This is a genomic window from Streptomyces sp. NPDC085900, assembly GCF_044540925.1.
Lineage (GTDB): Bacteria > Actinomycetota > Actinomycetes > Streptomycetales > Streptomycetaceae > Streptomyces > Streptomyces gilvifuscus.
This window is the reverse complement of record NZ_JBITSP010000021.1, coordinates 1-54,948: the sequence shown is the minus strand read 5'-3', so window position 1 is coordinate 54,948 and position 54,948 is coordinate 1. Positions and strand designations below refer to the sequence as shown.

Below are 54,948 nucleotides of genomic sequence, written 5' to 3'. Positions count from 1 at the left end.
GCTGGTGGCGAACCCGCCGAGCGCCTTGTACAGGGCGCTGGGAATGTTGCGGACGCTGAAGAACAGACTCGTCATCGTCGGCTCCCCGGTGTGCGGGGCCAGGGCGGCCTCCCGGGAGAGGACGACGAACCGTGTGGTGTTGTCGGGGTCGTCCTCGACCTCGGCGCGCAGCACCTCGAGACCGTAGAGCTCGGCCGCGGCGGGCGGGGCGAGCGCCGCGTGCCGCGGGTCGCCGAGTTCGGCCACCTCGCGCGCCGCTCCGGCCGTGTCGTCGCTGACGAGGGTGCGCCAGCCGCCCTCCCGCAGCACCTTGCGGCACTGCCCCAGCGCGTGCACATGACTGCGTACGCACTCCACCTGGTCGAGGGTGGCGCCGGGGGCGCCCATCAGGTCGAAGCGGATGGCGAGGAAGTACTCGGCGACGATGAACAGGCCGGACTCCGGGAGCAGGTGGTGTACGTCGGCGACACGTCCGGCCGCGGAGTTGTCGACCGGGATGACGGCGACGTCGGCGGCGCCGAGGGTCACGGCGTCCAGGGCCTGTTCGAAGCTCGTGCAGGGCATGTGCCCGGCGTCGGGGTAGAGGGCCCGCGCGGCGGTCGCCGAGTTGGATCCGGGTTCACCCTGATATGCGGCGGTCGTCACCGTGGTTCAGCCTTCCTGGGGCAGGTTCTGTCGTGGGGCAGCAGAAGCTCCGTCGCATACCGCACCGATGAAGTATCGGTGAAGATGCCTCGATCGCGTTCATCAGGGGTGCCCGGAGGTGTCGCGATCATCAGGGGTGCCCGAAGGCTCGTGTTCGAAGCGAGCGCGTGCCGGCGGGCGGGCGGGAACGGTTACGATGCCCGGGACATCGACCGTGTATCGAGGAGTCGCAGACGTGGCGGGTGACGACGACATCTCCGGGTGAGACCCGGACCTGACGGCCACCGGCCGGTGCTCAGGAGCGCCGCCGACGTGGTCCGTTTCGTCGTACCCCCTTCTCCCACGTCTGCCCAGGGCAGTGGTCTGCTCTCTGCCCGCCACCCGCTCGAGGTCATCTCCATGTCCGACGCCTCCGTCGTCTGCTCGAACCTGTCCTTCGCCTGGCCCGACGACAACCCGGTCTTCCACGACCTGTCCTTCACCGTGTCCGCAGGCCGTACGGGCCTGGTCGCCCCCAACGGCTCCGGCAAGAGCACCCTGCTCAGGCTGATCGCCGGCGAACTCCGGCCCGCCACCGGCTCGGTGACCGTCGACGGCACACTCGGCCATCTCCCGCAGACCCTTCCGTTGACCGGCGACCTGACGGTCGCCGAGGTGCTGGGCGTCGCCTCGGTGATCCGGGCCCTCGACGCCGTGGAGGCCGGGGACGTCAGCGAGGAGCACTTCACCACCATCGGCGACGACTGGGACATCGAGGAGCGCAGCCGCGCCCAACTCGACCGCCTGGGCCTGTCCGACCTCACCCTGGACCGTCCCCTGGGCACCCTCAGCGGCGGCCAGGTCGTCTCCCTCGGCCTCGCCGCCCAGCTGGTCGGGCGCCCCGACGTCCTCCTGCTCGACGAGCCGACCAACAACCTCGACCTCGAGGCCCGGCACAGGCTCTACGACGTGCTGTCCGACTTCACCGGCACCCTGCTGCTGGTCAGCCACGACCGCGCGCTGCTCGACCGCATGGACCGCATCGCCGAGCTCGGCAGCGACCAACTGCGCCTGTACGGCGGGAACTTCACCGCGTACGAGGAGGCCGTGAGCGTCGAGCAGGAGGCCGCCGAGAAGAACGTCCGCAACGCCGAGCAGGAACTCCGGCGGGAGAAGCGGGAGATGCAGCAGGCCCGGGAGCGCGCCGAGCGTCGTGCGAGCAACGCCTCCCGCAACCTCAAGAACGCGGGCCTGCCGCGCATCTTCGCCGGCAACATGAAGCGCGGCGCGCAGGAGGCCGCGGGCAGGTCCGGCACGATGCACGCCTCCCGGGTCGGCGAGGCCAGGGCGCGTCTGGACGAGGCCGCACGCGCCCTGCGCGACGAACAGCGCCTCACCCTGGAACTGCCCGACACCCAGGTGCCCGCCGGGCGCAATCTCTTCCTCGGCGAGGGGATGCGGGTCCGCCTCGGGGGCCGGGACGTGTTCGCGCCGGGCGGGATCGATCTGACCGTCCGCGGCCCCGAACGCATCGCGCTGACCGGGCCCAACGGCGCTGGCAAGTCGACCCTGTTGCGGCTGATCACCGGCGAACTCGTCCCGGACGGCGGGGAGATCAAGCGCAACGACGGCCGGATCGGCTACCTCTCCCAGCGTCTGGACCTGCTGGACCCGGACCGCACGGTCGCGGAGAACTTCGCCGCGTTCGCCCCGGAGCGGACCGAGGCGGAGCGGATGAACCTGCTCGCCCGGTTCCTCTTCCGGGGCCCGCGTGCCCACCTGCCGGTCCGCGTGCTCTCCGGCGGAGAACGCCTGCGCGCCACCCTGGCCTGCGTCCTGTGCGCCGAACCGGCCCCGCACCTGCTGCTGCTCGACGAGCCGACCAACAATCTCGACCTCGCCGGCGTCGGCCAGTTGGAGAGCGCGCTCAACTCCTACCAGGGGGCCTTCGTCGTCGTCAGTCACGACGAGCGGTTCCTCGCCGAGATCGGTGTGAACCGCCGGCTGCGTCTGGCCGACGGCACGCTCGGGGAGGTGGGAGGGCCCGAGGTGTGAACCGCCGGCGTGTGACAGCCGCCGAGGCCGTACGCCGGCGGGCCGCCGGTCGACCACCTTGGACGGCTCCCGGCGGCGCCGTACGATCGCGGGCGCGCCGCCCTCAGGGAGCGCCGGACGAAATCGTCACGCTCCTTGCACCTCCCTGCGGTCACCTGTCAAGATGGTGACGTGAATCTCGACCATGTCTTCGTGTGCGGGCACCCGGTTCTGGACTTCGCGGCCACGCTGCGGGCCCGGCGCTCCACGCGCTTCGAGATGTTCGTGACTCCGGACCGGCTGAACGCCTGGTACCTGGAGTCCGGGCTCGTGGACACGATCACGCCCGGCGGGGAGGACGACGTCCACGCGGCGACCACGGTGCGCGAGGCCATCTACCAGCTGGTGACCGACCGCCGGCTCGGCGAGGACTTCGACCGGCAGGCACTCGCCGTGCTCAACGCCGCCGCACGCAAGACCCCGGTCACGCCTCAGCTCACCCCGACCGGCAGGCACACCGAAGCCACCCCCGAGCACGCGCTGGCCACCGTCGCCCGGCAGGCCGTGGAGCTGCTCAGCGGCCCCGACGTGCCTCTGATGAAGGAGTGCGGCAACCCCGAGTGCACCCGGGTCTACATCGACCGTTCCCGGGGCATGCGGCGCCAGTGGTGCGGCATGGAATCGTGCGGCAACAGGATCAAGGCCGCCGCCTACCGCGCACGGAAGAAGACCGCACCCGACATGGCCACCCGCTGACGGACGTCCGCGTCCGGCCCACCCTGAGTCCTCGAAGGCCTGCCGCTCACCGGGCGGCGGGAGAGGCCGCCGGGATGTCGGCGGTGGTGATCGTCATCGGCGTTCCGGTGACGGCGATCAGGTAGGTCCGGGAACGCCCACCCGGCACGGGGCGGAAGCCGCCCGGCGGCTCGACGACGTACTCGGCCCAGGCGTGCGGCGCCAGCGTGGCGGGGCCGGACGCGACGGTCCACCAGCCGGAGGCGCCCTGGCCCCTGCGGCTGGCGAAGTGCGGGGCTAGCGTCGTCCCCGTCGTGTTCACGGCCCGCAGCCGGATGGCGGTGACGCCGACGCGTGAGCCGTGCGTGGCATAGCGGGGCGTGAGGCTCATGTGCAGAGGCGGCGGACTCGCGGCGGCGATCAGCACGCACACGAAGGCCGGGGCGAGCAGCCCGGCCGCCAGGGCGGCCTTCACCCGTCGGCCGGTGACGCGCGGCAGGCGCGGCTGCCAGGCGGTGGCGAAGGCGGCCGCCGGGACCGTGGCCGCGGCCGCCAGCCACAGCGGGGTCATCATCAGGAAGTAGCCGTCCTGGGAGCGCGTGGCCAAGTAGAACGCGAGCCAGGGCAGGACGGTGATGGCCGGGCCCAGTCGCCGGACGAACAGCAGCGTGACCGCGAGCAGGCCGAACAGGAGCAGCTTGCTGCCGTAGGAGTAGTAGTCGAGGCGGCTGCTGCCGTCGGTGAAGTAGTAGGAGACGCCCATCACGCCCTGCCCGTGCAGGATCGCCTTCTGCCGCAGCGGCAGGAGGATACCGTCCAGCCAGGCCGAGAAGCCCTGGACGGCGAAGTAGGCGTTCAGGGCGCACCAGGTGAGGGCGGCGGTGGCGGCGTAGCGGGCGGTGACCGCCAGGGCGCGCCGCGGGCCGAGTTCGCCCCGCCGGACGGCGTACAGGCCGATCAGCAGGAACGGAGCCAGGAACCAGGCGAGTTGCTGGGCGGCGCCGGCCGCGCCCAGACAGGCCGCGCGCAGCACGCCCCCCGGTCCCAGGTGCCCGTACCGGCCCGTGTCGGGCCAGCGGACCACCACCGGCACGAGCAGCGCGAGGGCCGTGATGGCCGGGTAGCCGAGGTAGGCGTAGTGCGGCAGGAAGCCGAAGCCGAGGCAGACGGCCGTGGCGGCGGAGCGCCACGGCGCCGGCAGCCGGAGCCACAGCAGGACGGAGGACAGGAGGAGGACGGAGGTCGTGACCAGGGTGGCGGCCGCCGTCGAGTGGACGACGGCGTGCACCGGTGCCGCGAGCAGCGCCGTAAGCGGCGGATAGCCGTACGTGAAGTCCGCGCCGCCCGACATGGTCTTGGTGATCCCGACGCGCGGGGTCCCGAACAGCCAGGGCCACGGTCGGCCGTACACCGGGCGGCCGTGCAGGATCTCGTTCGCCGCCTGAGCGGTCAGCACGCCCTCGTCGCTGCCCATGTGGTCCAGCAGGTAACCGCACATCACCAGCGCCACGGCCGTGATCAGGACGACCGCGTCGACCCGGATCAGCGCGCGGCGGGTGCGCACGACCAGACCGAGAACCGCGCAGACGAGGATCGAGGCGTAGCAGACCGAGATGACCCCGGCGGCATGCGGGCGCGAGAGCATCGCGTCGGTCCAGGCCGCTCGTGTGCCGATGAACAGGCTGATCGTGGCGACAAGGGTCATGCCCCGGTGCAGTTGCCGGGGCGCGTCCGGAACACCACGCGCCCGTGTCGGAGGCGAGGGCGGCGCCACCGGAGCCGTGGCGGTACGGCGCCGCATCCCGACGCTCGTTCCGGCGCGGTAGGTGCCAACCATGAACCGCCTCCTCTGTCTCGCCCCCATTGGGCGGCAGTCGCGTACGTCCGGCCACCCGAGATCCGTCGAGCGCGTCGTGCGCGGGACGAGCCGCGGCGCGAGGTTCCGCAGGACCGGGGTCCGTCGGCCACGGGACCTGACAGGGATTCAGCTGTCCGCCGTTCGGGTCATGGACGGGAACGGACGCCCCTCTTCGATCGTCTACAGTTCAGACGGCGTCTACAAGGTTGTAGTCGGTAAGCGATTTGCGTGAATCGTCTTCATTTACGGGGCGGAGGAGCATGCGCCACAAGATCCTGGTCGTCGAGGACGATCACGCCCTGCGTGACGTGCTGCGCCGGGGCCTGTCCGACGAGGGCTTCGCGCCCGTGCCCGCCGCCGACGGAGCCACCGCCCTGCGGCTGGCGGACGAGGACATCGCCGCGGTCGTCCTGGACGTCGGGCTGCCCGACGCGGACGGCCGGGACGTGTGCCAGGCGCTGCGCGCCAACGGGTTCGCCGCCCCGATCATCTTCCTCACGGCCCGCCATCACCTCACCGACCGGTTGTCCGGGTTCTCCGCAGGTGCCGACGACTACCTGTCCAAGCCGTTCCATCTCGCCGAACTCGTCGCCCGGCTGCGGGTGGCGCTCAGACGTGCCGCGCCACCGGCCGTGGCCAGGGCGGGCGATCTGGTCCTGGACGCGACCCGGCACAGCGCCGCGGTCGGCGAGGCGCACGTCGACCTCTCCCCCACCGAGTTCCGTCTGCTGGCCACCCTGGTCGCCGCGGCCGGGGGCATCGTGAGCCGGCGCGATCTGGTGGGGGCGGCCTGGCCCGACGGCGCGCAGGTCAGTGACAACACGCTGGACCAGTACCTGAGCCGGCTGCGCCGCAAGCTGCGCGGGACGGGCAGCGACCTGAACCTCACGACCGTGCGCGGGGTCGGACACCGGCTGTCATGAACCCCCTCCCGCACCGCCTGGCCCCCCGAACCCTGCGTGGCCGTCTCTCGCTGGTGGCGCTGACCACCGCCGCACTGCTGATGGCCGTCCTGACCGTGGCGTTCAACGCCGTGCTCGACCGGCATCTGCAGCACCAGGCGGACGACGAGCTGCGCACCCGCGCGGCCGCCGTCGCCACCACCATCGACACCAGCGGCCCGCACGTGCGCGTGGTGGAGACCGCCAACGACCGCCTTCTCGACGCGAACGTATGGATCTACGACGGCACACGACTGCTGGAGAAGCCGCCGACGGCGCCAGCCGGCAACGCCCTGACCCGCGCCGCCGACCGGCTGGCCGTGGGCGGCGGACGGGGCTGCGTGACGGGACGGGCCGAGAACCCGCGCTTCGTCCGCCTCTGCTCACGCCCGGTGACCGGCGGCCGCAGCAGCGCGACCGTCGTCACGGCCCTCGACCTCGCCCCGTACCGCAACTCGGCGCGGATGGTGCTGCTCGGGTCCCTGATCCTCGACGCCGTGATGCTGGCCTGCACCTATGTGCTGACGCGTCTTGCGGTGGGACGGGCGCTGCGCCCCGTCCGCACGATGACGGACCAGGCCACGCAGTGGAGTGCCGTAGGCTCCGACGACCGCTTCGGCGCCGAGCACCATCCGGCCGAACTGGCCCGGTTGGGCGCCTCGTTGGACGCGCTGCTGGACCGCATCCGCACCGTTCTGCGGCACGAGCGGCAGCTGACCGGCGAGTTGTCGCACGAACTGCGCACCCCCCTCACCCGGATCATCGTCGAACTCGACTGGTGGCGGGCGCGGCCCCGCTCGGCCGCCGAGACCCACGCCACCCACGAGGTCATCGCGGAGGCCGCCCAGTCCATGCGCACCATCTGCGACACCCTGCTCGACGACGCGCGGGAGAGCGCCGGCAACTCCCACACGGCCCCGGGTACCACCGCCGTCGGACCCGTCCTGCACCGGCTGACCGCGAACCTCGACACGCGGGGGCGAGGGGAACGGATCAAGACGGTCGTCGACATACCGGACGGGGACCTGGAGGCGGGCGTGGCCCCCGCCCTCCTCGAACGCATCGTCAGCCCGCTGCTGACCAACGCGGTCCGGTACGCCCGCTCCACCGTGACCGTCACCGCGCGATCGCGGCCCGGCGGTCTGCGGATCACCGTCACCGACGACGGTACGGGCGTACCGGAGCCGTTCCTCGACCTGCTCTTCCAGCCCGGCCGACGCGCCGACCCGGACGACGGGCACGACGGAGCGGGCCTCGGCCTGCCGCTCGCGCGCCGCCTGGCCCGTGCCATCGGCGGTGAGGTGTCGCACGACGCCGGACACCAGGGCGGCGCGCGCTTCTCGGTCGACCTGCCGACCGGATGACCGGCCGGCAGGGTGAGATGACCGCGGACCGGCTGAACTGCCGACTCGGTCGGCCGGCTGAGGCCGACCGACCGACAGGCTGGCGGACTGAGCCGACCGGCCGGGCGACGGCCTGACGGCTCAGTCGGCCGGCTGGGTCACGGCCTCCGGCTCCGCCGGTGCCGTCGTCCGGCGCTCCCGGACCTGGGCGTGGGCCATCAGGCCGAACAGGACGGCCAGCAGTACGGCCGAGGAACCGGCCGTGCCGAGGTCGAGGCCGCCCTTGGCGACCGGCTTGGTCAGGAAGTCACCGGCCGTCGCACCGAGCGGCCGGGTGAGGACGAACGCGATCCAGAACAGCAGCACGTTCGGCACCGCCGGGACCTTCATCAGGGCGAGGAGGACGGCGAGCGCCCCCGCCACGAGCAGCGCGCCGCCGGCGTAGCCGAGTCCGGAGCTGTCGGAGAGGAAGTCGCCCATGGAGGTGCCGAGGGTGTTGGAGACGAGGATCGCCGACCAGAACAGCGCCTCTCCGCGGAAGCTGACGATGTCCCGGATGACGAAGGTCATCCCGGCCGCCTTCCACACGGCGAAGATGACGAGCAGGATCGAGACGAGGATCGCGGCGCCCGTGGGATAGCCCAGGCCGAGGCCCTGCGGACCCCAGCCCAGCGAAGTGGCGCCGTTCGACAGGTACTTGGCGCTGGCGTCGCGGTTCATGAAGTCGGACATCGTGGTGCCGGCCATGCTGGTCGACAGGATCACGGTCCAGTAGAAGAACGGGTTGTAGTGGTCGGACCTGAGCTGGACGACCAGCGTCACCACGAAGACGAGGAACAGGGCGACCGTGGTGAGGAAGTAACCGAGCTTCAGGGTCTGCGAGAAGAGGTCGCCGGCCGTCTCGCCGAGGGTGGTCGCGGCGATCTTCATGATCCAGAACGCCAGCGTCACCTCCGGGAGTTTCTTCATGACCGACTTGGTCGTGCTCGCGACGTCGAGGTCGGTGAGCATGTCGGGTTTCTGCAAGGTGGGGGGCTCCTGGGTCGAACGGCAGGGCGCCCGCCCCGCAAGGGGACGAGCGCCCTGTGGCAAGCGGCGACCGCGCGACGGCGGTCGTCGTGTCGACCTTGGCAGCGTCCACCTGAACGCATCCTGAACGCCTGACGCACGATCAGGTGCGTGACGTCAGCGCACCCTGCCCCGCGGCTTCAGCGGCAGGGGCGGCAGCTCCGGAGCGGGCAGAGGGGCGCCGTCGTAGCCCTTCACCTCACCGAAGCGAGTGACCTCCATCCAGCCCCGGCGTGCCTGCTCGATCTCTTCCTGGGACCGCCCGATCCAGTTCCGGAACATAGCGGGTCCTGTGCGCATTAGCGCAGGTCAGCGGCGTTCCGGACCGCCGACGGTGAGCAAACCGTCAGCATCGGTCTCGGAGGAGTCGGCAACCGTGAGTTCCACTGCCCTGGTTCGTGGGATGGGTTCGTTTTTCAAGGAGTGTGAGCATCCGCGGTCGCGGTGGTCGAAGTGTCCCCACCATTACAAGATCCGCTACCGGTCGCTGGGCGGGGAAGCAGGTGAAGGAGTCCGGTTCGCGACCCAGGACCAGGCGATTGCACGTTTGACGGAAATCTACAACGCGAAGAAGGCGGCGCCGCCGGGTCAGGCGAAGGCGGAGCGGATCGCCAGGTACGGGGCGATGCGGTTCGAGGGGTACGCCGACGAGTGGAAGGCCGGGCAGCGGGACCTGGGGCCGGGCGTCGGTGGTGCACCTGGAATCGCTGCCGAACATCCATGTGCTGCCGCTGCTGGGCAGCCAGGCGGATGGACACCTTCGACCACAAGGTCGTCGAGGGCTTCATCCAGACCATGGAACGCAACGGCATCGGCCTGGCCGTCCAGGCGAACGCCTTCGACAAGCGGAAGGCGATCCTGCTGGACGCCAACCGGCTGGGGCTGTTCGACGACAACCCAGTGACCGGAGTGAAGCCGCCGCAGTACGACCCCAAGCGGGTGGTGATCCCCTCGCCCGAGCAGCTGCGCCAGATACGCACCGCCGGCGACGACAGTTTCCGGCTGGTCGCCGATTTGACCGCTGCGCGCACACCACAACGAGGAGGGGTTCGTCCGGATGGTCGTACAGGAGGGAGCGGTCGCCGTCGGAGGTGTCGAGGGCGTGACCGGCGATATGGGTGACCGCGGCTCGTGCCACGACGACGCCACAGGATCGAAGCCGTTGCCTGACGCGGCCTGCGGCGGGGACCCTGGCGCGGGAGGACCACTCGTCGTCAAATTCCATCAGCGCGACGATGAGGGTCTCCAGCCAAGGCCCGGCCAGGGCGTACAGCAGCACCCGGGGGACGTCGCCGATCGGCAACTTGTCGACCCGGATGTTGAGTTCCATTTCGCTCGTGGGCCGGGTCACGAAACGGCCCTGCGCCTCCAGGTGCTCGTGGACGCGCTGGCCCGGAGCCCGGTCGTCGACGGGGAGGAGGGGCAGGGATGCTTGGTCGAGCAGCCTGCGCTGCTGGGTGCCTCGGATGTCGGCCACGTAGACCGGCTCGGGCTCGGCGGTGAGGACATCCAGTGTCCAGGCCCGGCTCACGAGGAGTTCGAGGAGGATCCCGGATCGCCACCCGTCACCGGCTCCATCAGTGACTACCGGCCCGATGACCATGCCCTCACCGATCAGAACCCCGCCCCGGGAGTCTGGACCGACGACATCGAACTGCCCGACACCGACGCCCCGCTCCTGGGCGAGAACGCGAGGATCCGGCTGACCGTGACCCCCTGGGCCTGACGAGAGGAGGCGAACCGGTCATCGTCGCCCTGTCCAACGTCCAGTTCGGCAAGCGGAACGAGGACGTACGCACCGTACAGAAGGCCCTGATCACCCGGGGCCGCAAGATCCCCGACGGCCCCACCGGCTTCTTCGGCGAACAGACCAGAGCCGCCTACCGCGCCGAACAACTCGCCCAGGGCTTCAAAGGAACCGACGCCGACGGCAACCCCGGCTGCACCTCCCCCACCGCCCTCGGCCACGATGTCCATTTCCAGGTCGACTGCAGGACCGCAGCACCCTCCCCTCCCCGTGCGGGCACTCCCGGCAGGAAACAGGTGCCGTCGCCCGTGCCCGGGCACAAGGTCACCTTCGGCTTCTACGCACATGGTCCGTACGCCTGGAAACCGGAACCGGACGGGAAAGCCTACGGGCAATGGATCGGGCTGCACGCGGACAACGGCCACATCACCACCTACTGCCATCTCTCGGAACGGCAGGTGAAGGCCGGTCAGAAGGTGAGTGCCGGAAGGCAGCTCGGCAAGGTCGGCGCCACCGGCAACGCGACCGGGCCGCATCTGCACTTCGAGATGTCGAAGGGCCGCACCTGTTCCTACGGCGGTGTCGCCAGGCCCAGTTGGTGAGGGTGTGAGGGGGCCGGCGCCTCCTCAGAACGCGGAGTTGGCGAACCAGTGGGTCAGCAAGTGCTCGTCGCCCTCGTGGGCGAAGGCATCTGCCTGGTAGGGCAGTCGGCCGTAGACGAGGAGGAGCAGGTCGGCCGCGGTTCCCTGGACGGTCGCGTCAGTGGGGGCCGCGGTCGGGTGAGCCGGGTCGAGCCCGAAGCCGTCGGGCCGCAGGCGGACGACCCAGGCGTCGTCCCCGTCGGTCGTGCGGAAGCGGATGGTCGTGTCGGAGCCACGGAGGTCGGCCACCTTGGGCGCGAAGAAGGTGGCGAAGGGCAGATTGACGAGGAACTCGTCGATCCCGTCCACCGCGACCGGGCGGTCGATCGCGGGCCGGAGTCCGAGTGCGACCTCGGCGTCGGCCCGGTGCAGCAGGGTCTCGAAGAGCATCCGGCGTGCCCAGAATCGGGCGTGCTGGTCGGCGCCCCAGGCCCACATCGGCAGGTCCGGGTCGGTGGCCGCGAAGGCGTCCGCGGCCACGGTCGCGCTCTCGGCCAGCCAGTCGACGTATCCGTCCTCCTGGCCGGGGAGCTGAAGGTCCACGTCACGCGTGCGCGGGGGTTCCTGGATGCGCGCCCGCAGCAGGACCGAGAACCAGCGGTGGACGCTGCCCGTGTGCCTGACCAGGTCGGCCAGCGTCCAGCCGGGACAGCTGGGCACCGCCGTGGCCAGGTCGGCGTCCTTGACCGCTGCGACGAACCGGGCGGTCTCCGCCGCGACCGCGGTGCGGTGATCGACCGAGGTGGCAGCGGGTACGTGCTGGGGGTGGTCGGACGTCGTCATCGTGACATGCCTTTCGGAGACTGCGGGTTCAAGGAGACTGCGGGTTCAAGGAGACTGCGGGGTCAAGCAGACGGCTGGGTGAGGACTGCTTTGTGGTGGCTGAACCTTTCGATGATTCCGGACGGCGGCAACGCTGGGGACAGCGGCAGAGCCTGAAGCACGGTCACACGAGCTCGGCACCGGCCTCCGCCTCCGCAAGCCCCGCCGTCGAGGAGTCCGCGACCTTCCTCGGCACGGACGTACGAGGGGCGTGCGACGACTTGATGCCGACAAGGGCCACGGCGACGACCAGACCGAAGGCCGCTCCGGCGATCACGAAGGTCGTCGTGAACTGGCTCTCCTGCGGCAGCGCGGGCCCTCCGCCCGGCAGCGGGATGGTCTTCGACGCCAGCAGCGAGGTGATCACCGCGCTTGCGACGGCGCTGCCGACCGAGCGGGAGATGGAGTTGATGCCGTTGGCGATGCCGGACTGGTGGGCGGGCACGCCGGCGACGATGAGCGCGGGCATGGCGGCGTAGCCGAAGCTGATCGCCAGGCCGATGACCATGCCGGCGCCGATCACCGAGGCCGTCACATCGTGCGCGACGCTCAGCCACGTGAAGCCGAGCACTCCGAAGCAGGCCCCGGCGGCCAGGGTGAAGCGCGCGCCGAGCCGGCGCACCAGGACCCCGCCGAACTGGGCGCCCACGAGCGAGACGAGTGTGGTCGGCAGCAGATACACGACGGACGCTTCGAGCACGGAAGCGCCGAAGCCGTAGCCGACGACGCCTTCCGGCATCTGGACGAGGTACGAGACACCGATGAACTGGGCGAACATCGCGAAGCCCAGCAGCAGCCCGGCCAGGTTGGTGAAGAGAACGGGCCGGTGGACGAACATCTTCATGTCCACCATGGGTTCCTTGACCCGGCGCTCGGCGACGACCCACACCACCGCCATGACGACGGCCCCGGCGAAGGAACCGAGCGTACGGCCGGACGTCCATCCCCACTCGTGTCCCTGCGAGACCGGCAGAAGCAGCAGCACCAGCTGCATCGCCAGGGTGCCCGCGCCCAGCCAGTCCGTGCGCCCGCCCGTGGTCGTCCGGGAAGTGGGCACGGTGAACAGCACACCCGCCAGCGCCATCACCGCGAGGACCACCGCGAGCCAGAAGACCCGGTGGTAGTCGGGGTCGGAGCCGCGGGTGAGAAGCCCGGCGCCGACCAGCGCGAGTCCGCTGCCGAACGCGAGCGTGCCGCTGACCAGGGCCATGGCGCCGTGCAGCTTCTCCGGCCTGATCTCCTCACGCAGGATGGAGAGGGCGAGCGGGAAGATCGCGGTGGCCGCACCCTGCATCACTCGGGCGACGATCAGCCACGTCAGCGAGGTGGTGGTGGCGGCGAGCACCGAGCCCGCGATCATCACGAGCAGCACGCCCACGAGGGTGGGCTTCTTGCCGTGCTGGTCGCCGAAGCGGCCGAGCAGCGGTGTGAAGACCGCGGCCGACAGAAGCGTGGCGGTGGTCACCCAGCTGACGTTGGCCGTGGTCGCCCGCAGGTCGCTCTGGATGATTCCCAGGATCGGGACGACGAGCGTCTGCATCATCGAGACGACCATCGCGGCGAGGCCTAGCACCAGGACGACCGCGGTGTCGGCTGGCTGTCTCCGGGGCGCCGTCTGCTGCGCGTGAGGCACGGATCTCTTCCCTACGTGAGAGCTCGACGAACTACTTGAGATCATCGAAGCTTGAGAACTTCAAGTAATGGGTGAGACCGTAGCCATCGATATTTGAGATAGTCAAGTTTTCAGGCGTAAGGTGACGCTCATGACCGCACCCTCTCGCGTCGACACCTCCCGGCTCATGGAGCTGCTCTCGGTGTCCCTGGCTGCCTACTACGGCGACTTCACGGTCGCCGCCGCGAGCGAGAACCTCACGGCCAGCCAGGGCAAGACGCTCAACGTGCTGCGCCGGGGCCCCGCCTCCATGAGCACGCTGGCCACCACGCTGACCTGCGACGCCTCCAACATGACCGGAATCGTCGACCGGCTGGAGAAGCGCGGCCTGGTGCGCCGCGAGCCGAGCCCCTCCGACAGGCGCGTCAAGAACGTCCTGCTCACCGAGGAGGGCGAGCAGGTCATCGACGTGATCCGCGGGAAGATGAACAAGACGTTGGCCGGGCTGAGCAGACTCAGCGAGCAGGAGCAGGACACTCTGTACGCACTGCTCGAGCGCGCGTTCGCCTCTCAGCCCACCACCGCCTGACGGTCTTCTCAGAGCCCGACAGGCTCGCCGGGACCAGGGACCGTACGGAACCGGAACGGCTCCGGATCGCGGCCGGGCTGGATGAACCAGCACTCCCCCGTGCCGTCTCCGGTGAGGATCCGCAGCACGGTGTCCGCCACGACCTCGGCCGGAATGACCGACAGCCCCTGCTTGGAGAGCATGTCGCGCAGCGGATCGATGATCCGCGACTCCGCGAAGCCGGGGCAGACAGCGTTGAAGCGCACGTTGTCCGCCGCGAGAGCCGGCCCCAGGGAGCGGGCAAGCCCTACGACCGCGTGCTTGTTGGCCGCGTACAGAGGATCGAGCGGTACGGCGGCCAGGCCCGCCAGGGACGCGGTCGCCACGATGGCCCCTCCCCCGCGGGCCCGCAGCGCCGGCAGCACCGCATGGGTGCCGAAGACCACGCCGTCGAGGTTGGCTCCCATCGCGCGACGGTAGCGTGCCAGGTCGAAGTCCTCACCGACGCCGCATCCGGTCGCCACCCCGGCGTTGAGCAAGGCGATGTCGACGCCGCCGTACTGCTCCTGGGCGAAGTCCACCAGCGCGCGGTTGGCGTCGGGATCGGAGACGTCGCAGGCGCGGAAACGGCCGCCGACCATGTCGGCCACCTCGCGGCCGCCCCGCGCGTCGAGGTCCGCGACGACCACGCGTGCCCCCGCCTCCGCCAGCGCCAGTGCCGTGGCCCGGCCCAGTCCACTGGCACCGCCGGTGACGATCGCCACCTTGCCCTGGAGCGCGACGCCCTCCGCCTGTCCCGGCCGGGCGGCGACGGCGCTCTCGACGGCCGTCATGCCAGCTCCAGGACGAGCTTGCCGACGTTCTCCCCGCGGAAGAGCATCCCCAGCGTCTCGGGGAAGTCGTCCACGCTCCCCTTCACCACATGCTCCTTGACCTTGATGCGGCCGGCCCCGATCCAGGCGGCGATCTCCTGCGCCGCCTGCGCGTAGCGCTTGGCGTAGTCGAAGACGACGAAGCCCTCCATGCGGGCGCGGCGCACCAGCAGCGAGAGGTAGTTGGACGGGCCCTTGACCGGCGTGGCGTTGTTGTACTGGCTGATCGCACCGCAGACCACGACCCGCGCATGCATCGCCAGCCTCGTCAGGGCCGCGTCGAGGATGTCCCCTCCGACGTTGTCGAAGTAGACGTCGATGCCGTCGGGGGTCTCCCGGCGCAGCGCCTTCCTGACGTCCTCGGCGCGGTAGTCGATGGCCGTGTCGAATCCCAGCTCGTCGATGAGCATGGCGCACTTCTCCGGGCCTCCGGCGATGCCCACGACCCGGCAGCCCTTGGCCTTGGCGATCTGGCCGGCGATCGTGCCGACCGCCCCGGCCGCCCCTGACACCACGACGGTCTCACCGTCCTTCAGCGCCCCGACGTCCAGCAGACCGAAATAGGCGGTCATACCGGGCATGCCCAGCGCGCCGAGATACGTCGACAGCGGGGCGAGGGAGGTGTCGACCTTCAGGGCGCCCTTGCCGTCGGAGACCACGTACTCCTGAACGCCGAACGTGCCGACCACGTGATCGCCCGGCTGGAAGTCGGGGTGATTCGAGGCGGTGACCTCGATGACCGACCCGGCGCGCATCACCTCGCCGATGCCCACGGGCGGCAGGTAGGAGGGGCGGTCGTCCAGCCAGCCCCGCATCGCCGGGTCCAGGGAGATGACGCGCGTCCGGCCCGCGAATCGGCCCGGGCCCGGCTCGTCGAAGGGCCCTGAGAAGTGCTCCCAGTCCTCGGGCTTGACCTCGCCCACGGGGCGGGCTGCCAGACGGATCTGGCGGTTGGTCGCAGACATCGCGCCTCCTGTCGTTCACGGCTCCCGCCGCAGGGTACCGACCAGTAGGTATGTCTGGTGCATGATGTTCGCCACACGCCGGCACGCCGCCCGCCGACCTGCACCCAGAGAGCTGTACCGACCCCGAAACGTGACCCGCGATGACCTTATAGGCATTCCAACCAGTCGGTATCGTGCGCCGCTCACAGCCATCGCCGTAGCGGAAGGCCCTGCGATGACATTCGCCGACGAGAACCGGTATCCACCCTCGGACACGGGGTGGCCGCCGCCCCACACCGAGCACCAGCGGTACGGACACAACGCCCCGCGGTACGAGCCGTACGGGCAAGCCCCCTGGACCGAGTCGTACGAGCAGGCTTCGTGGACCGAGCCGTACGGACAGGCTTCCTGGGACGAGCCGTACGCGCACGAGACCCAGCGGCCCAACGCCGACCTCGCCGCCCTGCGCTCGGCCTACCGCGCGCTCCGCCGGATCTCCACCCTCACCGCGCTCGGCTCCTTCGTGGTGTATGTCGTGCTGTCCTGCTACGCGCCGGGCCTGATGGGGGCCAGTGTCGCCGGGCAGCTGAGCCTGGGAATGACCCTGGGGGTCTTCCAGCTCGTCGTCACCTTCGCGGCGGTCTCCTGGTACGGACGCAGCGCACAGCGCTCGGTGGATCCGTTGGCCCTGGCCGTCAGGGAGCGGGCGGTCCCCGCCGGCCGGAACGCGGGGACGGCGAGATGAACGACTTCAGCTCCGGGACGCAGGCTGTCGTCCTGGTCCTGTTCACCACGCTGGTCACCGTCACGCTGATGATGTGCGTGATGGCGGGACCGGAACGCGACGACCTGACGAACTTCTACACCGGCTACCGCTCGCTCACCCCGCTCAAGAACGGCCTGGCCATCGCGGGCGACTACATCTCCGCGGCCACGGTCCTGAGCACCACGGGCATCATCGCGCTCGCCGGCTACGACGGCTATGTCCTCGCGGTCAGCACGGCCCTGTCCCTGGTCCTGCTGATGTTCCTGCTGGCCGAACCCCTGCGCAACGCCGGCCAATTCACCATGGGTGACGTCCTGGCCCGCAACATGCCCGGGCGGGCGGTGCGGGTCGCCGCCTGCGTCGTGACGCTCTCGGCAACCGTGCCCTTCCTCGTCGTCCAGCTCTCCGGGGCCGGGTCACTGCTCACCTTCATCCTGGGCATCCCGCACATGGCGGGCGCCAGGACGGCCTGCATCGTCATCGTCGGCAGTCTGATGATCATTTACGCGGCGCTCGGCGGTATGCGGGGCACCGCGCTCATCCAGATGATCAAGATCGTGATACTGATCGGCACCAGTTTCGTCGTCGCCGCTCTGGTGCTGAACCGATTCGACTGGAATCCCGGCGACCTCCTCAGGGCGGCCCAGCAGGGCAGCGGCGCGGGCCCGGCCTTCCTCCAGCAGGGCCTTCAGCTGGGCACCTCGGCCGTCGACCGGCTGGACTTCGTCGGTCTCCAGATCACCGTGGTCCTCGGCGTGGCCTGTCTCCCCCACATCACGATGCGTCTGTACTCCGCGCAGGACGTGCCGGCCGTGCGCCGCTCCATGTCGTGGGCGGTCGGCACGGTCACCATCTTCTGTCTGCTCGTGATCGTCATGGGTACGGGCGCGGCGGCGCTGGTGGGATCGCGGTACATCACCGCGGCCGACCCGCAGGGCCGGACGTCGGTGCTCATGCTGTCGCAGGTGCTGGGCGGAACCTCCTCCTCCGCGGGCGCGACGATTCTCTACTCGGCCGTGGCGGGCATGGTGTTCATCACCCTGCTGTCGTCGGTCGCGGGGATGACCCTGGCCGCGGCCTCTTCGCTCGCCCACGACCTGTTCGCCCACGCGGCCCGGCGGGGACAGGCCGAGCCGCGTACGGAGATGACGGTGGCGGCGTGGACGAGCGTGGGCGTGGGAACCGTGGCCATCGGGCTCGCCACGCTCGTCCAGAACTGGAACGTCGGTGTGCTGACCACTCTGGCCATCTGCGTGGGCGCGTCGGCGGTGGCACCCGCGCTCACCTACTCCCTGTTCTGGCGCGGATTCACACGCACCGGCCTGCTCGCCACCCTCTACGGCGGTGCGGCCTGCGCGTTGCTGCTCATGATCTTCTCCAAGGCCGTCTCGGGCACACCGTCCGCCGTCTTCCCGAACGCCGACTTCGACCTGTTCCCGATGCAGTCCACCGGGCTGATCTCCATCCCGTTCGGCTACCTGGCCGGGTGGCTGGGCAGCCGCCTGGACCACCGGCGCCGCGCCGCCGACAGCCGGTTGAACCGGCGACTGTACGACGAGAGCGAGGCACGGCTGCTCGCCGCAGCGGAATGACCGCGGCCTGAGGGTCAGGTGAGCATGCCGGTCAGTGACTGCTCGGTCCACACGGTCTTGCCCTCGCGGGTGTAGCGGGTGCCCCACCGTTCGGCCATCTGCGCCACCAGGAACAGGCCGCGCCCGCCCTCGTCGGTCGTACGGGCGCGGCGCAGGTGGGGGGAGGTGTGGCCGGTGTCGCTGACCTCGCACACCAGGGTCCGTTCACGGATCAGCCGGAGAGTCGCGGGGCCGCTGGCGTACCGGTACACGTTGGTGACCAGTTCGCTGGCGATCAACTCGGTGGTGAACGCCAGATGCTCCAGACCCCATTCGGTCAGCTTGGCCGAGGTCAGCGCCCGTGCGCGGGCGGCACTGGCCGGCTCCGGCGGCAGCTGCCACGAGGCGACGTCGTCCTGCGGCAGCACGCGCGTACGGGCGATCAGCAGGGCGACGTCATCGCTGGGGCGCGACGGTACGAGCGAGTCGACCACAGCCTGGCATGTTCGCTCCAGGGCGTCCGCCGGGCGGGTGAGCGCCGCGCACAGTTTGGACAGGCCCGCGTCGAGGTCGAGGTGGCGTTCGCCGATGACGCCGTTGGTGTACAGGCACAGCAGGCTTCCCTCGGCCAGTTCGACCTCCCGGGCCTCGAAGGGCAGGCCGCCCAGGCCGAGCGGCGGGCCGGCGGGCAGGTCGAGCGGTGCGACGTGTCCGTCCGGAGTGGTCACCACGGGCGGCGGGTGGCCGGCGCGGGCCACGGAACACCGCCGCGAGACCGGGTCGTACACGGCGTACAGGCAGGTGGCGCCGACGACCTGCTCACCGACGGGCCGTTCGCCCGCCGCCTCCTGTTCGACGGCCAGCAGGTTGACCATGTCGTCCAGCCGGGAGAGGACCTCGTCCGGTTCCAGGTCGAGGCTCGCGAGGGTGTGTACGGCAGTGCGCAGTCGGCCCATGGTGGCGGCTGCGTGGATGCCACGTCCCACCACGTCGCCGACGACGAGGGCGACCCGGGCCCCGGACAGGGGGATCACGTCGAACCAGTCGCCGCCCAGGCCCGGAGCCGCGCTGGCCGGCAGATACCGCAGCGCCACCTCGACGGCCGGCTGGTCCGGGACCGCCCGGGGCAGCAGGCTGCTCTGCAGGGTGAACGCGGTCTGCTGTTGCTGGGTGAAGCGCCGGGCGTTGTCGATGGCGACGGCGGCACGCGAGGCGAGTTCCTGGGCGAGGGTGAGATCGTCCGCCTCGAAGGGGTCGGGGCGGCGCGAACGCCACAGGGTCATCACGCCCAGCACCATGCCGCGCGCGGCGAGGGGTACGACGATCAGCGAGTGGACGCCCAGGTCCGGAGCGTGAGCTCCCTGGTGGCCTTCCGTCGAGAGCCAGTCGGGCGGCAGCACCGGTTCCAGGACGGGCCGCCCTTCGGACGGGCACCTGGCCTGGGGTGAGTCGGGCGCGAAGTCCACCGGCTCGCCGTGGGGGTGCGGTGGGCCGGGTTGCTGGGCCCCCACGCTGCTGGCGCCGAGCCGTACGACGGGCCCCGCCAGGACCGGTGCCAGTTCCTCGCCGCGCGTCACCGGCTGGAGCAGGTCCACCGACGCGTGGTCGGCGAGGTGGGGCACCATCACCTCGGCGAGTTCCCGGGCGGTCTCCGCCACGTCGAGGGTGGTTCCGATACGGCTGCCGGCCTGGTCGAGGAGCGCGAGCCGGCGCTGGGCCCGATGACGGTCGGTAATGTCCTCGATCATCTCGGCCACGCCCAGGATGCGGCCCGCGGGATCCTCCATGCGGAAGGACGAGACCAGGGCGACCCGTTCCCGTCCCGGATCCTGCTCCAGGCGGACGAACTGCTCGGAGTAGACGAGCGGTCTGCCGGTCTCCATCACCTGGCGCACCCGGTCCAGGGCCTTGCGTGCGTCGTCGGGGATGAGCATCTGCCCGCTGGGCAGCCCCTCGAAGCCCGCCGCGGGGACGCCGCTGAAGCGTTCGATGGCCCGGTTGACCCTGAGAAGCCTCAGGTCGGTGCCGTGCACGACCAGTCCGATCGGGCACTGGCGGTACAGACCGTCGAGGACCGCACGGTCCCGCTGCCACTCCAGGACGTCGGCCGCGAGTGCCCCGGCCAGTAGCCACTCAGAGGTCTGGCCGTCGCGGGAGAGCGCATGGGCCCTGAGCCCCATCTCCACGAGCCGCCCGTCGCGGTGGCGCACCTTCAGCACCCCGAACCAGCCGCCGGCCTTCCTGCACTTTGCCGCGGCCTCCCTGGCGGCCGGCCTTTCGCTCGGGCCGACAAGGACCTCGAAGGCCGGACGGCCGATCACGGCCGTGTCGGGATGGCCGAGCAGCTCCTGCGCCCGCTGGTTCCATCCGACCACGACTCCCCGGTCGTCGAGCACCGCCAGGGCGACGAGGTGCAGGGCAAACGGATCGTCGTGGCTTTCGCTGAACTCCGTCATCCGCTTCTCCACCGCTGTACCGGGACAGTCCCACTCTGACAACGTCCGTAGCCCGCCGCTACGGGACCGCGCCATGAACAGGGCCCGCCGGGCGGCGCGGGGGTGTCCTCAGGTCGCGTGCCGCCAGGGCCCAGCTGAGCTCCACAGCGGTATCCGCACTGTCCAGGCCGACACCGGTCAGCTCCTCGAACCGGCGCAGCCGGTAGCGGACGGTGTTGACATGGACGTGTGCGCTGCGGGCGACCTCACGGATGTGCCGCCCCTTCTGCAGGTATCCCCGCACCGACTCCTCGATGAGCGCTCCGAACTCACCCTCCGCCTCCAGTGGGCGCAGATAGCGGTCGATCAGCAACTCGGCGAGTTCCGGTTCGGAGACGACGGCCACGCGCCAGGACAGGTCGCTCAGGTCGTACACGCCGCGCAGACCGTACGCACGGGCGGCATCCAGCAGCCGGCCGGCGGTACGGAAGGAGCGGTGCGCCGCGGTGAGGTCCGTCGGCGGGCCGAGCCCCGCCGTCACCTCCAGATCGCCCGTCTCCGGCTTCGCCTCGACGACTCCGGCGACGGCGTCGTCCAGCACGGTGAGCAGCGCGCCTCGGCCGTTCCTGCGGGCCTGGGACCCCAGGGAGCGTTCGAGCGCGTCAGGACCGAGGTCGCCGTACGGTACGGCTCTGACGGCCCGGTACGGCCGCGACAGGTCCAGTCCGTAGATCGCCGCACCGCTGTGGATCTCTACGGCGCTCAGCGTGCCGTAGAGCAGTCCGCGCAGGAAGTCGGCGCGGCGGCGGGCGTCGGACAGGGCGGAGGCGACCTCCGCCTGCCGGTGGACGGCGGCGATCCGCAGGCTGGCGACGTCCGCGAGCTCCCACAGGCACTTGGTTCGGTCGACGACGAGGCCGGGGTCCAGACCGTGTTCGGTCGCCTCGGCGATGAACAGATCCCGGATCGCGCTCAGCGCCCGGCGGAAGGCGCGGAGCCCGTCGTCGAGCGGGACGCCCCGGGCGACCCGGTCCCGGGCAACGTCGGCTTCGTCGAAGTCCTCCGGCGCGGGCACCGTCCCCTCCCGCAGCACGGTGAGAGCCCGCTGGAAGTGCCGATGCCAGATCTGGCCGAGGAGTTCGCGCGGGACGGCACGGTAGGACGGGATGTGGTCCGCCAGATCCCCGTGCAACCGCCCGCCCGCGTACCGCTGTTGCGCGGCCATCGCGGCGATGACCTGTTCGAGGGGCGCCGCCGCGCCCGACTGTCCGGGCATGGACCTCACCTTCCCCCCTCCGGCACCCGGCCGTTGTGCGAGTGAACAATATGCGGCCCTCCGGCCTTGGCCGGGGAGCCGTCGACAACTCCCCGCCCCTGAAAGCACAGTGGCACGGCGGAGAAGGAGCCCATCGGCGCACGCGGCAAGGCGCCGATCGACTGTGCTCGCCCCCGCCCTCGTGCCACCGGCCCACCCCGACGAACCGTGCGGAGACCGCCATGACCGACGAGCACCATGACCACCCTCACCACGCCGGCGCCGACACCGGCCCACGGCTCACGCCGCTGGCCGAGGACGACTGGGACCCGGCCACCCGGGAGTTGCTCGCCCTGATTCCCCGCGACGCCGACGGCCGCCTCGCCAACGTCTTCACCACCTTGGTACGGCACCCCGACCTCTTCCGGCACTTCCTGCCGTTCGGCAGCCATCTGCTGCGCGACGGCCGTCTTCCCGCCCGGACCAGGGAACTGCTGATCCTGCGTACCGCGTACAACACCCGGGCAGCCTACGAATGGGGACGGCATGTACCGCTGGCCCGGGCCGCCGGGGTCACCGACGAGGAGATCCGGCGGATCGGCGCGGGCCCGGACGCCCAGGGGTGGACGCCTGCCGACGCCCATCTGCTGCTCGCCGCCGACGAACTGCACCGGGACGCACGCCTGCCCGCGGCCACCTGGTCCGCTCTCGCAGCCGACCACGACGAGGCACAGCTGATCGAGCTCACCGTGCTCGTCGGCCAGTACCACATGGTCGCCTTCTTCCTGAACTCCGCCGGTACCCGGCTCGAGCCCGACTTCGAGGCGGAAGCCCTGCCCGCGCCCACCGGAGCCGGCGCGGACGCGGCGGACGGGACACACGGCGATGCCTGAGATCCTGCAGCCCGCGCCCCACCCGGCCGGTCTCCTGACCGGGCGGCACGTACTGGTCATCGGTGCCGGCACGCGTCCCAGCCACGATCCGAAGGCCCCCGTGGGCAACGGGCGGGCGATCGCCGTGCTCGCCGCCCGCGAGGGAGCGTCCGTGGCCTGCGCCGACGTCTCCCCCTCCGCCGCGGCGGCCACAGCCGCCCTGGTCGATGAGGAGGGCGCCGGAGGCATCGCCGTGGTCGGTGACGCCACGGATCCTGGCGAGTCCTCGTCCATGGTCGCCGAGGCCCTCCGCGAGCTCGGTGCGCTCGACGCGCTCGTGGTCAACGTCGGCATCGGACTGGGCGCGGGCCTGGCAGACACCTCACCACAGCAGTGGGAACGCGTGCTCTCGCTCAACCTGGGCGCTCCCTTCCTCGCCGCCAAGTACGCGCTGCCCCTGCTCGCCGACCGGGGCTCGGTCGTCTTCGTCGGTTCCGTGGCGGGGCTGCGCGCGGCCACCGACTCGCCCGCCTACGACAGTTCCAAGGCGGGCCTGTTCGGACTCACCCGCCATGTCGCCAAGGAGGGCGCACCGCGTGGTATCCGCGCCAACCTGATCGTTCCGGGCCTGATCGACACCCCGATGGGCCGCGAGGCCTCGGCCGGGCGGGCGTCGCGTTCGGCCTCGTTCGCCCGCATACCGCTCGGCCGTCAGGGCACCGCCTGGGAGGTGGCCGAAGCCGTCACCTTCCTGCTCTCCGAGCGCGCCTCCTACATCACCGGGCAGAGCCTGGTGGTCGACGGAGGACTGAACGCCGTCTGAGCAAATGGTCAGCTGTCCGCTCCACCTCGGTGGACGAGGCGGGGGCGGTCCCGAGGGTCAGGGCATCGACCGGGACCGCCCCCGCCGGCTCACTTCGCCAGCGGGCCGAACTCCTTGCGGGTGTCCACCGGCTTGCCGAACAGCTGCCACCGCTCGCCCTTGAAGCGCATCAGCTGCATCGTCTCGATCGGGAAGGCGTCGTCGCGGCCCGTGGACAGCGTGACGCCGGGCAGCAGCATCCCCACCTTCACGCCCTTCAGGTCACGCACCGCGTCCCGCAGCCCCTCCCTGGTCGGGCACCTCATCGCGTCCAGCGCCTTGTGCAGGCTGGAGGCGACGGCCCAGCCGTAGGCGTTGAACTGGTTGGCCGGGTCGGAGCCGGGCGCGTACTTGTGCAGGGCGTCCTGGTACGCCTTCATCTCCTGGTCGTTGGCCCACTGCGGGTCGGCGGGGTCCTTGAAGTACGTCGCCGAGACCACACCTTGGACGTTCTTGAACCCGACGGGCTGGAGCACGGCGGCGGACGAGGACACGTTGTTGACGATGTGCAGCGGGTTCCACTTGGTGTTCTTGGCGTCGGCGGCGAGGGCCTGGCTGCCGAACTTGGGGGTGGTGATGTCGAGCAGGACGTCCGCCTCGGAGCGGGCCAGGTTCGCCATCTGCGCGGACACGGACGGGTCGGTGACCTCGTAGCTCTCCTCAGCGACCACCTTGATGCCGCTGCCGGCGACGGCCTTCTTGAACCCGCCCAGCAGGTCCTTGCCGAAGTCGTCGTTCTGGTAGAGGACCGCGACCTTGGCGTTCGGCTTCTCCTCCTTGAGGTACTTGGCGTACACCCGGGCCTCGGCCACGTAGTTGGGCTGCCACCCGATGGTCCAGGGGTGCTTGTCGTCGCTGCCCCAGACGGAGGCACCCGTGGCGACGAAGGGCTGCGGCACCTTCTGCTTGTTCAGGTAGTCCCACACGGCCGCCGTGGACGGGGTGCCCAGCGTCTGGAACACCGCGAAGACCTTCTCCTGCTCGACGAGTCTGCGGGCCTCCTCGACCGCCTTGGGCGGCTGGTAGCCGTCGTCACGGACGACGAACTGCACCTTGCGGCCGTCTATGCCGCCCTTGTCGTTGACGTACTTGAAGTAGGCGGCGACACCCTTGCTGATCGTGCCGTACGCGGAGGCCGGTCCCGACAGCGGGTAGATCCCGCCGAGCTTGATGGTCTTGTCCGTGATGCCGGTGGTCTGCTGCCCCTTGCACGCGCCATCGGCGGCGGTGTCCTGGGTGTCCTGCCCTCGCTGACTGCTGCAGGCGGTCGCGGTGAGCAGGGCGGCGGCGGCAGCTGCGGCAGCCCGCAGAGCGGTGGTCTTACGCATGTGATTCAGTCCTTTTCCGTACGGGGCGGGGCGCCCACGGGTTCGGCGTCGGCTACTGCGGGGTCCGCAGGGGTGAGCGTCGCGGAGGGTCGGGTTTCGGCCTGCGAGTTCGGCTCCGCGTCGGGTGGGGACTCCGGCTCCGCGTCAGGCGCGGATTCAGCCTCAGGTGTCCGGTCGAGAACGGTGGCGGTGGCAGCGGCAGAGGTGCGGGGCAGGCGGCGGGCTATCGCGCCCAGGACACGGCCCGGCAGACCGGCAAGTCCCGTCGGGGCCACGAACATCACCGTGATGATCAGCAGGCCGAACACCACTCCCGGCGCGGCCTCGCTGAGGTCCTGGGAGACACTCGGCACGTACATCACGAACGCCGCGCCCAGCAGGGGCCCGTACAGCGAGCCGAGCCCACCGACCACCAGGCCGGCCAGCAGGGTGATGGACAGCACGAAGCTGAAGGAGTCGGGCGAGACGAAGCCGATCACCCAGGTGTACAGGCACCCGGCGACACCAGCGAACATCGCGCTCCACGCGAAGGCGAGCGTCTTGTGCAGCGACAGGCGTACGCCCATGACCTCGGCGGCACTCTCGTTGTCCCGTACGGCGAGCAGGGCCCGGCCGACCCGGGAGCGCAGCAGGTTGCGAGCGAGCAAGAGGGCCACCGCGGCGACGGTGAGGACGACGAAGTACATCCACTGGTCCTCGGCGAGACCGCTCCACGCGGGTGGCTGCAGCTTGTCCACGGTCAGGCCCATGGAGCCGCCCGTCACCGGTTCGAGCCGCTTGAGCAGGGACGGCAGGAACACCGCGAACGACAGGGTGACCAGGGCCAGATACAGCCCACGCAGCCGCAGCGCGGGCACTCCGAACCCGAGGCCCAGCAGGAAGCATCCGGCGGCCGCGACCGGAAGCGTGGCCAGGTGGCCGGTGTCGTACCGGTCGAGCATGACCGCCGCCGAGTAGGCCCCCGCCGCGAAGAACGCGCCGTGCCCGAGCGAGATCTGCCCGCCGAAGCCAACCAGCAGGTTCAGCCCGGCCAGCGCGACGGCGTACAGCAGCACCATGGTCAGCTGGAAGACCTGAAAAGGGGCGAAGTAGAACGGTGCGCCGCAGGCGACCGCCACCGCGAGCAGCGCGGTGAGCGCGGCTCGCAGCCGCCGGGACCGGTCGGTGCCGAGTGCCGTGGTGAGGGTGCTCATGCGCGCTCCACCGCCGCCCGTCCGAACAGGCCCTGGGGCCGCACCAGCAGCACCGCCAGAATGATCACGAGGGGTACGCCCACCTTCAGATCGGCACCGACCACATCGACGTACGCACCGGTCAGCGTCTCGGCGACGCCCACGAACAGGCCGCCGACGACCGCGCCTACGGGGCTGTCGAAGCCTCCCAGGGTGGCCGCGGCGAAGGCGTAGATCAGCACCCCGCCCATCATGTTGGGCTCCAGGAACAGCAGTGGGGCGACGAGCACGCCCGACACGGCGCCGACCGTCGCGGCCAGCCCCCAGCCGAGCATCAGGACCCGGCCCACCCGGATTCCCGACAGCCGTGCGGAGGCCGGATTGCAGGCGACGGCCCGCATCACCAGGCCGATGGAGGTGTGCTGGAACAGCAGATACAGCAGGCCCATCACGACGGCCACCACGCCGAGGATCCCGAGCGTCGACCAGTCCACGCGTACTCCGGCCAGGTCGAGCCCGCCGTCGGGGAACTGCTGCGGGAAGTCCTTGACGGTGAACGACCAGATGAGGCCGGCCAGCGCGTTGACGAAGATGAACAGGCCGACGGTGACGATGACCACCGTCAGCTCGGGCGCGCCCTGCACGGGGCGGATGACGATCCGCTCAACCAGCATGCCGCCGGCGAAGGACACCGCGAGGGTGACCGGCAGCGCCAGCCAGAACGGCATCCCGGATGCCACCAACTGCCAGGCGACATACGTGGAGAGCATGGCCAGCTCGCCCTGCGCGAAGTTGACGATGCCCGTGAACCGGTGAATCAGTACGAGGGCCAGAGCCAGGCTGGCGTACACCGCGCCGGAGCCCAGTCCTTCCACCAGCTGCTGGAGAAAGTCGGTCACAGCGCTCACCCGGCCTTGCGGGAGCCGAGGGAGACACCGAGGTAGACCTCGGCGACCTGCCCGTCCTCGCGGATGTGCTGGGCCGGCCCGGACAGCACCAGGCGGCCGGCCTCCAGTACGTGCGCCCGGTGCGCGATGTCCAGTGCGAGCTGGGCGTTCTGCTCGACGACGACCACGGTGGTGCGTTCCTCCTCGTTGACGGCACGGACGATTTCGAACAGCTCACGGGTGACCAGTGGCGCGAGGCCCAGGGACGGCTCGTCGAGGAGCAGCAGCGAGGGCCGCAGCATCAGGGCCCTGCCGATGGCGAGCATCTGCTGCTCCCCGCCGCTGAGGCTGCCGGCGGCCTGCCGCGAGCGTTGGCGCAGTTTGGGAAAGTGTCCGTAGATCCGGTCCAGGTCGGCCGCCACGGCCGCCCGCTCGGCGCGGCTCCGCCATCCGGAGCCGGTGCGCAGGTGGGCGCCGATGCGCAGGTTCTCCTCGACGGTCAGCTCATTGAAGGTGCCCCGCCCCTCGGGCACATGCGCCACGCCGAGCCGGGCGGCCTGTTCGGGCGAACGGCCCAGCAGTCCCGTGCCGTTCAGGGTGACCGAGCCGCGGCCGCGGACCATGCCGCTCAGCGCCCGCAGTGTCGTGGTCTTGCCCGCGCCGTTGGGTCCGAGGATCGCGCAGACCTCGCCGCGGGCGACGGAGAAGTCGAGGCCCTGGAGGACGCGGGCCTGGCCATATCCGGCGTGCAGTCCGGACACCTTCAGGAAGTCCGGTTCCGCAGTCGGGACATCCGGCTGCGTGGTCTGAGTGGTGGTGGGCTCGCTCATGCGGCCACTCCCAGGTACGCCTCGACGACCGCCGGATCGCGCTGGATCTCCTCCGGCGTGCCCTCGGCGATCTTGCGGCCGAAGTCGAGGCAGACCACCTTGTCGCACAGGCCCATCACGAAGCCCATGTGGTGTTCGACCACCACGAGCGTGAGGTCGAACTCCTCGCGCACCGACCGGACCAGATCCGCGAATTGGCCGACCTCGCCGTGGCTGAGCCCGTTGACGGGTTCGTCGAGCAGCAGCAGCCGGGGCCGTACGGCGAGGGCCCGGGCGAGTTCGACGCGTTTGAGCGTGCCGAACGGCAGCCCGGCGGCGGGGTGGTCGGCGACGTCCGCCAGACCGAGCCGCCGTAGCAGGTCGTCCGCCTGATCACACAGTTCCCTCTCCTCCCGCCGGACGCGGGGCAGCCGGAGCGCCGCGGCGAGGTGTCCGGTGTGCCCCCGGCTGTGGGCGCCGACCATGACGTTCTCCCGGACCGTGAGCCGCGGGAACAGGCCCAGGTTCTGGAAGGTGCGGGCGATGCCGCGCCCGGCCACGGCGTGCGGAGGGAGGGCCAGCAGGTCCTCGCCCTCGAACCGCACGTCTCCCCCGTCGGGGGTGCAGCGCCTGGTGAGGCAGTTGAACAAGGTGGTCTTGCCGGCTCCGTTCGGTCCGATGAGCCCTACGGCGGTGCCCGGCTCGACGGTGAACGCGACACCGTCAAGTGCCGTGATCCCGCCGAAACGCACGGTGATACCGTCGACCGCGAGCATGAGTGACGCCCCTTCCGACGTTCTGGGGGGGGTGGGAGAGCGTCACAGTAGGTGGGGGCGTTCGGGGCGCACATTGGGTGCGAGCACCCAACTTCCCGGCCGTCGGACTGTGCGCCGCGCACAGATAACGCTTGATGTCTCACTCCGAGCCTGTTGACGGAGCACGAGGCGGGCGGCGACGATCGGCGCCATGCCTCACGGGCCCGCTCTGGGCGCTCCCCTGCTTTCCGAACCGCTCCGCCGGGAGCGGTGGCGGATCCTGCACGCCGTCCACGACCGGGTCGAGGATGTGGCGGACACCGCCGTGGGGGTGATGCGTGCGGAGATCCCGTCGTACGCGCTGCAGGACGAACGCTTCTTCGCGGACGTACGGGAGCAGGTGCTCGAGCACTACCGGATGCAGTTGGCGGCGCTGGCCGGGGATCGCGGTATCGCCCCCGAGGACCTGGTCTTCAGCCGCGCCGCGGCCATGCGGCGGGCACGGGCCGGGTTCGCGCTGGAGGACTGGATCAGTGCCTTCCGGGTCGGCCGACAGGTGCTGTGGGACGCGCTGCTGGACTGCGCGGGCACGTCCGCCGAGGCCCAGCAGGCCGCGCTGTCCCTGGTCACCCCGCTGATGCGGTACGTCGACTACGCCAGCACCCATGCCGCGCAGGCCTACGTCGAGTACCAGCAGCACGTGGTGGCGGACGCCGACCGGGAGCGTCGGGACCTTCTTGACCAGCTCCTGGCCGGTGTGGCACCGACGCGCGGCCCGCTGTCCGCCGCCGCGCAGGCGTACGGCATCGGGCCGCACTCGCCGATGATGGCGGTCGTGGCGGTGTGTGTGGGCGACACCCGCACCGGGGACCTCACGTCGGCCGAGCACGGGTATGCCACCACCGCGTCGATCAGCGTGGCCGGGCCGTGGGCGGGCCGGACCCTGGTCGTCGTACGCCACGAAGAGGTGGTGGCCGTGCCCGTGGTCCGGGCCGGCATGACCCCGGACGACATATGCGCCCACTTCGAGGCCGTGCAGCAGCGGCTCGCGCGGGGCGGGACCATGCTCTCCATGGGGATCAGTACGGTCGCGCACGGCGCGTGTGAACTGCCGCGCGCGTACGAGGAGGCGCGGGCAGCCCTCGACCTGGTGCCGAGCGGGGGCGGGGTGGCTGCGCTGCCGCGGCTTTCCCCGTTCGACTACCTCGCCCTGCGGGCCGACGACCTGGCCCGTCAGCTGGTCGATCCGCGGGTGCGGGTGCTGCTGGAGGAGGACCGCAGGCGGGGCGACACGCTGGCCGCCACCATTCGGGCCTTCGCGGAGGCCGACCTCAATCTGCGGCTGGCCGCCGACCGGCTGCGGGTGCATCACAACACGGCGCACTACCGGTTGCGCCGGATCGAGGAACGCACCGGCCGCAATCCGCGCCGGATCGCCGACCTGCTGGAACTACTGGTCGCCCTCGCCATCGGCGAGGGCGCCAGGGAAGGTGAGGAGGGCCAGTGAGCGGCATCGTGGAGTCCGCCGGAACCGAGGCGGCACATCAACTGCCGGGCGAGCAGGGAGAGTCGGCCCTGCCGGAGGGGCACGCGGAGCAGAACGGAACGGTCCGGCGTGCGCTGCTGGACGCCGCGCTGGAGGTGTTCACCGAGCGCGGTTACACCGACGCCGGCCTCACCGAGATCGCGGCGCGCTCCGGCATCCCGGTGGGCAGCCTCTTCCAGCACTACGGCGGCAAGCGAGGGCTCTACCTGGCCCTGTGGGAGGAGTTCCGGGAGGAACAGGAGCGCAGGACCGCGGCCACGCTGGTCGCCGAGCGCGGCCGTGGTGTGGACGACCCCATCGCTCTGTTCGTGGCGGGAACCAGGGCGTATCTGGAGGGTGCCTGGGACAATCGCAGGCTCGGCATGCTCCTCGTGGAGGACGACGGCCCCGCGGGCTTCGACGCGCTGCGCCGCCAGTGGGACCGCGCATGGGTACGGCGCAACGCCCGGCTGCTGGAGGTGGACGAGCGGCGCCGCGCCGGCCGGGTCCGGGTGAGCGTACTGACCACCGTCATCGGCGGGGCGGCGCGCGAGCTGGGCGATTGCCGGGATGAGACGGAGGCCCGGGAGATAGTGGACGAGGTGTGCGGCATCCTGATCCATCTGTCGGCACCGCCCGGCCCGTGACCAGCGGAAGAAGAGGAGTCGTACGGCTTCGGCACCGGTGAGGGTCTGAGCCGGGAAGCGCCGTTCGGCCACGCCGGTGAAAGGCTGCACCAGTGGATGTTCGCCACCCGGTGATGGCACGAGATGACCGGCGAGCCGGGCGGTACCAGCGGCCTCGACGACGCCTTCGTGCGCAGTTCACGCCCGGGATCGGCGCCGAGATCATGGGCGCCGGGAAGTACGGCCACCCGGATGGCACGAAGACGAGGAGTGGAAGCGGTGGTGGGGCCCAACCCGCCCTTCCACACACCGACCTTCGTCCTCACCCGCCACACGCGCCCGTCGATCGAGATGGAGGACGGCACGACCTTCCACTTCCTCGACACGTCGCCCGCCGAGGCGCTGGAGACGGCCCGCGAGGCCGCAGCGGCCAGGACGTACGCATCGGCGGGGGACCCACCCTGATCCGCGACTTCCTCGCCGCCGGGCTCATCGACCATCTGCACGTCGTGGTGGTCCCGATCCTGCTCGGCCGGGGCGTACACCTCTGGGACGGACTGGAGAGCGCCGAGAAGGACTACCGGGTCGAGGCCACCTCCTCGCCCAGCGGGGTCACGCATGTGACGTTCAGCCGCGCAGGTCTCTGAACCGCCTCTGTGCAACACGCCTCAGATGCCGATACCGGCTTCTTGCCTGAACGGGACCGCGTCACCCAGGAGTTGGCCGCCGTCGATCACCATAGTCTCGCCGGTGATCCAACTCGCCGCTTCCGAGACCAGAAAGGCGACCGCCGAGGCGATGTCGGCGGGCTCCCCGATACGCCCCAGTGCCGTCGAGGCGGAGACGGCCTGCTCGTGCTCCTTCCACAGGGCCTCGGCCAGCTTGGTGCGCACCACACCGGGTGCCACCGCGTTGACGCGGACCTTCGGTGAGAGTTCCAGGGCCAGTTGCCTGGTGAGATGGATCAGTGCGGCCTTCGACGCGTTGTACAGGCCGATGTTCGCCTCGAAGGCCATGCCGCCGACCGATGCCGTGTTGACGACCGCGCCTCCGTGCTCGCCCATCCAGGCCCGGGTGGCCAGGCCCGTCCACAGGACGGGAGCCCACAGGTTCACGTCGAAGGTCTTGGCGAACCGGCCGTGGTCCTGGTCGATGACAGGCCCGAAGGCCGGGTTGGTCCCCGCGTTGTTGACGAGGATGTCCAGGCTGCCGAACCGTTCGAGCGTCAGCTCGACACAGCGCCGGGCCGCCTCCTCGTCGACCGCGTGGGCCCCGACGCCGACCGCTGTGCCGCCGACCTGGGCCGCGGCGGCGTCCGCCGCCTCCTGGGAGCGGGAGGTGAGGACGACGTTCGCGCCGGCAGCGGCGAGGGCCTGGGCGATCGCCAGCCCGATACCGCGTGAGGCACCCGTGACGACGGCGGTGCGGCCGGTGAGATCCGGTCCGGCCATGTCAGCTCACCACTGCCGCGTTGCGGTACTGACGCAGTTCCTGCTTGGCGATGGCCCGCTTGTGGACCTCGTCGGGACCGTCGGCCAGCCTCAACGTCCGCAGGTGGGCGTACATCATCGCCAGCGGGAAGTCCTCGGTCACGCCCGCAGCGCCGTACACCTGGATCGCGCGGTCGACGATCTTCAGCGCGATGTTCGGTGCGGCCACCTTGATGGCCGCGATCTCGGTGCGCGCTTCCTTGTTGCCGACCGTGTCCATCAGGTACGCGGCCTTGAGCGTGAGCAGCCGGATCATCTCGATGTCGATGCGTGCTTCCGCGATCCAGTCCTGGATGTTGGACCGTTCGGCGACCGGGCTGCCGAAGGTCACCCGTGACTGCGCGCGCCGGCACATCAGCTCCAGCGCCCGCTCGGCCGCGCCGATGGCCCGCATGCAGTGGTGGATCCGACCGGGTCCGAGCCGGGCCTGGCTGATCGCGAAGCCCTCTCCCTCACCCTTGAGGAGGTCCTTGGCCGGTACCCGTACGTCGGTGAAGTCGATCTCGGCGTGTCCCTCGCGGTCCTGGTAGCCGAACACCGGCAGACCGCGCATCACCGTGATCCCGGGGGCGTCGATGGGGACGACCATCATCGACTGCTGCCGGTGCACAGCGGCGGTGGGGTCGGTCTTGCCCATGACGATGAGTACTTTGCAGTTGCGGTGCAGGGCGTTGGACGCGAACCACTTCCGGCCGTTGAGCACGTACTCGTCGCCGTCGCGTTCCATCCGCAGCTCGATGTTGGTGGCGTCGGAGCTGGCGACCTGCGGCTCGGTCATCGCGAAGGCCGAGGCCATCGTCCCGTCGAGCAGGGGCTTGAGGTACTTCTCCTTGTGCTCGTCGCTGCCGAACAGCGTGAGCACCTCCATGTTGCCGGTGTCGGGAGCGTTGCAGTTGCACGCTTCGGAGGCGATGTGACTGCGCCCCATGATCTCCGCCAGCGGCGCGTACTCGAGGTTCGTCAGCCCCGGCCCCCACTCCGGGTGCGGGTGGAAGAGGTTCCACAGGCCGCGCCGCCGTGCCTCCGCCTTGAGTTCCTCGAGGATCGGCGGCTGGAAGTGCGGGTCACCGGAGGCGCGCATCTGCTCGTGGTAGACCGACTCGGCGGGGTAGATGTGCGAGTCCATGAACTCCAGCAGATCCGCCTGGTACTTCTTGGCTCGATCCGACGTCTCAAACAGGGACATCCGAACTCCTGACGGGGGGTAGGGGAGGAAAACTCGGGGGGCGCTTCTCGAGGTGGCCGGCCACGCCTTCGACGACATCGGCCCCACTGAAGGCCTGGAGCATGAGGCTCTCCGCGCGGGCCACGGAGTCGGCGTAGGCGCCGTCCGCGTCGTGGTGCAGCTGGCTCTTGATGGTGGCCATGGAGCCCGGGGAGCAGCGCGTCGCCAGGTCAGTGGCGTACGCGACAGCCGCGTCGACCACGCTGCCGGTGGGGACCAGATGGTCGAGAAGTCCGATACGCAGTGCCTCGTCGGCGTCCACCATGCGGCTCGACAGCAGCAGGTCCATGGCCCGGCTGTGCCCCACCAGCCGGGGCAGCAGCCAGGAGATGCCGTACTCGGCGATGAGCCCGCGTTGCGCGAAGGCCGTGGTGAACCGGGCCGAGGGCGAGCCGAAGCGGAGGTCGCAGTAGAGCGCTTCCACCATGCCCAGGCCGGCGGCGACCCCGTTGACCGCGCCGATCAGCGGTTTGCGCAGCGTCAGCGGCAGGTCGCGCGGGCGGAGCCGCGCTGTGTCCACCGCGGAGGCCTCGCCGATCTCACGGACGGACCACAGGAGTTGGAGGTCGGCGCCGGAACAGAATCCGCGCCCCGCGCCGGTCACCACGACGGCACGTACGTCCGGGTCGTCCTCGGCTGCGTCGAGGAGCGCGAAGTAGCGGACTTCGAGTTCGTCGGTCCAGGCGTTCAGCTTGGCGGGCCGGTTGAAGGTGAGGACGAGCACCGGCCCGCGGTGTTCGGCGAGGACGAGCTCGCCGCTCGCGCCGGTCATTCCTGCTCCAGGAGGGAGCTCTGGTAGCGGCGCATTGCGCGCAGCCACCGGTCGTAGTCCGCGCCCTTCTGCCGGTACATGTCCAGCACCTCTTCGTGGGGCAGGATCAGGAAGCGCTCGTCGGCGATGGCGGTCAGGACGGCGTCGGCGACCTCGGCCGGCTCCAGGACGTCACCCGCGGACATGACGGCCTGCGTGGCCGCTCGTCCCAGCGCGTCCCCGGAGTCCTTTCCGGCGGTCAGCATCCGGGTGTTCACGCCCATCGGGCACAGACAGCTGACCCGGACACCGCGATCGCCGTACGTGACGCTCAGCCATTCGGCGAAGCCGACGGCGGCGTGCTTGGTGACGGCGTATGTGGCGGAGCCGATCTGGGTGAGCAGCCCGGCGGCCGAGGCGGTAGTGACGAAGTAGCCTTCGCGGCGCTCCAGCCAGCGCGGGACCAGAAGTTGTGCCGCACGGATGTGGGCGCGCAGGTTGACGTCGATCGACAGGTCCCAGTCCTGTTCGCTCACGTCGAGGCCGGGTGCGCCGGCGATGCCCGCGTTGGCGAAGTAGAGGTCGACCGGGCCGAACGTGCTCTCCGCCAGGTCGATCAGCTCTTGGATCTGGGTGGTGTCCGACGCGTCCGCGCCGGCGCTGACAGTGCTCCCCGGATGGTCGGCGTTGGCCCTGTCCGACACCGCCCGCGCGCTGTCCGCGTCGAGGTCCGTGACAACGACCCGGGCACCCTCGCGAGCGAGCCGCGCGACCAGCGCGCTGCCGATACCGCCGGCACCACCGGTGACGATGGCGACTCTTCGTGCAACGTTCACAGCGAACCCTCTCCGAGATGGTGGGACCGTGCTCCGTCCGTCCGAACTGTATAATTGAATCCGACGTCAAGTTCAACAGTCGGGCGTACGTCACCCCACACAGGGGTGGTGGCGGGCTTCGCCCCGGCTCAGGCTGCCGGGTCAGCGGTGGTCAGGGAACCGCAGGGCGTTCGCCCAGAGCCGGCTGACCGTGGACACGAGCTCCTCGAAGTCCACCGGCGTGCCTTCTTCCTCGCGCTCACCGAGCACGAAGGCGTTGTAGGCCATGACGCTGACCATGCCCGACAGCGCACGGGAGGCCAGCATCGGATCGACGTCCCGGTCTGCGACACCCCGCGCCTGCAGGTCGGCGATACCGCGGGCATTGCGGCGGATGAACGCGTCGGCGCGCCGGCTCCGGAATGTACGGAACTCCGGCTCGACCTGCGCCACCTGCTCGAGCAGCGCCATCAGCTTCGCGTTGCGCTTGTACGCCTGGAGATACGCGCGATTGCTCGCCTCGAGCACCGCATAGGGGTCGTCGGCATCCTCCACCCGGGCCATGCCGGGGTGCAGCATGTCCTCCTGCGCCTCCAGGAGGACGGCGGCGAGCACCTCTTCCTTGCCCGCGAAGTAGGTGTAGAACGACCCCGCCGCGCACTGCGCCTCTTTGGTGATGTCGGTCAGGCGGGTGTCGAGGTAGCCGTCCCGTTCGAACACCTTCCGCGCGGCCTTCACCAGAGCGGCCCGCGTCCGCGCTCCGCGCTTCGTCGTGGGCGGCTCGCGAAGGTGCGACAGGGGCGCCATCGGGGGCGGCTGCTCGCCGTCGATCTCCTCGGGCGCGGTGGTGTCCATCGCGGGAACTTTACTTGAATCCGACGCCATAGTCACAAATCGCGTCCGTCCGAAGAAGGTCGAAGAAGAGGCACATCCAGCAATTCCCGATCGGCCGATCGATCAGGCGCCGATCCCGAAGCTCTCGGCGAGCCGGCGGCGGGTGTCGGCGGCGCTGGTGTGCAGTACACCGCCGATCCCGATCCGTGCCGCCCCGTCGAGGTTCTGCTGCAGATCGTCGATCATGACCGCCTCCTCGGGGTCGACGCAGAGACGTTCACAGGCGATCGCGTAGATCCGCCGGGAGGGCTTACGGATCCCGACCATGGCGGAGATGACGACCACGTCGGCGAGCGAGGCCAGATCGACACCCTCGTAGGTACCGGTACCGAAAGAATTGGACACCAGCGCGACGGGATGCCCGGCGGCTCGGAGATCGCCGAGCAGGGCGAGCATGTCCCGGTCGATCGACATGCCTGCTTGCATGCGGGCGGTGAGTCCCTCGGCTTGGACGTCGGCACCGTGAGCCCGGAGACGTTGGGCGAATCCCCGCTCGAAGGCTTCGGCGTCGATACGGCCGCACTCGTGGTCGGACAGCAGGGCGCGTGACGGCTGGTCCCGGCTGAGGAGCTCCAACGGCAGCCGTGGGTCGCCGCCGAGGGAGGCCCCGAAGTCGGTGAACGCCTGCAGCACGCTGGAGGTGATGACTCCGCCGAAGTCGACCAGGACCGCGGTTCTGGTCTTCTCCATCAGGCGACCTCGAACAGTCCGGCCGCACCCATTCCGCCGCCGACGCACATCGAGATCACCACGTACCGGACCCCGCGGCGCTTGCCCTCGACGAGGGCGTGTCCCACCAGTCGGGCACCGGTCATTCCGTACGGATGACCGACCGAGATCGCGCCGCCGTTGACGTTGAACCGCTCGGGGTCGATGTGCAGTTCGTCGCGGCAGTACAACGCCTGGGAGGCGAACGCCTCGTTGAGTTCCCACAGGCCGATGTCGTCGACGGTGAGGTTGTGCTGCTTCAGCAGCTTCGGGATGGCGAACACCGGCCCGATGCCCATCTCGTCCGGGCCGCAACCGGCGACGGCCATGCCCCGGTAGACGCCCAGCGGTTCCAGTCCGCGGCGCTCGGCCTCCCTGGACTCCATCAGCACCGACGCCGACGCCCCGTCCGAGAGCTGCGAGGAGTTCCCCGCCGTCACGCTGGACTGCGCGCTCACCTGGCCGTCGGGCAGCACCGGCGCCAAGCCGGCCAGGCCTTCGAGCGTCGTCGAGGCGCGGTTGCCCTCGTCCCGGGTCAGGGTGACCTTCTCGTGCCGCACCTCCCCCGACTGCTTGTCGAGCACCTTCTTGACGCTGTCGACGGCGACGATCTCCTGGTCGAACCGGCCGGCCTCCTGCGCCGCCGCGGTGCGCTGCTGGGACAGCAGCGCGAACTCGTCCTGGCGTTCGCGGCTCACGCCGTAGCGTCCGGCGACGATCTCCGCCGTCTGCAGCATCGGCAGGTAGATGCTCGGCTTGTGCTCGACCAGCCAGGGATCCGTCATTCGGTGGGTGTTCATGTGCTCGTTCTGCACAAGGGAGATCGACTCGACGCCACCGCCCACCGTGACCTGCATACCGTCGGCGACGATCTGCTTGGCGGCCGTCGCGATGGCCATCAGGCCCGACGAGCACTGCCGGTCGATCGTCATCCCCGACACGGTGTCCGGGAGTCCGGCGCGGAGAACTGCCTGGCGCGCGACGTTGAAACCGGATGCCCCCTGCTGTGCGGCGCAGCCGAAGAGCACGTCCTCGACCTCGCCTCCTTCGAGCCCGGCGCGCCGTACGGCGTGGGACAGGGCATGTGCGGCGAGTTCCTGCGTCTGGGTGTCGTTGAACGCGCCGCGATAGGCCTTTCCGATCGGCGTCCGTGCCGTCGAAACGATGACTGCTTCCCTCATGTCGCCTCACTGTCTCTGGTGGTCCGACGCCACGTTATAGTTGAATCCGGCGTCAAGTTCAATAGTGGGCGTCCTGCATCCGCCGGGAAGCAGGCGCGCCCGCGGCCTTGACAGTCCGCCTCTGCACCTGAAGGCTACCGACCAGTCGGTATGAAGGGGGGGTCGTGACCGAGCTGAGCATCTCCACCAGTGCGGGCGTCTTCGACGCGATCGAGGCGGGCCCGCCGGAGGGCCGACCGGTGCTGTTGCTGCACGGCTTCCCACAGACGGGGCTGGCCTGGGAACGGCAGATCGCGGCGTTGGCCGCGCAGGGCTACCGGATGGTGGCGCCCGACCAGCGCGGCTACTCCCCCGGCGCCCGCCCCGAGCGGGCCGAGCACTACCGCATGAGCCTTCTCGTCGACGACGTGGTCGCGATCACGGAGGAACTGGGGTGGTCGACGTTCGACCTGGTCGGTCACGACTGGGGCGGCGCGGTGGCCTGGTGGACCGCGGACGCCCACCCCGGCCGCGTACGCACCCTCACGGTTGTCTCGACACCGCATCCCGGCGCCCTCGCCACCGCCCTGCGCACCGACGAGGACCAGCGTGAGCGCTCGCACTACATGATCGACTGGCGCGAGACCCCCGCGACCGAGGAGCGCATGCTGGCCCACGACGCCCAACTGCTTCGCGCCCTCTACGCCAGGAAGGTCCCGCAGGACAGTGTCGAGACCTATGTCCGGCACCTGTCCCGGCCGGGCGCTCTCACCGCCGCGCTGAACTGGTACCGGGCAGGCCGCCCGGACGGCAGTATCGGCACGATCGAGGTGCCCACGCTGTACGTCTGGAGCACGAACGACAGGGCGTTCGGCCCGGCGCCGGCACACGGGACCGGGCGGTGGGTCGAGGGGCCGTACCGCTTCGAGACCCTCCGGGGCGTCAGCCACTGGGTCCCCGAGGAGGCACCCGACACGCTGAACCGTCTGCTGCTCGAACACCTGCGAGCGCACGGCTAGTACCCCAGTCCGGAACCACAGCGAACACCCCGTTGGCCGACTCTCCGAAGAGGTGACCCGTGAAGACAGCGCGCGCGGCCTGGCGCGGACTCGAGCCCGTGCACGGCATGATCTACTTCGTCCCCGAGGCGAGGCGACGGTACGCCGACCTCGGACTGAGCGGACGCGCAGGCTACTTCACCTCGCGGAGCGCCGCGTTCGGCCGGGCCTCCGCCGAGCTGGTCATCTCGACCTTCTACAACTTCAACCCCGATCTCGTACGGCAGGCACTCGACGGCGCCTGGGACGCGACGACGCCGCAGCAGGTGCTGGACGCCCGGTACGCCGCCGCGGGCGAAGCCCTGCGGCGGGCGGGAATCCACGAACTGCCCGAGCTGGGCGAGGTCCTGGCGCTGAGCCGGCGGGCCGCCGAGGCGGCCTGCGAACACGCGCAGGGCCGCCCGCTCTTCGCCGCGCACGCCGCTCTGCCCTGGCCGGATGAGCCGGTGCTGCGCCTGTGGCACGCCCAGACGCTGCTCCGGGAGTTCCGTGGCGACGGCCATGTCGCGTGCCTGCTGAGCGAGGGCGTCGGAGGCCTGGAAGCCCTCGTGCTGCACGCCGCCACGGGTGAGGTTCCCGTTGACTTCCTCAAGATGAGCCGCGCATGGCCCGAGGAGGAGTGGGCCGGCACCCAGGAGAGCCTTCGTGAGCGGGGCCTCCTCGACGGCGACTCCCTCAGCGCGGAGGGCATCACCCTGCGCCGGCACATCGAGGACCGCACCGACCGTCTGGCCCTTCCCGCCTACGCCGCCCTGGGTGACGCCGACTGTGAGCGTCTCGCCGAACTCGCCGGCTCCTTCGGACGAGCCGTCCTCGAAGCCGGTCTTCTCAAGCTCGGCTGACCCGGCCTTGTCCGCCCGGCACCCTCATGTGACGACCATGTCCGTCCGGTCGTCGTGGGCGTCCTGTGCTTCGGCGAGCACGTTCCAGGTGCCGACGAGGGCGTTGTGGTCGAAGTCCCGTGCGGCGTCCACCTCGAAGCGCATCTTGCAGCAGCGCACTGTCGATCAGACCCATGCGGCCAACCTGCCCCGCAGAGTGGCCATCAGAGCGCCACGAGCATCATTTCAGCGTCAAGACATCCCCCGCAACGCCCACACGGCACATAATGCGCACGCACAAAATCCCAGTTCAGGAGCCCTTCGCGGCCGGTTCGAGGATGGCGACGCACTCCACGTGGTGCGTCATCGGGATCAGGTCATGGCAGAGCTGCAGCCGCCCTCTTGCGGACAGCACTTCGTCCGCAACCTCGCAGCGTTGCCTCATCGGGCGTCTCGTTCGCCAGAGCGCAGCACGGCCAGGCCCCGCTCACCATCCCCTCAGTCCAAGATCCGGGCCAGGCGCGGACTGACTCGGCTCCGCATCAGCCCGCTCCCCTCATTGCCTCAGGTCAGCAAGGGGCCGACCGTGTATCACGCACAGACGAAGAACCTGCTAGTCATTCTCCGGCGCAGCACCTTTTCGGATCGGACACAAGCGGCGCTGCCAACAGGCAGCGATGACATCGGAACCTTGTGGAATCTCCACGAGGCGGCAGTGAGAGTGACGCCGTCCCACCGCAACGCCCGACTCGACCGCCAGCCAGGTCAGCATCAGTCCCGGCACCACCGAACCTGCAAACGCCTACGCAAGCGCCGAAGCTGGAAGAAGAGCTCCTCACCCCAGCCTGACGGGGCATCAGCAAAGTCAGCATCAGGTCAGCAAGAGTCCTGGCACAGCCACCCACAGACAGCCACACTGTGGAATCGCCAACCGCACCAGCCGGAGCCACCCAGCTGTTCAGACGCCCTCCGGCAAGCAGGTGGAAGACAGTGAGAATCACCCGACCGCCTTCCGCCTTGCGCCCACCGATGCTGACGCGTTTCAGCTGGTCAGCGCACTCTCCCCCGTGGCTTCAACGGCAGGGGCGGCAGCTCCGGAGCGGGCAGGGGTGCGCCGTCGTAGCCCTTGACCTCACCGAATCGGGTGCCCTCCATCCAGTCCCGGCGCGCCTGTTCGATCTCTTCCTGGGACCGTCCGATCCAGTTCCAGAACATGATCAGCTCCTCCTCGAACGGCTCACCGCCGAGGAGCATCAGCCCCGCGTCCGACTCGGCGCGCAGCGGGAGTTCGGTGCGGCCGCAGCCGAGGTAGAGCATCGAGCCCGGCAGTACCGGCACACCGTCGACACGGGCCTCGCCGGACATGGACAGCACGGCGTACTCGAAGTCGGGCTCCAGCGGGAGGCGTACGTCCGCACCGCCGGCAAGGGCCAGGTCGGCGCCGACGATGGGGGTGTACGTCGTACCGGGCGAGGTCGCGCCGTCGAGGTCGCCGAGGATCAGGGTGCCCTTCAGGCCCGGGGCCGTGACGACGGGCAGTTCGGCGTGGTGCTCGAAGTGCGGGTCGGTGTGACGGTGGCCGTCGGGGAGGGCCACCCACAGCTGGGCGCCGTGCAGGAAGCGGGCGTGCCCACGGGGGCTCTCCTCGGAGTGGCTGATCGCCCGGCCCGAGGTCATGAGCCCGAGTTCACGGGGACGGATCGTCTGCAGGCTGCCGGTCGAGTCGCGGTGCAGCACCTCGCCCTGGTGCAGCCAGCTCACCGTCTGCAGGCCCATGTGCGGGTGCGGCGGGACCTGCATGCCCGGCTCGTCGGCGATGTCGTCGGGGCCGTAGTGATCGACGAAGCACCAGGCGCCGACCATGCGGCGGCCGAGGTTGGGCAGGAGACGGCGCACTTCGGTCGACTCGCCGAGTTTGACGCGGCGCGGGCTGAGGAGTTCGCGAACGGGCTCCGCCACCACGAAGCCACGGCCGCCGCACAGGGCGGGAACCGCCTCGCGATCAAGATTGCTCATGAAGCCCAACCTAGTCCCGTGAGGGCGGTCCCGTCAGTCCGTCGCCCGGGCGGTACCCGCTCCCCCGGCTCACGGGAAACAGGTGTCCAGCAGGGGATCCCGGAATTTAGTAGCCATGTACATAGTAGCCATGTACGGTATCTGTCATGAGCAGTGGTACGGAGAAGGCGACGCCCGGGTTCCTGGTGTGGCGCCTGTCGATGAAGTGGCGCGTCGCGGTCGACCGGGCGGTGGCCCCGCTCGGGCTCACCCACGCGCAGTACTCCCTGGTGGCCTCGCTGTACGGCATGCAGCGCGGCGGCGAGCGTCCGAGTCAGCGCCGTCTCGCCGACCACACCGGACTGGAGGCGCTCTACGTGTCCAAGCTGGCGCGGGGTCTGGAGTCGGCCGGTCTGCTGGAGCGCACCCGGGACCCTCGCGATCCACGCGCCGTGCAACTGGCCCTCACCGAGCAGGGCCAGGAGGTCACCCGGCGCGCGATCCAGGTCGTGCAGGGGCTGCTGGAGCAGTTGCTGGCGCCGCTCGGCGGCCGCGACGCCCCCCGCGCGAAGGAGTTCACCCGCGACCTGGCCACCCTGCTCGACGCACCTCTTGATCCGTTCAGCGAGTCCCTCCCGAACGAGAAGGAGCAGTCATGACCACCACCGCGCCCGTCGCCGACGCCCGGGCCCTGGGCCTGGCCCACTACGCCGCCCGCGCCGCCCTGGAGAGCGTGCTGATCCGGCACGGCCTCACGTTCCAGCAGCACATCACCCTCAGGTCCGTGGTCGCCGCCGAGGCACCGGTCGAACACGACGTCCTCGTCGCCCAGGTCACCGGCTCGCTCAAGGTGGCCGCCGCCGAGGCGCGGGACGTCGTCGGAGAACTGGTCGGCAAGGGGCTGCTGACCGCCGAGGCGACCCACGTCCGGGCCACCGACGCCGGCCGCGCGCTCCACGCCGAGGTCGGCGCCGGGACCGGCGAGCTCTCGGCCCGGGTCTGGTCCGGGATACCGGCGGAGGACCTCGCCGCCGCCGGCCGCGTCCTGGCCCTGGTGACCGAGCGCGCCAACGCCGAACTCGCGGCAATGGGGGCCTGACGGCCACCTCGACGCCGTACCGGAATAGGCGAAGCCCTTCCTCGGTTGGGCAGACCGAAGGAGGCAGCAGTGGACATGACGTACTACGACCACGGGACACCGGCGGAGCGCTGGGAGCGCGCGCAGATGTTCTTCGACGCCAAGGACTTCGCCGCGGCGGCGCGCGTGCTGGGCGGCCTGGTCGAGGAGGTGCCGGAGCAGACCGGCCCGCGGCTCCTGCTGGCCCGTTCCTACTACCACTCGGCGCAACTCAACCGCGCCGAAGCCGAGTTGCGCGTCCTCGTCGAGCGCGACCCGGTCGAGCACTACGCCCGGCTGATGCTCGGCCGCACGCTGGAGCGCCAGGGGCGGCAGGAGGAGGCCGAGTCGCACCTGCGCATCGCCTCGGCGCTGGCGGGCGACTTCGAGCAGGTCTGAACGAGACCGTACGACGGCACGAGACCGTACGACGGTGATACGGCCGGGCCCGGTTCCGTGCGGGAACCGGGCCCGGCCGTTGTCGTCACCACGTGATCGGCGTGGTGTCGCACGCTACTTGACGGCGGGCGCACCGCCGGGTGTGCGCCGGCCGCGCCGCTGCGCGATGTCGCCGAGCACGACGTCCACCACGACGAAGGCGGCCAGCGGGATGCCGAGCAACGGCACGAAGTAGCCGAGTACGGCGATGACGGCGACGCCAGGGACGAGGATCACCGGGGGTACCTGCTGCCAGGCTCCGCGCGGGACGGGCCGGCCGAAGGCGGAGCCGCGGCCGCGCTGCCACCACATGCGGTAGCCCCAGACGATCAGCAGGACCAGGGCGAGCGCCAGCAGCATCAGGGCGATCTGGTTGACCAGGCCGAACAGGACGCCGGTGTGCAGGTCGATGCCCCACCGGGTCAGTTTGGCCAGCAGCGGGTGATTCGCGAACCGCAGGACGTCGGTGACCTCACCGGTCGTCGGATCGACGGCGACCGCGTCCTGCTTCTCCGGCCAGCTGCGCTGGATCTGCCTGACGACGTACGCGGACTTCTCGTCGGCGGGCGGCACGATCTCCACCGGGTCCGTCAGGCCCTCCGCCCGGGCCGCCGCGAGCACCTTGTCCAGGCCGACACCGTGTTCGCCGGAACCGGTCGTGGCGGAGGCGCCGTGACCGGCGTGCTCGCCGCCGGCCACGGCGGAGACGGACGGGGTGGCCTGGCCGAGCGAGGTGCGCAGTTCGTCGATGTTCGCGCCGGCATACGTCGACCAGGTCAGGCCGGTCGCCGACAGGAAGAGGAACCCTGCGGCGGCCCACACGCCGACCGTGCCGTGCAGCCCCAGAGTGCGGCGCCGGCCACGGGTGCCGCGCACCTTGCGCAGGGCCCGGCGCCGGGAGAACCACAGCAACAGGCCGCCGCCCGCGATCACCCACAGCCAACTTGCGGCGAACTCGCTGTAGAGGCGGCCGTTCTCGCCCAGATGCAGGTCACGGTGGAACTCGTCGATCCAGGTGCGCAGCGGCAGCGCACCGGTCGAGCCGTACTGTTCGAGGGCGCCGCGCACCTCGGCGGTATAGGGGTCGACGAAGACGGCGAGCGTGTGGCCGGGATCGACGCCCTTGACGCCGGACAGCAGCACCCTGGTCGTGGCGTCGGCCTTCGGGGAGGGCCGTACCGCCGACACCGTGCCCTCGGGGTGGACCTTGCGGGCGGCGGCCACCTGCCGGGAGACGGGCAGCTTGGCGTCGCCCACGTCGGCGACGGTCAACTCATGGGCGTAGACGACCTTTTCGGCCTGGAAGGCGCCCGCGTACAGGAAGCCGGTGACGGCTGCGACGAGCAGGAACGGGGCGACGAACACACCGGCGTAGAAGTGCAGGCGCAGCACCAGCGGTCGCAGGGGCGCCCACCGGCCGGGCGATGGTGCCGGAGCGGGGTCGGGCTGGGACACCTCGTCCGATGGGGCTCCCCCCGATCGAGCGGAGCCGAGATTGGGGGAGGGCGAGGGAGCGGTGGACATCGGCGGGCTTCTCCGGGGCGGTGGGGACGGGACGGTGTGGCTGTAGTGGTCCAGTAGTCGGAGGGAGGGAGCCCTGAGTTCCCGCAGGGGCAAGTGGCGTGCGCCACACGGCGAGAGGCGGGTCCGGGGGCGTCGTGCGATGCTTGCCGAATGGCAACTCCCCGTGGTCACGCGTCTCTTGCCGAGCAGGTCGAGGAACTCCTCGCCGCCGACGGCCCGCTGCCGATCGTCGCGGCCGGTGATCCGGTGCTGCGGCGCGGCACCGAACGCTTCGACGGCCAGCTCGATCCCGCGCTGCTCGCCCGCTTCGTCGAGGCACTGCGCGTCACCATGCACGCGGCACCCGGCGTGGGCCTGGCGGCGCCGCAGGTCGGCGTGGGTCTGCGGATCGCGGTGATCGAGGACCCGGCGCCGGTGCCGGAGGAGATCCGCGTGGCCCGGGGCCGGGAGCGACAGCCGTTCCGGGTGCTGGTGAATCCCTCGTACGAGCCCGTCGGGCCCGCCCGGGCCGCCTTCTTCGAGGGCTGCCTGAGCGTGCCGGGCTGGCAGGCCGTGGTGGCGCGGCCCGCGCAGGTGCGGCTGTCGGGCGAGGACGAGTACGGGCGCCCGGTGGACGAGGTGTTCAGCGGGTGGCCGGCCCGGATCGTGCAGCACGAGACCGATCACCTCGACGGGATGCTCTACCTCGACCGGGCGGAGCCGCGCTCGCTGTCGTCGAACGAGGCGATGGCGCGGCTGTGGACGCAGCCCACACCCGAGGAGGCGGCGAGGGCACTCGGCTTCCGGCTGCCGTGACCTGCCAAGTGCCCTGCCGCTGACGTCAGTTGTCCCGGTACGCCTCCAGCAGCCGCAGCCACACCTCGCTGATCGTCGGGAACGACGGAACCGCGTGCCACAGGCGGCTGATGGGCACCTGGCCGGCGACCGCGATCGTCGCCGAGTGGATGAGTTCGCCGACGCCGGGCCCGACGAAGGTCACGCCGCGCAGGATCTCCTCCTCGAGGTCGACGACCATACGGGCGCGGCCCTTGTAGCCGTCGGCGTACAGGCCCGCGCCGGCGGCCGACGACATCTCGACGTCAACGGCGCGCACGCGGTGGCCGGCCTGTTCCGCCTCGGCCAGGGAGAGGCCGACGGCCGCGGCTTCCGGATCGGTGAAGACGACCTGGGGGACGGCGTCGTGGTCGGCGGTGGCGGCGTGGGCGCCCCAGGGGTCCGACTCCAGGATGGGGACTCCGGAGGCCCGCGCGGCGATGGCGGCACCGGCGATGCGCGCCTGGTACTTGCCCTGGTGGGTGAGGAGCGCGCGGTGGTTGACGTCGCCGACGGCGTAGAGCCAGTCGCTGCCGGTGACGCGCAGGCTGTCGTCGACCGGGAGCCAGCCGCCGGGCTCCAGGCCGACGGTGTCCAGGCCGATGTCGGCGGTGCGCGGCCTGCGGCCGGTGGCGAAGAGGATCTCGTCGGCCTCGATGCGGTCGCCGGCGTCGGTCACGACCACGACCGTGCCGTTCTCGCGGGTCACCGACTCCACCGACGTGCCGGTGCGGACGTCCGCGCCGGCCTCGGTGAGGGCTTCGGCGACGAGTTCCCCGGCGAACGGCTCCATGCGGTTGAGCAGGCCCTTGCCCCGGACGAGGACGGTGACCTGCGAGCCGAGGGCCTGCCAGGCGGTGGCCATCTCGGTGGCGACCACTCCCCCGCCGACGACCACGAGACGGCCGGGCACCTCCTGCGCGCTGGTGGCGTCGCGGCTGGTCCACGGCTTGACGTCGGCGAGGCCCGGCAGGTCGGGCAGGACGGCGTCGGTGCCGGTGCAGACGGCGACGGCGTGCCGGGCGGTGAGCACCTTCCGGGTGCCGTCGGAGGCGGTGACGGTCACCGTGCGCGGGCCGGTCAGCCGTCCGTGGCCCCGGTGCAGGTCGGCGCCGATGCCGTCCAGCCACCCGGCCGCGCCGTCGTCGTGCCAGTCGGAGGTGTAGTAGTTGCGGTGCGCGAGGACCGCGGCGGCGTCCAGGGGGCCCTGCACCGACTGGCGCAGGCCGGGTACGCGCCGCGCGTCCGCGCGGGCGATCACCGGGCGCAGCAGCGCCTTGCTGGGGATGCAGGCCCAGTACGAGCATTCGCCGCCGACCAGTTCGCTCTCGACGACCGCGGTGGACAGGCCGGCCGCGCGGGTGCGGTCGGCGACGTTCTCCCCCACCGGGCCGGCCCCGAGCACCACGACGTCGTACGCGAAGGTTTCCGTTTCCGTCATGGGGTCAGTCTGGTGGGTGGTGTGCGTTGAGACCACACGGGTAGGGGCTCGCGGAATAGCTGACCGCCCGGCCGTGTTTGTGCCGACGGCTACGCCCCGACAGCAGGAAGAGGGATTCAGGTCATGAGCAGCACCGTGGAGCTCACCAAGGAGAACTTCGACCAGACGGTCACGGACAACGAATTCGTCCTGATCGACTTCTGGGCGTCCTGGTGCGGGCCGTGCCGTCAGTTCGCGCCGGTCTACGAGAAGGCGGCCGAGGAGAACCCGGACCTGGTGTTCGGAAAGATCGACACGGAGGCGCAGCCGGAGCTGGCCGCGGCCTTCGGCATCCAGTCGATCCCTACGCTGATGATCGTCCGCGACCAGGTGGCGGTGTTCGCGCAGCCGGGCGCGCTGCCCGAGGCCGCCCTGGCGGACGTCATCGGACAGGCGCGCAAGCTGGACATGGACGAGGTCCGCAAGTCGGTCGCCGAACAGCAGGCGCAGGCCGAGCAGAACGGCCAGTAGCGGCCCGCCTCCGCAAGGGGGCGGCTAGAACGGGTACGGCGCCACGTCTCCGCGTACCGTCGTCCAGCGCACGTCGGTGAAGGCCTCCAGGTTGGCCTCGCCGCCGAAGCGGGCACCGGTGCCGGAGGCGGCGACGCCACCGAAGGGTGCCACGGCCTCGTCGTTGACCGTCTGGTCGTTGATGTGGACGATGCCGGTCGGGATCCGCTCGGCGAGGTCCAGGCCGCGCGCCGTGTCGCGGGTGACGATGCCCAGGGACAGCCCGTACTCGCCCGCCGCGGCCAGTGCGGCCGCCTCGTCGGCGGTGGCGAAGGACCGGACGGGCGCGACCGGGCCGAAGACCTCCTCGGCGTACGCGGGGGTGCTGTCGTCGACGCCCGCGAGGACCGTCGGCCGGTAGAACAGCCGCTCGTGCGTGCCGCCCGCGGCCAGCTTGGCGCCGTGCGAGGTGCTGGCCTCGACCAGGCCGTGGATCTTCGTGAGCTGGTGGTCGTCGATGATCGGGCCGAGGTGGACCTGTTCGCGGTGCGGGTCGCCGACGGCGAGGGAGTCGGCCTTGGCGGCGAGACGCTCCACGTACTCCTCGTACAGCGACCGGTGGACGAGATGACGGCCGGTCGTCATGCAGATCTGGCCCTGGTGGAAGAACGAGCCCCAGGCGGCCGTGGAGATCACCGCGTCGATGTCGGCGTCCTCCAGGACGACCAGGGCGGAGTTGCCGCCCAGTTCCAGGTGGACGCGCTTGAGGTGGCGTCCGGCGGCCTCCCCGACGGCGCGGCCCGCGGCGGTGGAGCCGGTGAAGGAGATGACCGGCACCTTCGGGTCGGCGACGAGTGCCTGGCCGACGTCGGGGCCGCCGGGCAGCACGTGCAGCAGTCCCTCGGGCAGGCCCGCCTCCGCGAAGACCGCGGCCAGGGACAGCCCGCCGCACACGGCGGTCCGCGGGTCCGGCTTGAGCAGGACCGCGTTGCCGAGCGCGAGGGCGGGGGCGACCGAGCGGATGGACAGGATCAGCGGCGCGTTGAACGGGGAGATCACACCGACGACGCCCACCGGGACGCGGCGGGTGTACGACAGTCGGGGTGCCTCGCTGGGCAGGATCTGTCCGGCCGGGCGGGAGGCGAGTGCGGCGGCCTCGTAGCACTCCTGGGCGGCGACGTGCAGTTCGAAGTCGGCCTTGCCGGCGATCGAGCCGGACTCGCGGACGAGCCACTCGCGCAGTTCGTCGGCGTGCGCCGCGAACAGGTCGCCGGCCTTGCGCAGGACGCCCGCGCGGACGAAGTGCGGGACGCGGGCCCACTCGGCCTGGGCGGCGCGGGCGGCATCGGCGGCCGTTCCGACGTCCTCGGCGGCGGCCAGGGTGACGGTGGCCAGCGTGTCCCCGGTGGCGGGCTCCGTGACGGCGTACTCCGGTCCCGACAGCGGGCGGGCTTGCCAGGTTTTCGGGTCGAGCAGCGGCATGACGGCTCTCCGTTTCGTCACCGGGGGCTCAGATCATGAGCGGAAGTCCCGTGTAGTTGGCGGCCAGTTCGGCCGCCGCGTGGCGGGAAGCGGTGATCCGGCGCAACCGTGCGAGCTGCAGCCGGGTCTCGAACGCGTCCCCATCTGGTTGAGCATGCAACATCTTAGTCATCTCGTACGAGAATCGCGTGGCCTGCCACACGCGAGAGAGGCACACCCGCGAATAGTCGTCGAGGAGTTGCTCGGAGCCGCTGCGGTGCAGTTCGGCGAAAGCGCGGGCCAGGACGCGGACGTCGGAGACGGCCAGGTTGAGGCCCTTGGCGCCGGTGGGCGGGACGATGTGGGCGGCGTCGCCGGCCAGCAGCAGGCGGCCGTGGCGCATCGGCTCGTGGACGTAGCTGCGCATCGGCGTCACCGACTTGGCGGTGATGGGGCCGCGGCGCAGGGTCCAGTCGGCGTCGACGGCGAAGCGGGCGGCGAGTTCGTCCCAGACGCGGTCGTCCGGCCAGTCGCCGGGATCGGTGTCGTTGGGGACCTGGAGGTAGAGCCGGGAGACCCGCGTCGAGCGCATGCTGTGCAGGGCGAAGCCGTTCTCCCCACGCGCGTACACGAGCTCCTCGCAGGACGGGGCCACGTCGGCGAGGATCCCGAGCCAGGAGTACGGGTAGTCGTGCGCGTGCGCCCGGCCGGCGGCGGCCGGGACCGCCTCGCGGGAGATGCCGTGGAAGCCGTCGCAGCCCGCCACCCAGTCGCAGGTGAGGGTCTGCTCCCGGCCCTCGTGCAGGAACCGGACGACGGGCGTGTCGCTGTCCGGCTTCTCGATCGCCAGCGCCTCCGCCTCGAACAGCAGCGGCGGCCCGTCGGCCAGTTGGAGGGCGACGAGGTCCTTCACGATCTCGGTCTGGGCGTAGATGGTGACGGTGCGGCCGCCGGTGAGCGTGGGGAAGTCGATGTGGTGGCGTTCGCGGTCGAAGCGCAGCTCGATGCCCTGGTGGACCAGCCCCTCGACGTTCAGGCGGTCGGCCGCCCCCGCCTCGCGCAGGGCGTCGACCGTGCCCTGCTCCAGCATTCCGGCGCGCTGGCGGTGCTCGACGTACTCCCGCGTCCTGGCCTCCAGGACGACGCAGTCGATGCCGGTGCGGTGCAGCAGCCGGGCGAGGAGCAGTCCGGCGGGGCCCGCGCCGATGATGCCGACCGTCGTGCGCATGCGCGCCTCCCGTGGTGTCAGCTGGAGTCGCGGTGGACCACCGTGGCGCCCAGCACCTTGTGCGTCTCGGGCGCGGCCGCGGGGTCGCGGACCGCGCGGTCGACCAGTTCGGCGAGGTCGCGGCCGGACGGCAGCTCGATGTGGACCGTGCTCAGCCGCGGCCTGAGCAGCCGACCGAGCATGAGGTCGTCGGCGCCGATGACGGCCACCTCCTCCGGAACTCGCACGCCCTCGTCCTGCAGAGCGCGCATCAGCAGCATCGCGTACTCGTCGTTGTACGCGAACACGGCGTCCAGGTCGAGATCGCGCCAGCGTGCGGCGAGCCGCGCGGCCGAGTCCTCCTCGTAGGCGAGGGGCAGCTCGGTGAGGGTCGCGGTGGTGCCGTGCAGGGCACCGCGCACGCCCTTGAGGCGGGGCAGCGAGAAGGACTCCAGCCCGTGCTCCCGGGGCACGACCACCCCGATGCGGCGCCGGCCGCGGTCATGGAGGTGGCTGCCCGCGCAGTGTCCGACGGCCTCGTGGTCCATCAGCAGGGCGTGGGCGCCGTCGACGGGTCCGGGACCGAGGGTGACCACGGCCCGGGCGCCGGAGCCCTTGAGTACCTCCACGCCCTGCGGACCCAGACCCGAACCAGGCACCAGCACGGCCACGGGCCGCAGTTCGGCCCAGGCGCGGACGGCCTCGTCGCCGTGCAGACCGACGGAACCGAACTGCACGACCGTGTAGTCGAGGCGGCCGAGCGCCCACTGCAGCTCGCTGATGAACCGGCTGTAGAGCGGGCCGACCGGGAAGTCGGGGGCGGGCATCAGAACGAGCCGGCTGTGCCCGGCGCGCAGACTGCGGGCGGCGGCGTGGGGGACGTATCCGAGTTCCTTGGCGGCCTCGTGGACGCGACGCCGCGTGGGCTCGCTGATGCGGACGGAGCTGGTGTTGTTGAGCACGTAGGAGACGGTCGCGCGCGAGACTCCGGCCAGGCGGGCCACATCGGCGCTCGTCGGCACGGGCCGTGCCGGGGACGAGGGCCCGGGCGTTTTCGGTATCTGCACCATGACGTACGGCATCTTCGCAGAACCTGACGCCCGTGTTCCGGGTGAGGGAACTTCGCAATCAAGTCGGTAGAGAGCGGGTTCGAGCGGGTCGCCGGAGAGCGATTTCGCGCCACTTTACGAACATGTTCGTCACGAACTTGTTCGCAACGAACATGTTCGTTACGGTGGAGCCATGACAGACCGATCCGACACCTCGCGCAGCCGCCGGGAGCGCCCGGCCAAGCCCGCTCTGACCAGGGAGGGCATCGTGACCGCCGCCGTCGCGATCCTGCGGGCCGAGGGGTTGCCGAAGGTGACCATGCGGCGCCTGGCGCAGGAGCTCGACACCGGCCCCGCCTCGCTGTACGTCTACGTCCGCAACACCGCGGAGCTGCACGCGGCCGTCCTGGACGAGCTGCTCGGCACCGTCGGGCGGGCTCCGGCCGAGGGCGACTGGCGGGAGCGTCTGGAGCGGGTGCTGGACTCGTACACCGAGATGCTCTTCGCACATCCGAGCCTGGCCCGTTCCGCGCTGAGCGCCCGCCCGAGCGGCCCGCACTACCTGAACCTGATCGAGACGCTGCTGGCCCTGCTGGACGAGGGCGGTGTCCCGCCCGCGCAGGCCGCGTGGGGTGTGGACCTGCTGCTGCAACACGCGACGGCGTCCGCCGCGGAGCACGTCGAGACGGCCTCCGAGGAGGACTGGGACGCCTTGCGCGGCGCCCTGCGCGACCTCCCGGAGCGTACGCATCCGCGCATCGCCGCCCTGGGCGACGCGCTCTTGTCCGGGACGCCCGAGGCCCGCCTGGCCTGGGGGCGGCGGACGCTGATCGCCGGTATCGAGCGCACCGCCGTACCCGACTGACCCTTCTGCCGCACCGACCCACCCCAAGGAGCACGCCATGACCACACACCACCCCATCGCCGTCGTCGGCGCCGGACTCGGCGGCCTCGCCCTCGCCCGTGTGCTGCACGTGCACGGCATCGAGGCCGCCCTCTACGACCTCGACGCCTCCCCCACCGCCCGCGTCCAGGGCGGCATGCTCGACATCCACGACGACACGGGACAGCAGGCGCTGCGCGCCGCGCGGCTGTACGAGGAGTTCCTGGCCCTCGTCCATCAGGGCGGGCAGGCCGTACGGGTCCTCGACAAGGACGCGACGGTCGTCCTGGACCAGCCGGACGACGACGCCGGGGGCCGTCCAGAGATCGACCGCGGCGACCTGCGCGACCTGCTCCTCGGCTCACTGCCCGAGGGCACCGTCCGCTGGGGCGCCAAGGTCACCGGCGCGCGGCCCCTCGGCGACGGCCGGCACGAGGTGGCGCTCGCCGACGGCACGGTCTTCACCACGGACCTGCTGGTCGGCGCCGACGGGGCCTGGTCACGGGTGCGCCCGCTCGTGTCCGACGCCCGGCCCGCCTACACCAGCGTGTCGTTCGTCGAGGCGGATCTGCACGACGCGGATCTGCGTCACCCGGTGAGCGCCGAGGTGGTCGGCGGCGGAATGCTGTTCGCCCTCGGGGAGGGCCGCGGCTTCCTCGCCCACCGGGAGACCGACGGCAGCCTGCACGTCTACGCCGCGCTGGAAAGCGCCGAGGAGTGGCTCGACGGCGTCGACTTCACCGACACCGAGGCGGCCAAGGCCAGGGTCCTGGAGCACTTCGCCGACTGGGACAAGAGCTTGCAGGCCCTGGTCGCCGACGCGGACGGCGCCCTCGTCCCGCGGCGCATCCACGCCCTGCCGGTCGGGCACCGCTGGCAGCGCGTCCCGGGCGTGACCCTGCTGGGCGACGCCGCGCACCTGATGTCCCCGTTCGCCGGCGAGGGCGCCAACCTCGCACTCCTCGACGGCGCCGAACTGGGACTGGCCCTCGCCGCGCACCCGGCCGACACCGAGGCCGCGCTGGCCGCCTACGAGGAGAAGCTGTTCCCGCGCAGCGAGCGGTCCGCGGCCGAGTCGGCGCAACAGGGCGACGCACTCTTCCGCGCCGACGCCCCGCAACGACTGCGGAACCTGTTCACCGCGCACGGCTGAGGGGGCTCGGGGGGGCGGCTCGGTGCCACGCCGAGGGGGCTCGGCGGGGCGGCCCGGTCCCCACGACCGAGGGAGCCCAGCGGCGCGGCTCAGCCCTCACGCCGAGCGGCCCGGCAGGGCGGCTCGGTGACCACGCCGAGTGGGCCCGGGGGGCGGGCCCCATCCCCACGATCGAGGAAGCCCAGCAGAGCGGCACGGTCCCCACGACCAGCGGGCCCAGCGGGGCGGCTCGGCCCCCACGGCCGAAGAGGCCCAACAGCACGCCTCGGCGCCCACGCCGAGCGGGCTCAGCAGGGTGGCTCGGTGCCTGTCACGCGGGCGACGAGGTCCACCCAGCCCCGCTCCAGTCGTTCCAGGGGAATCCCGCGCTGGCTGGTCAGGTGGTGGATCAGCGCGGGGTCGAGGTACCCCAGCAGCGCCTGGGCGAGCAGTTCGCAGTCGGCGTCCGGCACGATCTGCCGCAGCAGGACCATGACGTGCGTGGTGAGCGCCCGGGTCGAGGGGTGCGCGTACCGGCGGGCCGGCTCGGGCTGTGCGGCCAGCTGGAGATCGAGCTGCTCGGCCGAGCGGTACAGCAGCGCCACGCCGAACGCCCGCAACCGCTCCAGGGGCGGTGCGCCGGGTCCCAGCGGCGGCGGACCGCCGAGGAAGTCGGCCTGCAGCTTCCTCGCGGAGTGGTCCAGCAGGGCCATCAGCAGACCCGTGCGGTCGCCGAAGCGACGGAAGACGGTCCCCTTGCCGACCTTGGCCGCCGCGGCCACCGCCTCCATCGTGACCCCGGCCGCGCCGTGCTCGGCGATCAGGCGGGAGGCCGCCTCCAGCAGCGCGGCTCGGTTGCGGGCGGCGTCGGCACGCAGGCAGGGCTCGTCCCCGACGGATCCGAGCTGCAAGAACTCGGCCTCGCCGGCGGGTTCCTGAGAAGCCGGGAAGGGCGGCACGGAGGCGGACATGAAGACAGCGTAAAGCATCGGGAACAAAACTGGACCGTGGTCCGGTTAAGGTGCTAGAAATCAAACGGACCTCGGTCCGGATTGTGACGGCAGTGTTTCAGCATTCTTTGGAGTTCGCATGTCTGTTCGTATCCTCGCGCTCGTCGGCAGCCTTCGCGCCGGTTCGACCAACCGCCAGCTCGCCGAGGCGGCCGTCAAGTTCGCGCCCGAGGGCGCGGAGGTCGTGATCTTCGAGGGCCTGTCCGAGATCCCGTTCTACAACGAGGACATCGACGTCGAGGGCAGCGTCCCGGCCGCCGCGGCCGAGCTGCGCGCCGCCGCCCAGGCCTCCGACGCGTTCCTGCTCTTCTCCCCCGAGTACAACGGCACCATTCCGGCCGTCCTGAAGAACGCCATCGACTGGCTGTCCCGCCCCTACGGCGCCGGCGCCTTCGGCGGCAAGCCGGTGGCCGTGGTCGGCACCGCCTTCGGCCAGTACGGCGGCGTGTGGGCGCAGGACGAGGCCCGCAAGGCCGTGGGCATCGCCGGCGGCAAGGTCATCGAGGACCTCAAGCTGTCCATCCCCGGCTCGCTGACCCGCTTCGCCGAGACCCACCCGGCCGACGACGCCGAGGTCGCCGCGCAGCTGACCGAGGTCGTCGCCCGCCTGCACGGTCACGCGGGCGAGGCCGTCGCGGCCTGACACCGGGCCGCACGACCGGCAGGGGCCGGGCCCCCGGGGGGGCCCCCCCCCGGGGGGGCCCCCCCCCCCCCCCCCCCCCGCCGGCCCGCGGGGGGGGGGCAAAACGCCCGCCCGCCCCCCCCCCCCCACACGGCCCCCCCCGCGGGGGCCCC

52 protein-coding genes and 3 pseudogenes (1 of these 55 only partly in view) are annotated in these 54,948 nt (G+C 71.0%); 26 read left to right on the top strand and 29 right to left on the bottom strand.

From position 1 onward, the window contains the following. Positions 1–645: the 5' portion of a prephenate dehydratase gene (locus tag ACIGDI_RS41890; protein WP_399907931.1), read on the bottom strand. It extends 192 nt beyond the left edge of the window; 645 of the gene's 837 nt are visible here — the first part of the coding sequence; the start codon lies at positions 643–645; its stop codon lies off the left edge, out of view. A gap of 399 nt (positions 646–1,044) precedes the next feature. Between ACIGDI_RS41890 and abc-f the strand changes: the two genes are divergently transcribed. Together abc-f and ACIGDI_RS41880 are read left to right on the top strand one after the other, a co-directional pair. After that, entirely contained in the window at positions 1,045–2,679 is a 1,635-nt protein-coding gene (abc-f, locus tag ACIGDI_RS41885; RefSeq protein WP_399907929.1) for a ribosomal protection-like ABC-F family protein, read from the top strand. Positions 2,680–2,850: 171 nt separating this feature from the next. Next, positions 2,851–3,414, top strand: coding sequence for a CGNR zinc finger domain-containing protein (locus tag ACIGDI_RS41880; protein WP_399907927.1), 564 nt, complete (start codon positions 2,851–2,853; stop codon positions 3,412–3,414). Between the two features lie 46 nt (positions 3,415–3,460). Here ACIGDI_RS41880 and ACIGDI_RS41875 read toward each other — a convergent pair whose 3' ends face one another. Beyond that, positions 3,461–5,230 (bottom strand): hypothetical protein, encoded by a 1,770-nt coding sequence (locus ACIGDI_RS41875; protein WP_399907925.1) that lies wholly within the window; start codon positions 5,228–5,230, stop codon positions 3,461–3,463. Between the two features lie 281 nt (positions 5,231–5,511). Here ACIGDI_RS41875 and ACIGDI_RS41870 point away from each other — a divergent pair, with 281 nt between their 5' ends. Both ACIGDI_RS41870 and ACIGDI_RS41865 read left to right on the top strand, forming a co-directional pair. Next, positions 5,512–6,174 (top strand): response regulator transcription factor, encoded by a 663-nt coding sequence (locus tag ACIGDI_RS41870; protein WP_390630355.1) that lies wholly within the window; start codon positions 5,512–5,514, stop codon positions 6,172–6,174. Then, positions 6,171–7,556: a sensor histidine kinase gene (locus ACIGDI_RS41865; protein WP_399907923.1), complete on the top strand. Its 1,386-nt coding sequence runs from the start codon at positions 6,171–6,173 to the stop codon at positions 7,554–7,556. Before ACIGDI_RS41870 ends, ACIGDI_RS41865 begins: the two co-directional genes overlap by 4 nt. 120 nt (positions 7,557–7,676) lie before the next feature. Here the strand turns inward: ACIGDI_RS41865 and ACIGDI_RS41860 are convergent, their stop codons facing one another. Both ACIGDI_RS41860 and ACIGDI_RS41855 read right to left on the bottom strand, forming a co-directional pair. Further along, positions 7,677–8,561 (bottom strand): hypothetical protein, encoded by an 885-nt coding sequence (locus tag ACIGDI_RS41860; protein WP_399907922.1) that lies wholly within the window; start codon positions 8,559–8,561, stop codon positions 7,677–7,679. Positions 8,562–8,720: 159 nt separating this feature from the next. Continuing rightward, positions 8,721–8,885: pseudogene (locus tag ACIGDI_RS41855) on the bottom strand (pirin family protein); the annotation flags it as partial. Positions 8,886–9,353: 468 nt separating this feature from the next. Between ACIGDI_RS41855 and ACIGDI_RS41850 the strand changes: the two are divergent. From ACIGDI_RS41850 to ACIGDI_RS41835, 4 genes and pseudogenes are all read left to right on the top strand, one after another. Beyond that, positions 9,354–9,725: a hypothetical protein gene (locus ACIGDI_RS41850; RefSeq protein WP_399907920.1), complete on the top strand. Its 372-nt coding sequence runs from the start codon at positions 9,354–9,356 to the stop codon at positions 9,723–9,725. After that, a complete protein-coding gene (locus tag ACIGDI_RS41845; protein ID WP_399907918.1) occupies positions 9,706–10,329 on the top strand; it encodes a hypothetical protein in 624 nt (207 codons plus the stop codon). The genes ACIGDI_RS41850 and ACIGDI_RS41845 overlap by 20 nt, the downstream gene beginning before the upstream one ends. Further along, positions 10,239–10,505, top strand: a pseudogene (locus tag ACIGDI_RS41840) (peptidoglycan-binding protein); the annotation flags it as partial. The gene ACIGDI_RS41845 and the pseudogene ACIGDI_RS41840, both read left to right, overlap by 91 nt. A gap of 153 nt (positions 10,506–10,658) precedes the next feature. After that, on the top strand, positions 10,659–10,952 hold the full coding sequence (locus tag ACIGDI_RS41835) for a M23 family metallopeptidase (RefSeq protein WP_399907916.1): 294 nt from the start codon (positions 10,659–10,661) through the stop codon (positions 10,950–10,952). A gap of 24 nt (positions 10,953–10,976) precedes the next feature. Here the strand turns inward: ACIGDI_RS41835 and ACIGDI_RS41830 are convergent, their stop codons facing one another. Both ACIGDI_RS41830 and ACIGDI_RS41825 read right to left on the bottom strand, forming a co-directional pair. Beyond that, complete coding sequence (locus ACIGDI_RS41830; protein WP_399907914.1) at positions 10,977–11,774, bottom strand: maleylpyruvate isomerase family mycothiol-dependent enzyme; 798 nt, start codon at positions 11,772–11,774, stop codon at positions 10,977–10,979. 163 nt (positions 11,775–11,937) lie between these two features. Continuing rightward, positions 11,938–13,446 (bottom strand): MFS transporter, encoded by a 1,509-nt coding sequence (locus ACIGDI_RS41825; RefSeq protein ID WP_399907912.1) that lies wholly within the window; start codon positions 13,444–13,446, stop codon positions 11,938–11,940. 130 nt (positions 13,447–13,576) lie between these two features. Between ACIGDI_RS41825 and ACIGDI_RS41820 the strand changes: the two genes are divergently transcribed. Next, a complete protein-coding gene (locus tag ACIGDI_RS41820) occupies positions 13,577–14,014 on the top strand; it encodes a MarR family transcriptional regulator (RefSeq protein ID WP_351584426.1) in 438 nt (145 codons plus the stop codon). Between the two features lie 8 nt (positions 14,015–14,022). Here the strand turns inward: ACIGDI_RS41820 and ACIGDI_RS41815 are convergent, their stop codons facing one another. After that, positions 14,023–14,826 (bottom strand): SDR family NAD(P)-dependent oxidoreductase, encoded by an 804-nt coding sequence (locus tag ACIGDI_RS41815; protein WP_399907910.1) that lies wholly within the window; start codon positions 14,824–14,826, stop codon positions 14,023–14,025. Further along, entirely contained in the window at positions 14,823–15,830 is a 1,008-nt protein-coding gene (locus ACIGDI_RS41810; RefSeq protein WP_399907908.1) for an NADP-dependent oxidoreductase, read from the bottom strand. Before ACIGDI_RS41810 ends, ACIGDI_RS41815 begins: the two co-directional genes overlap by 4 nt. Positions 15,831–16,044: 214 nt before the next feature. Here ACIGDI_RS41810 and ACIGDI_RS41805 point away from each other — a divergent pair, with 214 nt between their 5' ends. Both ACIGDI_RS41805 and ACIGDI_RS41800 read left to right on the top strand, forming a co-directional pair. After that, positions 16,045–16,554, top strand: a complete 510-nt coding sequence (locus ACIGDI_RS41805) for a DUF485 domain-containing protein (protein WP_399907906.1) — start codon at positions 16,045–16,047, stop codon at positions 16,552–16,554. Then, positions 16,551–18,167 (top strand): cation acetate symporter, encoded by a 1,617-nt coding sequence (locus ACIGDI_RS41800; protein ID WP_399907904.1) that lies wholly within the window; start codon positions 16,551–16,553, stop codon positions 18,165–18,167. The genes ACIGDI_RS41805 and ACIGDI_RS41800 overlap by 4 nt, the downstream gene beginning before the upstream one ends. Before the next feature lie 14 nt (positions 18,168–18,181). Here the strand turns inward: ACIGDI_RS41800 and ACIGDI_RS41795 are convergent, their stop codons facing one another. Together ACIGDI_RS41795 and ACIGDI_RS41790 are read right to left on the bottom strand one after the other, a co-directional pair. Next, positions 18,182–20,602 carry a SpoIIE family protein phosphatase gene (locus ACIGDI_RS41795; RefSeq protein WP_399907902.1) on the bottom strand — a complete coding sequence of 807 codons (2,421 nt, stop codon included), beginning with the start codon at positions 20,600–20,602 and terminating at the stop codon, positions 18,182–18,184. 58 nt (positions 20,603–20,660) lie between these two features. After that, entirely contained in the window at positions 20,661–21,857 is a 1,197-nt protein-coding gene (locus ACIGDI_RS41790) for a PucR family transcriptional regulator (RefSeq protein WP_399907900.1), read from the bottom strand. A 221-nt stretch (positions 21,858–22,078) separates the two neighbouring features. On the opposite strand from ACIGDI_RS41790, the gene ACIGDI_RS41785 reads away from it, so the two are divergent. Beyond that, positions 22,079–22,729, top strand: coding sequence for a carboxymuconolactone decarboxylase family protein (locus tag ACIGDI_RS41785; protein WP_399907898.1), 651 nt, complete (start codon positions 22,079–22,081; stop codon positions 22,727–22,729). Beyond that, positions 22,722–23,531, top strand: coding sequence for an SDR family NAD(P)-dependent oxidoreductase (locus ACIGDI_RS41780; protein WP_399907896.1), 810 nt, complete (start codon positions 22,722–22,724; stop codon positions 23,529–23,531). Before ACIGDI_RS41785 ends, ACIGDI_RS41780 begins: the two co-directional genes overlap by 8 nt. 89 nt (positions 23,532–23,620) lie before the next feature. On the opposite strand, the gene ACIGDI_RS41775 is transcribed toward ACIGDI_RS41780, so the two are convergent. Genes ACIGDI_RS41775 through ACIGDI_RS41755 form a run of 5 tightly spaced genes read right to left on the bottom strand, consistent with a single transcriptional unit; the run spans position 23,621 to position 28,542 of the window. Continuing rightward, the gene (locus ACIGDI_RS41775; protein WP_399907894.1) at positions 23,621–24,898 is read right to left on the bottom strand and encodes an ABC transporter substrate-binding protein; all 1,278 of its coding nucleotides are present in this window, start codon (positions 24,896–24,898) and stop codon (positions 23,621–23,623) included. 5 nt (positions 24,899–24,903) lie between these two features. Then, positions 24,904–26,091, bottom strand: coding sequence for a branched-chain amino acid ABC transporter permease (locus tag ACIGDI_RS41770; protein ID WP_399907892.1), 1,188 nt, complete (start codon positions 26,089–26,091; stop codon positions 24,904–24,906). After that, positions 26,088–26,969 carry a branched-chain amino acid ABC transporter permease gene (locus ACIGDI_RS41765; RefSeq protein ID WP_351582796.1) on the bottom strand — a complete coding sequence of 294 codons (882 nt, stop codon included), beginning with the start codon at positions 26,967–26,969 and terminating at the stop codon, positions 26,088–26,090. Before ACIGDI_RS41765 ends, ACIGDI_RS41770 begins: the two co-directional genes overlap by 4 nt. Positions 26,970–26,974: 5 nt before the next feature. Then, complete coding sequence (locus ACIGDI_RS41760) at positions 26,975–27,787, bottom strand: ABC transporter ATP-binding protein (protein WP_399907889.1); 813 nt, start codon at positions 27,785–27,787, stop codon at positions 26,975–26,977. Continuing rightward, positions 27,784–28,542 carry an ABC transporter ATP-binding protein gene (locus tag ACIGDI_RS41755; RefSeq protein ID WP_399907887.1) on the bottom strand — a complete coding sequence of 253 codons (759 nt, stop codon included), beginning with the start codon at positions 28,540–28,542 and terminating at the stop codon, positions 27,784–27,786. The genes ACIGDI_RS41760 and ACIGDI_RS41755 overlap by 4 nt, the downstream gene beginning before the upstream one ends. 190 nt (positions 28,543–28,732) lie before the next feature. Between ACIGDI_RS41755 and ACIGDI_RS41750 the strand changes: the two genes are divergently transcribed. The 3 genes and pseudogenes from ACIGDI_RS41750 (at position 28,733) to ACIGDI_RS41740 (ending at position 31,319) form a co-directional block, all read left to right on the top strand. Next, positions 28,733–30,028, top strand: a complete 1,296-nt coding sequence (locus ACIGDI_RS41750; RefSeq protein WP_399907885.1) for a PucR family transcriptional regulator — start codon at positions 28,733–28,735, stop codon at positions 30,026–30,028. Next, positions 30,025–30,693: a TetR/AcrR family transcriptional regulator gene (locus tag ACIGDI_RS41745; RefSeq protein WP_399907884.1), complete on the top strand. Its 669-nt coding sequence runs from the start codon at positions 30,025–30,027 to the stop codon at positions 30,691–30,693. Before ACIGDI_RS41750 ends, ACIGDI_RS41745 begins: the two co-directional genes overlap by 4 nt. Before the next feature lie 45 nt (positions 30,694–30,738). Continuing rightward, positions 30,739–31,319: pseudogene (locus ACIGDI_RS41740) on the top strand (dihydrofolate reductase family protein). Between the two features lie 21 nt (positions 31,320–31,340). On the opposite strand, the gene ACIGDI_RS41735 reads toward ACIGDI_RS41740, so the two are convergent. The 7 genes from ACIGDI_RS41735 to ACIGDI_RS41705 form a co-directional block, all read right to left on the bottom strand. Continuing rightward, entirely contained in the window at positions 31,341–32,123 is a 783-nt protein-coding gene (locus ACIGDI_RS41735; RefSeq protein WP_399907882.1) for an SDR family oxidoreductase, read from the bottom strand. Position 32,124: 1 nt separating this feature from the next. After that, on the bottom strand, positions 32,125–33,348 hold the full coding sequence (locus tag ACIGDI_RS41730; RefSeq protein WP_399907880.1) for an acyl-CoA dehydrogenase family protein: 1,224 nt from the start codon (positions 33,346–33,348) through the stop codon (positions 32,125–32,127). Continuing rightward, the gene (locus ACIGDI_RS41725) at positions 33,335–34,159 is read right to left on the bottom strand and encodes an enoyl-CoA hydratase-related protein (protein ID WP_399907878.1); all 825 of its coding nucleotides are present in this window, start codon (positions 34,157–34,159) and stop codon (positions 33,335–33,337) included. The genes ACIGDI_RS41730 and ACIGDI_RS41725 overlap by 14 nt, the downstream gene beginning before the upstream one ends. After that, the gene (locus ACIGDI_RS41720; protein WP_399907876.1) at positions 34,156–34,974 is read right to left on the bottom strand and encodes an SDR family oxidoreductase; all 819 of its coding nucleotides are present in this window, start codon (positions 34,972–34,974) and stop codon (positions 34,156–34,158) included. The genes ACIGDI_RS41725 and ACIGDI_RS41720 overlap by 4 nt, the downstream gene beginning before the upstream one ends. 141 nt (positions 34,975–35,115) lie before the next feature. Next, a complete protein-coding gene (locus tag ACIGDI_RS41715; RefSeq protein ID WP_351582778.1) occupies positions 35,116–35,808 on the bottom strand; it encodes a TetR/AcrR family transcriptional regulator in 693 nt (230 codons plus the stop codon). 102 nt (positions 35,809–35,910) lie between these two features. Continuing rightward, positions 35,911–36,537 carry an HAD family hydrolase gene (locus ACIGDI_RS41710; RefSeq protein ID WP_399907874.1) on the bottom strand — a complete coding sequence of 209 codons (627 nt, stop codon included), beginning with the start codon at positions 36,535–36,537 and terminating at the stop codon, positions 35,911–35,913. Then, the gene (locus ACIGDI_RS41705) at positions 36,537–37,736 is read right to left on the bottom strand and encodes an acetyl-CoA C-acyltransferase (RefSeq protein WP_399907872.1); all 1,200 of its coding nucleotides are present in this window, start codon (positions 37,734–37,736) and stop codon (positions 36,537–36,539) included. The genes ACIGDI_RS41710 and ACIGDI_RS41705 overlap by 1 nt, the downstream gene beginning before the upstream one ends. 164 nt (positions 37,737–37,900) lie before the next feature. On the opposite strand from ACIGDI_RS41705, the gene ACIGDI_RS41700 reads away from it, so the two are divergent. Together ACIGDI_RS41700 and ACIGDI_RS41695 are read left to right on the top strand one after the other, a co-directional pair. Beyond that, positions 37,901–38,734: an alpha/beta fold hydrolase gene (locus tag ACIGDI_RS41700; protein WP_399907870.1), complete on the top strand. Its 834-nt coding sequence runs from the start codon at positions 37,901–37,903 to the stop codon at positions 38,732–38,734. 59 nt (positions 38,735–38,793) lie between these two features. Then, a complete protein-coding gene (locus ACIGDI_RS41695) occupies positions 38,794–39,615 on the top strand; it encodes a hypothetical protein (protein ID WP_351805998.1) in 822 nt (273 codons plus the stop codon). A gap of 1,029 nt (positions 39,616–40,644) precedes the next feature. Here ACIGDI_RS41695 and ACIGDI_RS41690 read toward each other — a convergent pair. Then, a complete protein-coding gene (locus ACIGDI_RS41690; RefSeq protein ID WP_399907868.1) occupies positions 40,645–41,610 on the bottom strand; it encodes a pirin family protein in 966 nt (321 codons plus the stop codon). Positions 41,611–41,756: 146 nt separating this feature from the next. Here ACIGDI_RS41690 and ACIGDI_RS41685 point away from each other — a divergent pair, with 146 nt between their 5' ends. The 3 genes from ACIGDI_RS41685 to ACIGDI_RS41675 all read left to right on the top strand — a co-directional run bounded on the left by ACIGDI_RS41685 (position 41,757) and on the right by ACIGDI_RS41675 (position 43,105). Next, positions 41,757–42,248, top strand: a complete 492-nt coding sequence (locus tag ACIGDI_RS41685) for a MarR family winged helix-turn-helix transcriptional regulator (protein ID WP_399907866.1) — start codon at positions 41,757–41,759, stop codon at positions 42,246–42,248. Next, complete coding sequence (locus tag ACIGDI_RS41680; RefSeq protein ID WP_399907864.1) at positions 42,245–42,688, top strand: MarR family transcriptional regulator; 444 nt, start codon at positions 42,245–42,247, stop codon at positions 42,686–42,688. Before ACIGDI_RS41685 ends, ACIGDI_RS41680 begins: the two co-directional genes overlap by 4 nt. 69 nt (positions 42,689–42,757) lie before the next feature. Then, on the top strand, positions 42,758–43,105 hold the full coding sequence (locus tag ACIGDI_RS41675) for a tetratricopeptide repeat protein (protein WP_399907862.1): 348 nt from the start codon (positions 42,758–42,760) through the stop codon (positions 43,103–43,105). 114 nt (positions 43,106–43,219) lie between these two features. On the opposite strand, the gene ACIGDI_RS41670 is transcribed toward ACIGDI_RS41675, so the two are convergent. Beyond that, positions 43,220–44,668 (bottom strand): PepSY-associated TM helix domain-containing protein, encoded by a 1,449-nt coding sequence (locus ACIGDI_RS41670; protein WP_399907860.1) that lies wholly within the window; start codon positions 44,666–44,668, stop codon positions 43,220–43,222. 150 nt (positions 44,669–44,818) lie between these two features. Here ACIGDI_RS41670 and ACIGDI_RS41665 point away from each other — a divergent pair, with 150 nt between their 5' ends. After that, positions 44,819–45,463, top strand: a complete 645-nt coding sequence (locus tag ACIGDI_RS41665) for a peptide deformylase (protein ID WP_399907858.1) — start codon at positions 44,819–44,821, stop codon at positions 45,461–45,463. A gap of 25 nt (positions 45,464–45,488) precedes the next feature. Here the strand turns inward: ACIGDI_RS41665 and ACIGDI_RS41660 are convergent, their stop codons facing one another. Then, entirely contained in the window at positions 45,489–46,922 is a 1,434-nt protein-coding gene (locus tag ACIGDI_RS41660; protein ID WP_399907856.1) for a dihydrolipoyl dehydrogenase family protein, read from the bottom strand. Between the two features lie 123 nt (positions 46,923–47,045). Here ACIGDI_RS41660 and trxA point away from each other — a divergent pair, with 123 nt between their 5' ends. Next, complete coding sequence (trxA, locus tag ACIGDI_RS41655) at positions 47,046–47,432, top strand: thioredoxin (RefSeq protein ID WP_399907854.1); 387 nt, start codon at positions 47,046–47,048, stop codon at positions 47,430–47,432. Between the two features lie 24 nt (positions 47,433–47,456). Here trxA and ACIGDI_RS41650 read toward each other — a convergent pair whose 3' ends face one another. From ACIGDI_RS41650 to ACIGDI_RS41640, 3 genes are read right to left on the bottom strand one after another with little or no spacing between them, the layout of a single operon-like run. After that, positions 47,457–48,893: an aldehyde dehydrogenase family protein gene (locus tag ACIGDI_RS41650; protein ID WP_399907852.1), complete on the bottom strand. Its 1,437-nt coding sequence runs from the start codon at positions 48,891–48,893 to the stop codon at positions 47,457–47,459. A 28-nt stretch (positions 48,894–48,921) separates the two neighbouring features. After that, complete coding sequence (locus ACIGDI_RS41645) at positions 48,922–50,100, bottom strand: 4-hydroxybenzoate 3-monooxygenase (protein WP_399907850.1); 1,179 nt, start codon at positions 50,098–50,100, stop codon at positions 48,922–48,924. A gap of 17 nt (positions 50,101–50,117) precedes the next feature. Beyond that, positions 50,118–51,149, bottom strand: coding sequence for a LacI family DNA-binding transcriptional regulator (locus ACIGDI_RS41640; protein WP_399907848.1), 1,032 nt, complete (start codon positions 51,147–51,149; stop codon positions 50,118–50,120). A 172-nt stretch (positions 51,150–51,321) separates the two neighbouring features. Here ACIGDI_RS41640 and ACIGDI_RS41635 point away from each other — a divergent pair, with 172 nt between their 5' ends. Together ACIGDI_RS41635 and ACIGDI_RS41630 are read left to right on the top strand one after the other, a co-directional pair. Further along, a complete protein-coding gene (locus tag ACIGDI_RS41635) occupies positions 51,322–51,993 on the top strand; it encodes a TetR/AcrR family transcriptional regulator (protein ID WP_399907846.1) in 672 nt (223 codons plus the stop codon). A gap of 37 nt (positions 51,994–52,030) precedes the next feature. After that, positions 52,031–53,164 carry an FAD-dependent oxidoreductase gene (locus ACIGDI_RS41630; protein ID WP_399907844.1) on the top strand — a complete coding sequence of 378 codons (1,134 nt, stop codon included), beginning with the start codon at positions 52,031–52,033 and terminating at the stop codon, positions 53,162–53,164. A gap of 287 nt (positions 53,165–53,451) precedes the next feature. Here the strand turns inward: ACIGDI_RS41630 and ACIGDI_RS41625 are convergent, their stop codons facing one another. Further along, a complete protein-coding gene (locus ACIGDI_RS41625) occupies positions 53,452–54,132 on the bottom strand; it encodes a TetR/AcrR family transcriptional regulator (RefSeq protein ID WP_399907842.1) in 681 nt (226 codons plus the stop codon). 100 nt (positions 54,133–54,232) lie between these two features. Between ACIGDI_RS41625 and ACIGDI_RS41620 the strand changes: the two genes are divergently transcribed. Next, positions 54,233–54,796, top strand: a complete 564-nt coding sequence (locus tag ACIGDI_RS41620) for an NAD(P)H-dependent oxidoreductase (protein ID WP_399907840.1) — start codon at positions 54,233–54,235, stop codon at positions 54,794–54,796. The last annotated feature ends 152 nt before the right edge of the window (positions 54,797–54,948 follow it).

Excerpts from the sequence above, each read along its gene's own strand:
- ACIGDI_RS41870 (WP_390630355.1), top strand. The coding sequence starts at position 5,512 with ATGCGCCACAAGATCCTGGTCGTCGAGGACGATCACGCCCTGCGTGAC.
- ACIGDI_RS41875 (WP_399907925.1), bottom strand. The coding sequence starts at position 5,230 with ATGGTTGGCACCTACCGCGCCGGAACGAGCGTCGGGATGCGGCGCCGT.
- ACIGDI_RS41665 (WP_399907858.1), top strand. The coding sequence starts at position 44,819 with ATGGCAACTCCCCGTGGTCACGCGTCTCTTGCCGAGCAGGTCGAGGAA.
- ACIGDI_RS41635 (WP_399907846.1), top strand. The coding sequence starts at position 51,322 with ATGACAGACCGATCCGACACCTCGCGCAGCCGCCGGGAGCGCCCGGCC.
- ACIGDI_RS41730 (WP_399907880.1), bottom strand. The coding sequence starts at position 33,348 with ATGTCCCTGTTTGAGACGTCGGATCGAGCCAAGAAGTACCAGGCGGAT.
- ACIGDI_RS41715 (WP_351582778.1), bottom strand. The coding sequence starts at position 35,808 with ATGGACACCACCGCGCCCGAGGAGATCGACGGCGAGCAGCCGCCCCCG.
- ACIGDI_RS41785 (WP_399907898.1), top strand. The coding sequence starts at position 22,079 with ATGACCGACGAGCACCATGACCACCCTCACCACGCCGGCGCCGACACC.
- ACIGDI_RS41750 (WP_399907885.1), top strand. The coding sequence starts at position 28,733 with ATGCCTCACGGGCCCGCTCTGGGCGCTCCCCTGCTTTCCGAACCGCTC.
- ACIGDI_RS41725 (WP_399907878.1), bottom strand. The coding sequence starts at position 34,159 with ATGACCGGCGCGAGCGGCGAGCTCGTCCTCGCCGAACACCGCGGGCCG.
- ACIGDI_RS41660 (WP_399907856.1), bottom strand. The coding sequence starts at position 46,922 with ATGACGGAAACGGAAACCTTCGCGTACGACGTCGTGGTGCTCGGGGCC.
- ACIGDI_RS41670 (WP_399907860.1), bottom strand. The coding sequence starts at position 44,668 with ATGTCCACCGCTCCCTCGCCCTCCCCCAATCTCGGCTCCGCTCGATCG.
- ACIGDI_RS41795 (WP_399907902.1), bottom strand. The coding sequence starts at position 20,602 with ATGACGGAGTTCAGCGAAAGCCACGACGATCCGTTTGCCCTGCACCTC.
- ACIGDI_RS41650 (WP_399907852.1), bottom strand. The coding sequence starts at position 48,893 with ATGCCGCTGCTCGACCCGAAAACCTGGCAAGCCCGCCCGCTGTCGGGA.
- ACIGDI_RS41850 (WP_399907920.1), top strand. The coding sequence starts at position 9,354 with ATGGACACCTTCGACCACAAGGTCGTCGAGGGCTTCATCCAGACCATG.
- ACIGDI_RS41685 (WP_399907866.1), top strand. The coding sequence starts at position 41,757 with ATGAGCAGTGGTACGGAGAAGGCGACGCCCGGGTTCCTGGTGTGGCGC.
- ACIGDI_RS41710 (WP_399907874.1), bottom strand. The coding sequence starts at position 36,537 with ATGGAGAAGACCAGAACCGCGGTCCTGGTCGACTTCGGCGGAGTCATC.
- ACIGDI_RS41705 (WP_399907872.1), bottom strand. The coding sequence starts at position 37,736 with ATGAGGGAAGCAGTCATCGTTTCGACGGCACGGACGCCGATCGGAAAG.
- ACIGDI_RS41800 (WP_399907904.1), top strand. The coding sequence starts at position 16,551 with ATGAACGACTTCAGCTCCGGGACGCAGGCTGTCGTCCTGGTCCTGTTC.
- ACIGDI_RS41640 (WP_399907848.1), bottom strand. The coding sequence starts at position 51,149 with ATGGTGCAGATACCGAAAACGCCCGGGCCCTCGTCCCCGGCACGGCCC.
- abc-f (WP_399907929.1), top strand. The coding sequence starts at position 1,045 with ATGTCCGACGCCTCCGTCGTCTGCTCGAACCTGTCCTTCGCCTGGCCC.
- ACIGDI_RS41830 (WP_399907914.1), bottom strand. The coding sequence starts at position 11,774 with ATGACGACGTCCGACCACCCCCAGCACGTACCCGCTGCCACCTCGGTC.
- ACIGDI_RS41865 (WP_399907923.1), top strand. The coding sequence starts at position 6,171 with ATGAACCCCCTCCCGCACCGCCTGGCCCCCCGAACCCTGCGTGGCCGT.
- ACIGDI_RS41810 (WP_399907908.1), bottom strand. The coding sequence starts at position 15,830 with ATGTCTGCGACCAACCGCCAGATCCGTCTGGCAGCCCGCCCCGTGGGC.
- trxA (WP_399907854.1), top strand. The coding sequence starts at position 47,046 with ATGAGCAGCACCGTGGAGCTCACCAAGGAGAACTTCGACCAGACGGTC.
- ACIGDI_RS41625 (WP_399907842.1), bottom strand. The coding sequence starts at position 54,132 with ATGCTTTACGCTGTCTTCATGTCCGCCTCCGTGCCGCCCTTCCCGGCT.
- ACIGDI_RS41820 (WP_351584426.1), top strand. The coding sequence starts at position 13,577 with ATGACCGCACCCTCTCGCGTCGACACCTCCCGGCTCATGGAGCTGCTC.
- ACIGDI_RS41815 (WP_399907910.1), bottom strand. The coding sequence starts at position 14,826 with ATGACGGCCGTCGAGAGCGCCGTCGCCGCCCGGCCGGGACAGGCGGAG.
- ACIGDI_RS41630 (WP_399907844.1), top strand. The coding sequence starts at position 52,031 with ATGACCACACACCACCCCATCGCCGTCGTCGGCGCCGGACTCGGCGGC.
- ACIGDI_RS41770 (WP_399907892.1), bottom strand. The coding sequence starts at position 26,091 with ATGAGCACCCTCACCACGGCACTCGGCACCGACCGGTCCCGGCGGCTG.
- ACIGDI_RS41760 (WP_399907889.1), bottom strand. The coding sequence starts at position 27,787 with ATGAGCGAGCCCACCACCACTCAGACCACGCAGCCGGATGTCCCGACT.
- ACIGDI_RS41690 (WP_399907868.1), bottom strand. The coding sequence starts at position 41,610 with ATGAGCAATCTTGATCGCGAGGCGGTTCCCGCCCTGTGCGGCGGCCGT.
- ACIGDI_RS41805 (WP_399907906.1), top strand. The coding sequence starts at position 16,045 with ATGACATTCGCCGACGAGAACCGGTATCCACCCTCGGACACGGGGTGG.
- ACIGDI_RS41790 (WP_399907900.1), bottom strand. The coding sequence starts at position 21,857 with ATGCCCGGACAGTCGGGCGCGGCGGCGCCCCTCGAACAGGTCATCGCC.
- ACIGDI_RS41780 (WP_399907896.1), top strand. The coding sequence starts at position 22,722 with ATGCCTGAGATCCTGCAGCCCGCGCCCCACCCGGCCGGTCTCCTGACC.
- ACIGDI_RS41775 (WP_399907894.1), bottom strand. The coding sequence starts at position 24,898 with ATGCGTAAGACCACCGCTCTGCGGGCTGCCGCAGCTGCCGCCGCCGCC.
- ACIGDI_RS41620 (WP_399907840.1), top strand. The coding sequence starts at position 54,233 with ATGTCTGTTCGTATCCTCGCGCTCGTCGGCAGCCTTCGCGCCGGTTCG.
- ACIGDI_RS41755 (WP_399907887.1), bottom strand. The coding sequence starts at position 28,542 with ATGCTCGCGGTCGACGGTATCACCGTGCGTTTCGGCGGGATCACGGCA.
- ACIGDI_RS41645 (WP_399907850.1), bottom strand. The coding sequence starts at position 50,100 with ATGCGCACGACGGTCGGCATCATCGGCGCGGGCCCCGCCGGACTGCTC.
- ACIGDI_RS41680 (WP_399907864.1), top strand. The coding sequence starts at position 42,245 with ATGACCACCACCGCGCCCGTCGCCGACGCCCGGGCCCTGGGCCTGGCC.
- ACIGDI_RS41735 (WP_399907882.1), bottom strand. The coding sequence starts at position 32,123 with ATGGCCGGACCGGATCTCACCGGCCGCACCGCCGTCGTCACGGGTGCC.